The 55,570-nt window shown below is 55.2% G+C and carries 60 protein-coding genes and 1 riboswitch (2 of these 61 cut by a window edge); of the genes, 26 read left to right on the top strand and 34 right to left on the bottom strand.

Annotation, left to right across the window (positions count from 1 at the left end):
* Positions 1-273: the 5' portion of a CDP-alcohol phosphatidyltransferase family protein gene (locus tag BUC32_RS01340; protein WP_139280603.1), read on the bottom strand. The gene continues 429 nt to the left of window position 1, outside the view; only the first 273 of its 702 coding nucleotides appear in the window; the start codon lies at positions 271-273; its stop codon lies off the left edge, out of view.
* 130 nt (positions 274-403) lie between these two features.
* Between BUC32_RS01340 and BUC32_RS01335 the strand changes: the two genes are divergently transcribed.
* Positions 404-1,606 (top strand): caspase family protein, encoded by a 1,203-nt coding sequence (locus tag BUC32_RS01335; RefSeq protein ID WP_073248595.1) that lies wholly within the window; start codon positions 404-406, stop codon positions 1,604-1,606.
* A 3-nt stretch (positions 1,607-1,609) separates the two neighbouring features.
* On the opposite strand, the gene BUC32_RS01330 is transcribed toward BUC32_RS01335, so the two are convergent.
* Positions 1,610-2,296, bottom strand: coding sequence for an OmpA family protein (locus tag BUC32_RS01330; RefSeq protein ID WP_073248593.1), 687 nt, complete (start codon positions 2,294-2,296; stop codon positions 1,610-1,612).
* 206 nt (positions 2,297-2,502) lie between these two features.
* Here BUC32_RS01330 and BUC32_RS01325 point away from each other — a divergent pair, with 206 nt between their 5' ends.
* From BUC32_RS01325 to BUC32_RS01315, 3 genes are all read left to right on the top strand, one after another.
* On the top strand, positions 2,503-3,399 hold the full coding sequence (locus BUC32_RS01325) for a DNA adenine methylase (protein WP_073248591.1): 897 nt from the start codon (positions 2,503-2,505) through the stop codon (positions 3,397-3,399).
* 605 nt (positions 3,400-4,004) lie between these two features.
* Entirely contained in the window at positions 4,005-8,318 is a 4,314-nt protein-coding gene (locus BUC32_RS20350) for a Hint domain-containing protein (RefSeq protein WP_073248589.1), read from the top strand.
* Between the two features lie 215 nt (positions 8,319-8,533).
* A complete protein-coding gene (locus tag BUC32_RS01315; RefSeq protein WP_073248587.1) occupies positions 8,534-9,307 on the top strand; it encodes an HpcH/HpaI aldolase family protein in 774 nt (257 codons plus the stop codon).
* A 12-nt stretch (positions 9,308-9,319) separates the two neighbouring features.
* On the opposite strand, the gene BUC32_RS01310 is transcribed toward BUC32_RS01315, so the two are convergent.
* On the bottom strand, positions 9,320-10,342 hold the full coding sequence (locus tag BUC32_RS01310; protein ID WP_073248585.1) for a putative 2-aminoethylphosphonate ABC transporter substrate-binding protein: 1,023 nt from the start codon (positions 10,340-10,342) through the stop codon (positions 9,320-9,322).
* A 162-nt stretch (positions 10,343-10,504) separates the two neighbouring features.
* Here BUC32_RS01310 and BUC32_RS01305 point away from each other — a divergent pair, with 162 nt between their 5' ends.
* Both BUC32_RS01305 and BUC32_RS01300 read left to right on the top strand, forming a co-directional pair.
* Positions 10,505-10,948, top strand: coding sequence for an ion channel (locus BUC32_RS01305; protein ID WP_073248583.1), 444 nt, complete (start codon positions 10,505-10,507; stop codon positions 10,946-10,948).
* A gap of 3 nt (positions 10,949-10,951) precedes the next feature.
* Positions 10,952-11,458, top strand: coding sequence for a DUF2478 domain-containing protein (locus BUC32_RS01300; RefSeq protein ID WP_073248581.1), 507 nt, complete (start codon positions 10,952-10,954; stop codon positions 11,456-11,458).
* Here BUC32_RS01300 and BUC32_RS01295 read toward each other — a convergent pair.
* Together BUC32_RS01295 and BUC32_RS01290 are read right to left on the bottom strand one after the other, a co-directional pair.
* The gene (locus BUC32_RS01295) at positions 11,455-12,555 is read right to left on the bottom strand and encodes an AI-2E family transporter (protein ID WP_073248579.1); all 1,101 of its coding nucleotides are present in this window, start codon (positions 12,553-12,555) and stop codon (positions 11,455-11,457) included. The two genes, BUC32_RS01300 and BUC32_RS01295, sit on opposite strands and share 4 nt — an antisense overlap.
* Before the next feature lie 103 nt (positions 12,556-12,658).
* Positions 12,659-13,426, bottom strand: coding sequence for a sulfite exporter TauE/SafE family protein (locus tag BUC32_RS01290; RefSeq protein ID WP_073248576.1), 768 nt, complete (start codon positions 13,424-13,426; stop codon positions 12,659-12,661).
* 143 nt (positions 13,427-13,569) lie between these two features.
* On the opposite strand from BUC32_RS01290, the gene BUC32_RS01285 reads away from it, so the two are divergent.
* The 3 genes from BUC32_RS01285 to BUC32_RS01275 all read left to right on the top strand — a co-directional run bounded on the left by BUC32_RS01285 (position 13,570) and on the right by BUC32_RS01275 (position 16,365).
* A complete protein-coding gene (locus BUC32_RS01285; protein WP_073248574.1) occupies positions 13,570-15,258 on the top strand; it encodes an acyl-CoA dehydrogenase family protein in 1,689 nt (562 codons plus the stop codon).
* A gap of 147 nt (positions 15,259-15,405) precedes the next feature.
* Positions 15,406-15,957, top strand: a complete 552-nt coding sequence (locus BUC32_RS01280; protein ID WP_073248572.1) for a TetR/AcrR family transcriptional regulator — start codon at positions 15,406-15,408, stop codon at positions 15,955-15,957.
* A 72-nt stretch (positions 15,958-16,029) separates the two neighbouring features.
* A complete protein-coding gene (locus BUC32_RS01275) occupies positions 16,030-16,365 on the top strand; it encodes an META domain-containing protein (RefSeq protein WP_245815105.1) in 336 nt (111 codons plus the stop codon).
* Here BUC32_RS01275 and recO read toward each other — a convergent pair.
* From recO to folK, 13 genes are all read right to left on the bottom strand, one after another.
* Complete coding sequence (recO, locus tag BUC32_RS01270) at positions 16,340-17,071, bottom strand: DNA repair protein RecO (RefSeq protein WP_073248568.1); 732 nt, start codon at positions 17,069-17,071, stop codon at positions 16,340-16,342. The two genes, BUC32_RS01275 and recO, sit on opposite strands and share 26 nt — an antisense overlap.
* 97 nt (positions 17,072-17,168) lie before the next feature.
* Positions 17,169-17,501, bottom strand: a complete 333-nt coding sequence (locus BUC32_RS01265; protein ID WP_073248566.1) for a DUF1491 family protein — start codon at positions 17,499-17,501, stop codon at positions 17,169-17,171.
* Positions 17,498-18,403 carry a GTPase Era gene (gene era, locus BUC32_RS01260; protein WP_073248563.1) on the bottom strand — a complete coding sequence of 302 codons (906 nt, stop codon included), beginning with the start codon at positions 18,401-18,403 and terminating at the stop codon, positions 17,498-17,500. The genes BUC32_RS01265 and era overlap by 4 nt, the downstream gene beginning before the upstream one ends.
* On the bottom strand, positions 18,400-19,083 hold the full coding sequence (rnc, locus tag BUC32_RS01255) for a ribonuclease III (RefSeq protein ID WP_073248562.1): 684 nt from the start codon (positions 19,081-19,083) through the stop codon (positions 18,400-18,402). The genes era and rnc overlap by 4 nt, the downstream gene beginning before the upstream one ends.
* A complete protein-coding gene (gene lepB / locus BUC32_RS01250; protein WP_073248560.1) occupies positions 19,080-19,916 on the bottom strand; it encodes a signal peptidase I in 837 nt (278 codons plus the stop codon). The genes rnc and lepB overlap by 4 nt, the downstream gene beginning before the upstream one ends.
* Positions 19,917-19,966: 50 nt before the next feature.
* Entirely contained in the window at positions 19,967-20,404 is a 438-nt protein-coding gene (acpS, locus tag BUC32_RS01245) for a holo-ACP synthase (protein WP_073248558.1), read from the bottom strand.
* Positions 20,401-20,850: a hypothetical protein gene (locus tag BUC32_RS01240; RefSeq protein ID WP_073248556.1), complete on the bottom strand. Its 450-nt coding sequence runs from the start codon at positions 20,848-20,850 to the stop codon at positions 20,401-20,403. Before BUC32_RS01240 ends, acpS begins: the two co-directional genes overlap by 4 nt.
* A gap of 2 nt (positions 20,851-20,852) precedes the next feature.
* Positions 20,853-21,470, bottom strand: a complete 618-nt coding sequence (locus BUC32_RS01235) for a LysE family translocator (protein WP_175556870.1) — start codon at positions 21,468-21,470, stop codon at positions 20,853-20,855.
* A complete protein-coding gene (locus tag BUC32_RS01230) occupies positions 21,470-22,204 on the bottom strand; it encodes a pyridoxine 5'-phosphate synthase (protein ID WP_073248552.1) in 735 nt (244 codons plus the stop codon). Before BUC32_RS01230 ends, BUC32_RS01235 begins: the two co-directional genes overlap by 1 nt.
* A gap of 67 nt (positions 22,205-22,271) precedes the next feature.
* Positions 22,272-22,937, bottom strand: coding sequence for a DUF2062 domain-containing protein (locus BUC32_RS01225; RefSeq protein ID WP_073248550.1), 666 nt, complete (start codon positions 22,935-22,937; stop codon positions 22,272-22,274).
* Positions 22,938-22,955: 18 nt separating this feature from the next.
* Entirely contained in the window at positions 22,956-25,091 is a 2,136-nt protein-coding gene (locus BUC32_RS01220; RefSeq protein WP_073248548.1) for a RelA/SpoT family protein, read from the bottom strand.
* Positions 25,092-25,119: 28 nt separating this feature from the next.
* On the bottom strand, positions 25,120-25,473 hold the full coding sequence (gene rpoZ, locus BUC32_RS01215) for a DNA-directed RNA polymerase subunit omega (RefSeq protein ID WP_073248546.1): 354 nt from the start codon (positions 25,471-25,473) through the stop codon (positions 25,120-25,122).
* Positions 25,474-25,549: 76 nt separating this feature from the next.
* Entirely contained in the window at positions 25,550-26,125 is a 576-nt protein-coding gene (gene folK / locus BUC32_RS01210; RefSeq protein ID WP_245815104.1) for a 2-amino-4-hydroxy-6-hydroxymethyldihydropteridine diphosphokinase, read from the bottom strand.
* Positions 26,126-26,260: 135 nt separating this feature from the next.
* Between folK and BUC32_RS01205 the strand changes: the two genes are divergently transcribed.
* Positions 26,261-26,833 (top strand): LabA-like NYN domain-containing protein, encoded by a 573-nt coding sequence (locus tag BUC32_RS01205; RefSeq protein ID WP_073248544.1) that lies wholly within the window; start codon positions 26,261-26,263, stop codon positions 26,831-26,833.
* Positions 26,834-27,265: 432 nt separating this feature from the next.
* On the top strand, positions 27,266-30,058 hold the full coding sequence (locus BUC32_RS01200) for a bifunctional aconitate hydratase 2/2-methylisocitrate dehydratase (protein WP_073248542.1): 2,793 nt from the start codon (positions 27,266-27,268) through the stop codon (positions 30,056-30,058).
* A 67-nt stretch (positions 30,059-30,125) separates the two neighbouring features.
* On the opposite strand, the gene BUC32_RS01195 is transcribed toward BUC32_RS01200, so the two are convergent.
* On the bottom strand, positions 30,126-30,569 hold the full coding sequence (locus tag BUC32_RS01195; protein ID WP_073248540.1) for a c-type cytochrome: 444 nt from the start codon (positions 30,567-30,569) through the stop codon (positions 30,126-30,128).
* A 144-nt stretch (positions 30,570-30,713) separates the two neighbouring features.
* On the opposite strand from BUC32_RS01195, the gene ispH reads away from it, so the two are divergent.
* Genes ispH through rnhA form a run of 4 tightly spaced genes read left to right on the top strand, consistent with a single transcriptional unit; the run spans position 30,714 to position 33,329 of the window.
* The gene (gene ispH, locus BUC32_RS01190) at positions 30,714-31,673 is read left to right on the top strand and encodes a 4-hydroxy-3-methylbut-2-enyl diphosphate reductase (RefSeq protein ID WP_073248538.1); all 960 of its coding nucleotides are present in this window, start codon (positions 30,714-30,716) and stop codon (positions 31,671-31,673) included.
* The gene (locus tag BUC32_RS01185) at positions 31,674-32,288 is read left to right on the top strand and encodes a LysE family translocator (protein ID WP_073248536.1); all 615 of its coding nucleotides are present in this window, start codon (positions 31,674-31,676) and stop codon (positions 32,286-32,288) included. It abuts the gene before it with no gap.
* Positions 32,285-32,884 carry a class I SAM-dependent methyltransferase gene (locus BUC32_RS01180; RefSeq protein ID WP_073248534.1) on the top strand — a complete coding sequence of 200 codons (600 nt, stop codon included), beginning with the start codon at positions 32,285-32,287 and terminating at the stop codon, positions 32,882-32,884. Before BUC32_RS01185 ends, BUC32_RS01180 begins: the two co-directional genes overlap by 4 nt.
* The gene (rnhA, locus tag BUC32_RS01175; protein WP_073248532.1) at positions 32,877-33,329 is read left to right on the top strand and encodes a ribonuclease HI; all 453 of its coding nucleotides are present in this window, start codon (positions 32,877-32,879) and stop codon (positions 33,327-33,329) included. Before BUC32_RS01180 ends, rnhA begins: the two co-directional genes overlap by 8 nt.
* A gap of 16 nt (positions 33,330-33,345) precedes the next feature.
* On the opposite strand, the gene BUC32_RS01170 is transcribed toward rnhA, so the two are convergent.
* The 5 genes from BUC32_RS01170 to def (BUC32_RS01150) are packed head-to-tail and all read right to left on the bottom strand — an operon-like array spanning position 33,346 to position 35,992.
* Complete coding sequence (locus BUC32_RS01170) at positions 33,346-33,582, bottom strand: hypothetical protein (RefSeq protein WP_073248530.1); 237 nt, start codon at positions 33,580-33,582, stop codon at positions 33,346-33,348.
* A gap of 10 nt (positions 33,583-33,592) precedes the next feature.
* The gene (gene fmt / locus BUC32_RS01165) at positions 33,593-34,498 is read right to left on the bottom strand and encodes a methionyl-tRNA formyltransferase (RefSeq protein ID WP_073248528.1); all 906 of its coding nucleotides are present in this window, start codon (positions 34,496-34,498) and stop codon (positions 33,593-33,595) included.
* Complete coding sequence (gene def / locus BUC32_RS01160; protein ID WP_073248526.1) at positions 34,495-34,989, bottom strand: peptide deformylase; 495 nt, start codon at positions 34,987-34,989, stop codon at positions 34,495-34,497. The genes fmt and def (BUC32_RS01160) overlap by 4 nt, the downstream gene beginning before the upstream one ends.
* Entirely contained in the window at positions 34,986-35,483 is a 498-nt protein-coding gene (gene def / locus BUC32_RS01155; protein WP_073248524.1) for a peptide deformylase, read from the bottom strand. The genes def (BUC32_RS01160) and def (BUC32_RS01155) overlap by 4 nt, the downstream gene beginning before the upstream one ends.
* Positions 35,480-35,992, bottom strand: coding sequence for a peptide deformylase (gene def, locus BUC32_RS01150; RefSeq protein WP_073248715.1), 513 nt, complete (start codon positions 35,990-35,992; stop codon positions 35,480-35,482). The genes def (BUC32_RS01155) and def (BUC32_RS01150) overlap by 4 nt, the downstream gene beginning before the upstream one ends.
* Before the next feature lie 100 nt (positions 35,993-36,092).
* On the opposite strand from def (BUC32_RS01150), the gene BUC32_RS01145 reads away from it, so the two are divergent.
* Positions 36,093-37,265: a MalY/PatB family protein gene (locus BUC32_RS01145; RefSeq protein ID WP_073248522.1), complete on the top strand. Its 1,173-nt coding sequence runs from the start codon at positions 36,093-36,095 to the stop codon at positions 37,263-37,265.
* An 11-nt stretch (positions 37,266-37,276) separates the two neighbouring features.
* On the opposite strand, the gene BUC32_RS01140 is transcribed toward BUC32_RS01145, so the two are convergent.
* A complete protein-coding gene (locus BUC32_RS01140; RefSeq protein WP_073248520.1) occupies positions 37,277-37,630 on the bottom strand; it encodes a hypothetical protein in 354 nt (117 codons plus the stop codon).
* Positions 37,631-37,808: 178 nt separating this feature from the next.
* Here BUC32_RS01140 and BUC32_RS01135 point away from each other — a divergent pair, with 178 nt between their 5' ends.
* Positions 37,809-38,798 (top strand): glutathione S-transferase family protein, encoded by a 990-nt coding sequence (locus BUC32_RS01135; RefSeq protein ID WP_073248518.1) that lies wholly within the window; start codon positions 37,809-37,811, stop codon positions 38,796-38,798.
* On the opposite strand, the gene BUC32_RS01130 is transcribed toward BUC32_RS01135, so the two are convergent.
* The gene (locus tag BUC32_RS01130) at positions 38,756-39,142 is read right to left on the bottom strand and encodes a response regulator transcription factor (RefSeq protein ID WP_073248516.1); all 387 of its coding nucleotides are present in this window, start codon (positions 39,140-39,142) and stop codon (positions 38,756-38,758) included. The two genes, BUC32_RS01135 and BUC32_RS01130, sit on opposite strands and share 43 nt — an antisense overlap.
* A gap of 174 nt (positions 39,143-39,316) precedes the next feature.
* Between BUC32_RS01130 and BUC32_RS01125 the strand changes: the two genes are divergently transcribed.
* From BUC32_RS01125 to BUC32_RS01115, 3 genes are read left to right on the top strand one after another with little or no spacing between them, the layout of a single operon-like run.
* The gene (locus BUC32_RS01125) at positions 39,317-40,267 is read left to right on the top strand and encodes a threonine-phosphate decarboxylase (RefSeq protein WP_073248514.1); all 951 of its coding nucleotides are present in this window, start codon (positions 39,317-39,319) and stop codon (positions 40,265-40,267) included.
* Positions 40,264-41,175 (top strand): adenosylcobinamide-phosphate synthase CbiB, encoded by a 912-nt coding sequence (gene cbiB / locus BUC32_RS01120; protein ID WP_073248713.1) that lies wholly within the window; start codon positions 40,264-40,266, stop codon positions 41,173-41,175. Before BUC32_RS01125 ends, cbiB begins: the two co-directional genes overlap by 4 nt.
* 57 nt (positions 41,176-41,232) lie before the next feature.
* Positions 41,233-42,402 (top strand): lytic murein transglycosylase, encoded by a 1,170-nt coding sequence (locus tag BUC32_RS01115; protein ID WP_073248512.1) that lies wholly within the window; start codon positions 41,233-41,235, stop codon positions 42,400-42,402.
* Here BUC32_RS01115 and BUC32_RS01110 read toward each other — a convergent pair.
* Positions 42,399-42,749, bottom strand: coding sequence for a hypothetical protein (locus BUC32_RS01110; RefSeq protein ID WP_073248510.1), 351 nt, complete (start codon positions 42,747-42,749; stop codon positions 42,399-42,401). The two genes, BUC32_RS01115 and BUC32_RS01110, sit on opposite strands and share 4 nt — an antisense overlap.
* Positions 42,750-42,888: 139 nt before the next feature.
* A complete protein-coding gene (smc, locus tag BUC32_RS01105; RefSeq protein WP_073248509.1) occupies positions 42,889-46,344 on the bottom strand; it encodes a chromosome segregation protein SMC in 3,456 nt (1,151 codons plus the stop codon).
* A gap of 205 nt (positions 46,345-46,549) precedes the next feature.
* Positions 46,550-46,752, top strand: a riboswitch (cobalamin riboswitch).
* Between the two features lie 38 nt (positions 46,753-46,790).
* Here smc and BUC32_RS01100 point away from each other — a divergent pair.
* Entirely contained in the window at positions 46,791-46,961 is a 171-nt protein-coding gene (locus BUC32_RS01100) for a CbtB domain-containing protein (protein WP_073248507.1), read from the top strand.
* Positions 46,962-46,976: 15 nt separating this feature from the next.
* A complete protein-coding gene (locus tag BUC32_RS01095) occupies positions 46,977-47,666 on the top strand; it encodes a CbtA family protein (protein ID WP_073248505.1) in 690 nt (229 codons plus the stop codon).
* Positions 47,667-47,695: 29 nt separating this feature from the next.
* Here the strand turns inward: BUC32_RS01095 and BUC32_RS01090 are convergent, their stop codons facing one another.
* Complete coding sequence (locus BUC32_RS01090; protein WP_073248503.1) at positions 47,696-48,028, bottom strand: DUF1636 family protein; 333 nt, start codon at positions 48,026-48,028, stop codon at positions 47,696-47,698.
* Positions 48,029-48,106: 78 nt separating this feature from the next.
* Here BUC32_RS01090 and BUC32_RS01085 point away from each other — a divergent pair, with 78 nt between their 5' ends.
* Positions 48,107-48,565 carry a GNAT family N-acetyltransferase gene (locus BUC32_RS01085; RefSeq protein ID WP_073248501.1) on the top strand — a complete coding sequence of 153 codons (459 nt, stop codon included), beginning with the start codon at positions 48,107-48,109 and terminating at the stop codon, positions 48,563-48,565.
* 7 nt (positions 48,566-48,572) lie between these two features.
* Here the strand turns inward: BUC32_RS01085 and BUC32_RS01080 are convergent, their stop codons facing one another.
* Entirely contained in the window at positions 48,573-48,899 is a 327-nt protein-coding gene (locus tag BUC32_RS01080) for a hypothetical protein (RefSeq protein WP_073248500.1), read from the bottom strand.
* 136 nt (positions 48,900-49,035) lie between these two features.
* Between BUC32_RS01080 and BUC32_RS01075 the strand changes: the two genes are divergently transcribed.
* The gene (locus BUC32_RS01075; RefSeq protein ID WP_073248498.1) at positions 49,036-50,250 is read left to right on the top strand and encodes a TsoY family (seleno)protein; all 1,215 of its coding nucleotides are present in this window, start codon (positions 49,036-49,038) and stop codon (positions 50,248-50,250) included.
* 91 nt (positions 50,251-50,341) lie between these two features.
* Here BUC32_RS01075 and BUC32_RS01070 read toward each other — a convergent pair whose 3' ends face one another.
* On the bottom strand, positions 50,342-51,553 hold the full coding sequence (locus BUC32_RS01070) for an aminotransferase-like domain-containing protein (RefSeq protein ID WP_139280602.1): 1,212 nt from the start codon (positions 51,551-51,553) through the stop codon (positions 50,342-50,344).
* Between the two features lie 162 nt (positions 51,554-51,715).
* Between BUC32_RS01070 and BUC32_RS01065 the strand changes: the two genes are divergently transcribed.
* Positions 51,716-52,483 (top strand): FadR/GntR family transcriptional regulator, encoded by a 768-nt coding sequence (locus BUC32_RS01065; RefSeq protein ID WP_073248494.1) that lies wholly within the window; start codon positions 51,716-51,718, stop codon positions 52,481-52,483.
* Between the two features lie 74 nt (positions 52,484-52,557).
* Here the strand turns inward: BUC32_RS01065 and BUC32_RS01060 are convergent, their stop codons facing one another.
* Both BUC32_RS01060 and BUC32_RS01055 read right to left on the bottom strand, forming a co-directional pair.
* A complete protein-coding gene (locus BUC32_RS01060; RefSeq protein WP_073248492.1) occupies positions 52,558-53,541 on the bottom strand; it encodes an NAD(P)H-quinone oxidoreductase in 984 nt (327 codons plus the stop codon).
* A 139-nt stretch (positions 53,542-53,680) separates the two neighbouring features.
* Positions 53,681-54,361 (bottom strand): COQ9 family protein, encoded by a 681-nt coding sequence (locus tag BUC32_RS01055; protein WP_073248490.1) that lies wholly within the window; start codon positions 54,359-54,361, stop codon positions 53,681-53,683.
* A gap of 109 nt (positions 54,362-54,470) precedes the next feature.
* Here BUC32_RS01055 and rpsU point away from each other — a divergent pair, with 109 nt between their 5' ends.
* On the top strand, positions 54,471-54,677 hold the full coding sequence (gene rpsU, locus BUC32_RS01050) for a 30S ribosomal protein S21 (protein ID WP_008207378.1): 207 nt from the start codon (positions 54,471-54,473) through the stop codon (positions 54,675-54,677).
* Positions 54,678-54,810: 133 nt separating this feature from the next.
* Here the strand turns inward: rpsU and BUC32_RS01045 are convergent, their stop codons facing one another.
* Positions 54,811-55,570, bottom strand: partial view of a DEAD/DEAH box helicase gene (locus tag BUC32_RS01045; protein WP_073248488.1) — the final stretch only. Its footprint extends 1,241 nt past the window's final position; the window shows 760 of its 2,001 coding nt (coding positions 1,242-2,001); its start codon lies off the right edge, out of view; the stop codon is at positions 54,811-54,813.

Here is a 55,570-nt window from a genome sequence, read left to right as displayed (position 1 = left end):
CAGAATCTGAAAAGCCACGCCGCAAAAACAAACCATCCACGCGGCCAGCCAGACGGGCAACCACAACGCAAACGCCGGAACAAAAAGCGAAACAATCAAACCCAGAACGGATACGGCAACCGGCCCCATTCCCATACGCAGGAAAACCCATGAAAGCGCGGTACCCGGCGGGCGATACAAATACGCAATGGCCCAGTCAGTGCGCCTTTCCCTGCGCACTTTGTCATTGCGCAGATCGCTAAGGATTTCGCGAAAAGAAGGAGAAGTCGTCATGGGGCTGTCCTGAATGTCTTTCTGTCCTATTATCACGAGAGCGGTGGAGGTCACGAGCAGATCGTCATCGCTGCTACAAATGGGCACGCTGCAGGCAAACCCAATCAATGACACGTCCAAGAGGTTCTGAATGCTGGTTCGAATTTGCACTGTTTTGTTAACAATTCTTGCCCTGACCACATCTGCGCTGGCCGAGAAACGCTTTGCGCTGGTGATCGGCAATTCAAACTATGCCACGGCAGGCACCCTTCCGAATGCCAAGAATGATGCTGTTTTGATCGAACAAAGCTTCAAAGCGATGGGGTTCGAAACCAAAGTACTGATCGATGCAGACGAAGACACCTTTGGTGCCGCTTTGGATGATCTGGCAAGCCAACACGACGACACTGACGTCATCGCGGTTTACTTCGCAGGACACGGGCTCCAGAAAGACGGCATCAACTATCTGGTACCTGTCGACGCCAAATTGAAAAGCGAAAGCGCGATTGAGCGCGAGACAATCTCGCTGAACACTTTGATTGATATCGTTAAGCCGGTCCCCATCAGTCTTATTTTTCTGGATGCCTGTCGCAACAACCCCTGGGCCGACCGGATGATCAAGACCGCGACCAGCAAAAACCGGGATATCTCGGTGCGCCGTGGTTTTGCAGTTGTGCGCCCCGAAGGCGACATGATGATAACCTACGCCACCCTGCCAAATGCGGTGGCCTCAGACGGCGCTGGAAACAACTCGCCTTTTGCACGCGCTTTGGCCCGTCACATGGGTACCCCGGACACCGAAGTGTCGGTCCTGATGAAACGGGTCACAAACGATGTTCTTGAGGAAACACTCGGAGATCAACGACCTCAGCAGCTGTCGCAGATGAAACGAGAGTTCTACTTTCGCCAAACGGATGGCACGCCCAAACGGCGCGATTCCCTGCAGACACTTTTGACGGTTTATCCAGCCCGGGTCACAGCAGGCGAAGAAGTGTCTGTTGTGGCCGATGTGCCGCCATCCTGTCAGCCATTGTTTGTAAATCTTGGCGCCACAGGCAAAGTCACTCAGATTCCCCGCAGCTTTTTTCGGATCACCAGCCTGAGCAATGGGCAAATACGTTACGAGATTTCTCCGGGTGCGGAATACGGTCTGCAGGTGGAACAAAGCGACCCACACGGCACCAACAAGTTGGGGTTTCTGTGCGAACCCAAAGGAATCGTAGATAAGGCAGACATTGTCGCGACACTGCGCAGCACGTTGACCATGGTGAATGAAGGCACCTATTCCGGCCTTCTGACGACCGAGCGGTTTGGTGAAGCCGAGTTTCGGTTTTCAGAGTTCGAAATTCAATAAGCGCTATTGCGGCAGCAGAACCAGTTGAACGCGGCGGTTCACCCCGGCATGTGGATCGCTGGGCGTCTTCAAACGAGTCTCACCAAGTCCTGATGCCAGGACCTCATAAGTCGACAGTCCTGTGAACAAGCGCACAACCTGCGCGACGCTCTCCGCACGCCGTTGGGAAAGCGTCCAATTTAAGTCTTCTGCGCCTTTGGCGTCTGTATGACCCAGAAACAGGAACCGATATCCTTTGAACCGTTCCGAACTCAGCACCAAAGCGAGATCGCGCAACTTGGCTTCCTGATCCGCCCGAAACCGATCAGATCCGGAATCAAACAGAATTTCGATATCAATTGTCGGAAGCGCCTGGGTCGAAGGTTGTGACGAAGACACCATGGTCTCCGGGACAGTTTCGCCGCTTATGTTGTCTTCGGGCTTGGTCTTGTCATGTTTCACCAATTGCAGGTTCACGACATCGTCCATTGTAAAATCTGTGCCGGATTTGAATTCGGAGTTTGCACATTTAGACGGATCCAAAAGGCAGGTTTCCATCTCCGACGCGGCCCCGGTCTGGACAGAAGGTGTTGCAACAACCGTCGATGACGCATTGGGCACAAGATCAAATTCGTCCATTTCAATCGTGGACTGCGCCTGTACGGCTGTGCTCAGACCACCAAGAAATAAGGTTGTTACGAATTTTCGCATGAGGGACCTCTGTGAACGATTCGCAAAACAATAACACTCTGCCGAAAAAATCTGTAGCGGTCTGATCCTTCCTGAAAAAGAACTGCTGTAACATCCTGAGCCAAAGTTATTTGAAAGCTTTGCACGTCACTATGGTTTTCCCTTGCTCACAAGGCGACAGACCGCGATGTTGGGATTTCCTCTCAATCGTGCGGAACTGGTCCACAATGCAACCCTCGCTATTTTCCGATCTATCCGATCTGAGGGACCGTGAAACCGGTGCGATTACGCCATTCAAAACCCAGCTGATCAAATGGGTAGGCAACAAGCAGCGCTATGCGGATCAAATCATCACGCATTTTCCGCGCACATACGGCATGTACTATGAACCGTTTTTGGGCTCTGGCGGCGTGATGGCCAATCTGGCCCCGGCGCGCGCATTGGGCTCTGATGTTTTTGCACCATTGATGGAAATCTGGCAGTGCCTCGCGCAAGACCCGGAGCGGCTCAAGACATGGTACGCGGATCGCTGGACCTGGTTTCAGGCTGGCGACAGGTTGGAACGCTACGAAAAGATCAAGGCAGATTACAACGCTGCGCCAAACGGGGCTGATCTCTTATTTCTGTGTCGGTCCTGTTACGGTGGAGTCGTGCGGTTTCGCAAAAAGGACGGGTTGATGTCGACCCCCTTGGGCAGCCATCCGGTCGTGAAACCCGAAAAATTCGCCCAAAGAGTTGATATGTGGGTGCCCCGTGTGGCCGGAGCCCGGTTTGAACGTCTGGATTATCTCGAGGCACTGGCCCGCGCCAATGCGGGGGATCTGGTTTATTGCGACCCGCCCTATTCCCATTCACAAAGCATTCTGTACGGCGCCCAAAAGTTTCGCCTAGAAGAGTTGATGGAAGGCATTGCCGATGCCAAATCACGCGGCGTTTATGTCGCCCTCAACATTGATGGAACCAAAAAGTCTGGCAACACCTACTGTGAAATTCCATACCCTGCCGATCTTTTTGAGCACGAACACTTTGTGAATATCGGGCGTTCAATGCTCAAACGTTTCCAAATGGACGGGCAATCGCTTGAAACAGAAGTTGTGCGGGATCGATTGCTGCTGACTTACTAAGGCGCAAATATCCAAATTCGAATCGAAATCAATTCACTTTTCACGCGAATTCGAATCGCTACCGTCGCCCCCTCGACAACAATGGGTGAAAAATCCGGAAAATGCTTCCAAATTAACCAAGGTGCCCCTAGGTCACGCGATTTTTCTGGGATGGGTATGAAATCTTAACACCTCGGAATTCATTGGTTCCGATTTGGAAACACCGGCCCAACTTGTCCACCTCATAGCCTCTGTTAAAACTGCTTTGTTAACCTTAAAGACTCAGATTCGTTCAGCGAGTCCAAAGATTTATGGCCACATTTGCGCCATATTTCGGAAACAATGCCACAATTCAACTGGTCCCTGGAGGACTAAAAAATCGAGGTTTTATTGGGTGAAACCGCATTTTTTTCTGAATTGTGGCAGGTTTCTGTTTTGTTAATGTCCCAATTCGGCCATATTTGAGACACGTCCGACTGGGGGGCGACAAGTGGCTCGGGGCGGCCAACCGTAAATTATTTGGGCATCTGTGCGATGCCATGGCACGAGCGCGTGTGCCGACAGGTTTGCCTGATAGGAACCGTTTTCGCCTGACCGTGGCCGCGCGTTAAGGAAATGAGGTAACTATGGCTGATCCGACCGGACCTGGTGTGGTTGAAGGCACCGAAAACGACGATGTAATCGATTCTGGCTACACGGATGGTGACGGCGATGCCGTAACCAGCGGTGGCGATTTGGTGTACGGCCTTGGTGGAGACGACTCGATCGTTGCCGGGGATGGCGATGACACTATTCATGGTGACCACGGCTCGGCTCCGGCGGTACAACAAGTGTTCCAATGGTCAGAAGGCCCTGGCTTTGGCAACCACTCAAACGCTCCGAATTTTGTTCAGGACACCGGTGCTGCATCGATCACATTTACAACGTTGTCTCAAAGCTCTGGGGTCGAAACCGAATACGAAACGTCAAACCAGAACACAGACGACCTTGACCCATCCATCGATGACAATTCCTCGCTGTCTTCCATCCTGAATGGTGACCCAAATTCAGCGCATTACCACTGGGAGTCGGACACGCCCGTTGAAAATGTCGAATTTCGGATCAATGACATCGACGGCGACGGTCAGGTTACCGTTCGCGCCTATGATGCCGATGGAGTTGCCATAGAAGTACAGCTGTCCGATGCAGGATCGGGCCTTGCTCTGACAAACACAGATGGTGTTGCAGGCAACGACACGGCAACCAGCATCGACACCGATTACACTGATGATGACGCAGCCGAACATTCCGTGCTTGTGACCATTCCCGGACCCGTAGTGAGCTGGGAAATCGTGCATGAGCAGGAAGGGTCGCACAACAGCGGCATTAACGTTACGGACATTGCTTTTGAAGCTCCGGTTGACCCCGATTTTCTGTCTGCTGGCGACGACACTATTTTGGGTGGCGCTGGCGACGACGAAATCTACGGCGAAGGCGGCAATGACCTGATTTATGGCGGCGACGGCAGCGATACCGTTGACGGCGGCACAGGCGATGACACCATCTATGGTGGAAATGCCGAAGGCACCGGGGTTGGCGGTCGCGAAAGCTTTAATTGGGATCAGACAGATGGCAGCGGGCCACTTCTGAATGATGGCGACAGCATTGATCCATCCTTTGTGCAGGACACTGGGTCAGTCTACGTCACCTATATCCAACTTACTGATAACGGTGCAGAAACCGAGTTTGAATCTGACACTCAGAATGTCAGCGGCATTGACGCTGGCACCGAAACGATCAACGCGTGCAGCTCGCTGGAATCGCAACTGGATGCCGATCAGGAGAGCGCAAGCTACAAGCTCAACTTCTCAGAAGCTGTGAGCAATGTTGATTTCCGGGTCAACGATATTGACCACGACTCGGTTGTGCAAATTCAGGCCTACGGCGTGGACGGGAATCTGATCCCGGTAACGCTGACTGCCAGTGCTGGAACTGATCTGATCCTGTCCAACGAAGATGGTGTTGCAGGTGACGATACGGCCACGGCGACAAACAATTCCGGCCCAAACACTGGCAATGACAACTCGATTTTGGTTGAAATTGCAGGCCCGGTCACGCGCATTATTATCACACACAGCAACGATGGCGGCGACAACAGCCACGTCAATATTACGGACGTGTTCTTTGACACGCTGACAACCCTGCCAGACGACGGCGCAGGGGACTCGCTGATCGGTGGTCTGGGTGATGACGACATTTACGGCCAGGGCGGAGATGACACGATTTCTGGCGGTGACGGATCGGATTCAATCGAAGGTGGCGACGGAAACGACATTATTGACTCGTCTACCGGCAATGATCTGGACCAATCTCCAGATCTTGGTTTCCCATCCTATTTGGGTTTCCCTGAAGTTCCACAAGACGGTGATCCGAACAATGACCGGGATTTTGTCGACGGTGGCGCTGGCGATGATACGATCTCGACCGGTGATGATGCGGACACCATTCTTGGCGGGTCTGGCAACGATGAGATTGACGCGGGCGTAGACGCCGACGAAGTTGATGCTGGCACGGGTGATGACCTTGTTGTGGGCGGCGAAGGGTCTGACACGATCCTTGGCGGCGAAGGCGACGACACCATCTACGGTGGCCTTGATCCGGCATTCCCGGATTACCTGAACATCCCTGATGATGGCTCGTCCGGTCCGGCTGATCCTGTGACCAACAACGGCGAAGACCTGATCGACGGCGGTGCTGGCAACGATGTGATCTTTGGCCAGGACGACAACGACACCATCACAGGTGGCGCAGGCAACGACTTTATCGACGCGGGTGTCGACAACGACAGCGTCGATGGCGGAACTGGCATCGATATTGTCGTCGGCGGCCAAGGTGACGACACGCTTCATGGCGGTGATGACACTGACCTCGTTCTCGGCGGCAGCGGCGACGATGTTGTGTCAGGCGACGATGGCGTGGACATCCTTGACGGTGGTGAAGGCGACGACACTGTCGATGGCGGCGCAGGTACTGACTTTATCTTTGGTGAAGAGGGTCACGATGAGCTGACCGGCGGCGACGACACTGACCTTATCGTTGGCGGTGAAGGTGATGACACCATCTACGGCGATGGCACTTCCGGCGAAGGCAACACAGCCGGCGGCGCAGCGGACCTGTTGGTAGGCGGCGAAGGCGACGACAGCATCCTCGGTGGTTCTGGAGGAGACATCATCGACGGTGGCGCTGGCGCGGACGAAATGTTCGGTGGCGATGACCGCGATGTCTTTACCGAAGTTGGCGTTGGTGACGTCATAGACGGTGGCGAAGGCGGCGATGACTACGACACGTTGGTCATCGGCGGCAACGCTCTGATCGATTATGATCCGCTGGACCCCTCGGGTGAATCCGGCACGATCACGTTCCTTGATTTGGATACGATGACCGAGATTGGCACAGCGACCTTCACCAATGTCGAGAACGTTATCTACGTCGAAGACTTACCAAACCACGACGAGTTCTTGGCAGAAGCCCTGTCAGACGCGGCGGACGTTCCGGATGTAATCGCAACCTCGACCAGTGAAATTCTGGAAGATGATTTCACTGGCTCGACTGTTGGAATCGTCGACGGAACGATTGCTGACGACCTAATCGACGGCTCATACGTGGACGCCGAAGGCGACCGCATTGACCCTCTCGCCAATGGCGTGCCGGGAGCGACGACAAATAACGATACAGTTCACGGCTATGACGGCAATGACACGATCGGCGGCGCTTTGGGAGATGACGAAATCCTAGGCGGCGACGGCGATGACATCATCTCTGGCGGTGAAGGCAACGACATTCTTCGCGGCGAAGTTGGGAACGATTTCCTATTTGGCAACGCCGGCAATGATGAACTGGCCGGTGATGAAGGCAGCGACACACTTCTCGGCAACGAAGGCAATGATCGCCTCGAAGGCGGTGACGGCGACGACTCAATGGTCGGTGGCACCGGAAATGACGGTCTTTACGGTGGTGATGGCGACGACACGCTTGAAGGTGGTGACGGGAACGACGCCCTTATCGGTGGCCGCGGTAACGATTTGCTTGATCTTGGCGGCGACAGCGGACTGAACATTGCCTACGGTGGTGATGACGAAGATACCTTTACTGGCGTCAACAACGGATCCACTGTTTTTGGTGGCGAAGGGGGTGTTGACAACGATACCCTGGACTTGACCAGCGCAATTCCACCCGGTGGCTCTTTTGTCATCAACTACAACCCGCTGGATCCAACGTATGACCCTGTAACTGGCGAAAGCGAAAGCGGTACGGTCAGCTTGTTTGATGCAGGTGGCACCCCGGCCGGCACGATCGCCTTTGGACAGATCGAAAACATCATCTGTTTCACTCCGGGGACAACTGTTCTGACCCCAACGGGCGAAGTGTTGGTGGAAAACCTGAAAATTGGCGACAAAGTTGTGACCCGCGACAATGGTTTGCAGACGATCCGTTGGACGGGGAACAAGAAACTCTCTGGCACCGACCTCCTTGCACGGCCCAAACTGCGCCCGGTCATGATCCGCAAAGGTTCACTTGGATCCAATCTGCCCGAGCGTGACATGATGGTCTCTCCAAACCACCGCATGCTTCTGGTCAGCCAGCAGGCTCAGCTGTTGTTCGAAGAAACCGAAGTGTTGATTGCAGCCAAGCATATGACCCATATGCCCGGTGTGCAGCAGGTCAAAACAAGCGGCGTCGAGTATGTCCACTTCCTGTGTGACAACCACGAAGTCGTTCTGGCCAACGGCACCTGGAGCGAAAGCTTCCAACCTGGTGAGTACTCTTTGGGCAGCATCGGTGCTGAACAGCGCAACGAGATCTATGATCTGTTCCCGGAGCTGAAAGAGCGCGAAGGTCTGGACAGCTATACTGCGGCCCGCATGACGCTAAAGGCGCACGAGGCCAAGCTGGTCGGCTGACACGCTGACAATATTCGCTAAAAGGGGCGACCTTCGGGTCGCCCCTTTTTTTGTTCTCAAAAGATGTTTTGACCTGCCCGACCGATTGAGAATTCAGTTGCCTTTCGTCAAAAATTACTTAACATATTATCTAATTTACATCTTTCTGCTGGCCAAATCGCTATGGCAAAGATCAGATAATCGCACGCTACTCTTTCCAAAAAGGACTTCATGAAATGCCCGCACCTCACAATCCGTTCAAAGCCGCTCTTGCAACCAAGACGCCACAGATCGGCCTTTGGGTGTCCTCCGCCGAGGCTTCGATCGCTGAACTTCTGACCAGCACGGGCTTTGATTGGATGGTGCTTGACGGAGAGCACGCGCCGAATGATCTGCGATCTTTGCGTGATCAATTGATGGTCGTTGAGCCTTCGCCAAGCCACGGTGTTGTACGCATTCCGGTGGGCGAGGCCTGGATGGTGAAACAGGTGCTGGATGCCGGTGCGCAGACCGTTTTGATCCCGATGGTCGACACCGCAGACGAAGCAAGAGACATGGCCTCGGCTATGCGCTATCCGCCCGAAGGCATTCGCGGCATGGGCGCCAGCGGTGGGCGCGTTTCACATTTTGGGGCGATTGCAGATTATGTCGCGACGGCCAATGATCAGGTTTGCCTGGTTGTTCAGGCCGAAAGCCGTAAAGCCTTGGAAAACCTGGATGAAATCCTGTCGGTCGACGGCGTTGACGGGGTTTTCATCGGCCCGGCTGATCTCTCGGCAGACATGGGATATCCGGGAAATGCGGGTGCGCCCGAGGTACAGGAGGCCATTGCCGACGCCCTTCAGCGCATCCATGCCAGCGACAAAGCCGCTGGCATTCTTGTTCAGGATCTCGGGGCCGCTCAGCGGTTTCTCGACCTCGGGGCGACGTTCATTGCCGTGGGCATTGATACCGTGATGTTCGCCAAAGCCGCGCGCAAGCTGTCTGCCGACGCCAAGGCGCTGCTCTGACGCTCAACCACCCTAGTTCTTGGGATCGGATTTGCCGTCGTACCGCTTCTGCCATTCTTTCAAAATGGCGCTGCGGTTGTTGGCGGCAAACTCAAAGTCGTTTTCGATCATGCCTTCCTGCAATCCTTCTGGAAAATGAGGAACGGGCTTGGCAACAGATGGGATCGCAAGAACAGCATATCCCCCATTGTAAAGTCCGTTGGCTTCTTCGGTGACTGCAAAGTCTGCCAGTTTCTGTGCTGCCTCAAGGTTGTCCGTGCCAGCAACAATGGCTGTGGCTTCCATATCCCAACCTACGCCTTCGGACGGGACGATGATCTCAAGCGGTGCGCCTGCGGCCTTGGATTTGGCGCCACGGAACGCAAAGGAAATACCAATCGGAATTTCACCCGCAGCCGCCAGCTTGCAGGGCTTGGAGCCGGAATGCGTATAACGGGCGATATTCTTGTGCAGCCCATCCATATAGGCCCAGCCGCCCTCTTCGCCAAACATCTGCAGCCAGCTCGACACATCCAGAAACCCTGTCCCTGACGAGTTGGGGTTTGGCATAATCAGGTGGCCTTCATACTGCGAATCCAACAAATCCTTCCAGGACGTCGGGGGTGTCAGGCCCAGCTTGTCTGCTTCCACAGTGTTGTAACAAATCGACGCGACCCAGGCGTCCATGCCGGTCCAATAAGGCGGCGTGTCCGCATCGACAAACTTGGGGTCCAGTTTCTCAACCCCTGTCGGGTTGTAAGGCTCTAACATACCCTCGGACTTCAACATCAAAAGCGACGTTGCAGCCACACCCCAGATCACGTCTGCCTGTGGATTAGTCTTTTCTGCCAGCAACTTGGCTGTGATGATGCCAGTTGAATCGCGCACCCAATTGATCGTGATGTCGGGGTGATGCGCGCTGAAGGCGGCCGCATAACGCGACAGGTCTTCGGCTTCGATTGCGGAATAGACGGTCAACTGAGTGTCCGCCTGAGCGGTGGTTCCAGCCAAAGACAAAGCGAAAACCGCGGTGGCCAACATACTGGGAGATTTCATATCATATCCTGCTGTTCTTGAAATTTGTCGAATTAGAAGTTGTTGTTTTCACTATAAATACTCTGATTTGTATATTTGTCAAAGGGTCTGTGAGATGCACGCTTGCAAAGCGATCGGCAGCACCGAATACTGGCCCCCATAAATTTCGGAAAAGGGTCTGCTGTGACGCTCCTTACACAACTCTTCTGGGGATCTGTTTTCCTCAGTATTTGCGCGATCATTCAGGTGTTGATGATTGGCTATTCGGCCGGTGTTTTGTTGCGATTGGGCACCGCCCTTGAGCGCCGACGCCGGTTTGTGCGGGTGGTCAGTCTGGTGAGTATTGGGTTTGGCCTGATTACTCTTGCCCATACAGTTCAAGTCTGGATCTGGGCCAAAGCATTTTTGCTAATGGGCGTGATCGGTGACCTCAACAGCGCTTTGTACTTTGCCTTTGCGACCTACACGACAGTGGGGTATGGCGACCTTGTGCTGGGCCCGGGCACCCGGATATTCGGCACTTTCGCGGGGATGAGCGGCATTCTGAGCCTCGGTGTCAGCACCGCATTTCTGGTGGCTGTTCTGAGCCGCCTGTTAAAGCCGATGGAAACAGAGGATGATCAGTAGCCGATGACCAAAATCGCTTACACTATGACCGAAGGCAAAGGCGCGCTGGATCGCTTGCTGGCTGACTTTGCTGACACACTTGCCGCGAAAGGGGTGCGCACCTGTGGCATTGTTCAGATCAATTCAGAGTGCGGCGACGACGAAGACGACCGCTGCGACATGGACGTTCGTGTTCTGCCAAATGGCTCATTGATCCGCATTTCACAGTCTCTTGGCCGGGGCTCGCAAGGCTGTCGGCTTGATGGCGACGCGCTTGAGGCTGCCGTTGCCGAAGTAGGCCGCCTGATGGAGACGGACTTTGATATTTTCATCCTCAACAAATACGGCAAACAAGAAGCCGAAGGTCGGGGGTTTCGCGATCTGATTGCACATGCCCTCGAGCGTGGAGCGGCTGTGATTGCCGGGACCAACGGGCTGAACAGTGCGCGCTTTGATGAGTTCTCAGGCGGGCTCGCAGAGTATGTTCCCCCCGAACCAGACGCCCTAATGCAATGGTTTCAGCCGTCCTAAGAGCGTGTTTTCTTAGGCTCACGGGGTGAAACTGGCACCGGGGCTTCACCAGTGTTCGTCAAGAGAATCGCCAAAGGTCGGGTGGTTGGGAACAGTGACATTACGGTCATCACGGCGGACGTCAGGATCACCGACAAAATGGCACCGGTCGGCCCCCAGATCGCCGTCCAGACGGCCAGCGAAAACATCACCACAACCGGGCTGACATTCATACTGCGTCCCATCAGGCGGGGCTCCCAGAAATAGCCAACTGCCATTTGCGCCGCCCCCAGCAGCAAAAACAGGAAAAGCACCTCAAGGCTCAGCCCAAATTGCCCAAGCGCAAACAGCATGGGCAGAACCATAGCAATCCACGAACCGACGTATGGAATGTAGTTAAAGATGGCTGTCAGCACAGCAAAAAAGGCTGCAAACTCGACCCCGAACAGCAGGAAAATCACGTAACAGATGGCGCCCAGAACAACATTCACCAGCGTCTTCATAGTAAAATAGGTGCCGATCTGAGAGATGATCGCATCGATCGTCACCCAAACCCCGGCACGGCGGTCTTCATCGGGAAAGATCGCGGCAATCTTGCCGTCGACGGCGTTTTTTTCAAACAGGAACAAAATCGCATACAAAAAGACCAACGCGACATACCCGGCAGAATATGAGAGAGAGTTCAGAACATATCGCAGGGCATCCTGCAGATTGATCGAATCCGACACGATCTTGTTCACAGAATTCCAGGTCAGCTCGACTTCCACATCAAACTGACGTGCAACATCGGCCGCAATCACGGTGAATGTTTCAACATACTGCGGCAAAGCCCGCACCACGGCTTCCAGATTTCGCGCAAAAAACCCTATTCCCAACATCAGAATAAGAAACAGGACAATTGACGTCATGGTCAGCCGCGCCCAAGGCGGCACAATGCGCGCATAAAGCGGCAGACGGGCCATTTCACGCGAAACCCCATCCATCAAAAACGCCAGAAGCGCGCCGATGACCACAGGCACCAACAACGCCTCAGCGGCACTCAGAACCCAGCCAACGGCAATCGCCGCAAGAATACCAATCCCAAGCGCGATGGATCTCAGATAGCTATCAGTCCCCATGGGTGTTCTTTCTTTGGTTACGGGCAGAAGACCTGCCAAACGCCGTTTCGTCAACCAGACAAAGGGGGCGCCGCCAAAGGTTTCAACCCTTGTGACCCAGCGTTCATCCCATCAAAGTGCGGCGAACAAGGTTCAGCGCGGCCACCACGAGCACCAACAGTGTTGCCTTTCGAAAGGCCGCCTGATCAATCCGGTTTTGAACGTGCCCGCCCAACCACATTCCCGCCATTGCTGGCGGCACCATCGCCAGAGAAAACGGAAAAGTTTCTGCCCGCAACACGCCTGACCCGATATGCGCCCCCACCAAAGCCAACGCGCCCAATCCATAAATCACACCTTGTACCCGCATTTGATCCGATTTTTCGGTGTTGAGCGCTGTCAGATACAAGACCGTTGGCGCGCCCCAGACACCGGACATGCCACCAATCAAACCCGCAAAGGCTCCGACACCGGTTTCGATTGCCGGGGTCGTCCGTTTCAGATTTGGCCGGAACCCGATCAGTTGGATCAACGCAAAAACGGCCACGGGAACGCCAATCACCAAAAGCAACACATCCGACGACACAACCCGCACCAGTTGAGCCGAAGCAATAAGTGTCACAAAACCAGCCATCAAAAAGTATTTGAACTTTTTCACCGAGGTCAGAGCCGCCTTGGGCCCCTGCCGCAACGCCTGCAGCACATTTGTGGCAACGGTCGGCATCAGCAGCCCCGCAAGCGCCAGTTCGGGCTCAACAAAGGTGCTAAGACCTGAAATCATGATCATCGGCATGCCAAACCCAACAGTCCCCTTGATCACACCTGCCAAAGCAGAGACACCAAGAGCGACAATCATCATCTCAAACGACAGGTTTAGAAACAGCGAATCCATGTCCGATTGATAGGACCATTCGTGCCGCACTGCAAAAACTCTGCACGCAACAAACGATCAAACCCCAGCAATACTACGTATTAATATTGCGCTGCACCTGCAAAAAGAATATGTCACACTGCAGCAAAACAACGACATGATTCATGGCCCCACACGAACAGGACCGGACGATGACAAATTCAGTAATTCTTTCCAATCTTCTTGAACTGACAGGCGCCGCCGTCGCCCCTGCCGAGGCCATTTTGGCCAAAGCCACCGACACGGTTCGCGATATGGTCAGCGAAGAGGGGCGCGTCTCCGGTGCCAAGCTGGAACAAAACCAAGGAGCCGCCCACGGGCTCGCGTGGCTGGCCACATATGTCGAATCCCTGCGCCAGATGCAGAAATGGGCCGTCAGCCTGAAGGAAGACGGCAAATTCGGCGAAATGGAACAGCTGATCCACCAGATCGCTTTTGGGGAATACCTCTGGCAGATCTACGGCGGCATCTCGATGTCGCAGAACGAAATCACCCGTCTGCAGGATCTTGGCCTTGGTCAGGACGACATGCAGGCTTTGATGGAACCCTCGGTTGCGACCCTGACACAGTCCGGAAACTCTCAGGCCGCACGCATGCGTCTGGTCGAGCTGATGCAGGACAACGCAGGCCACGCCACCTTTGGCACCACCGGTCTGGATGATGAACTTGAGATGATCCGCGAGCAATTCCGCCGCTATGCCGACGAACGCGTCGTGCCCAACGCCCACGAGTGGCACCTCAAGGATGACTACATCCCGATGGAAATTCTCGAAGAGCTGGGCGAGATGGGCGTGTTTGGCCTGACCATCCCCGAGGAATACGGCGGGCTTGGCTTGTCCAAAGCCTCGATGGTTGTTGTCTCCGAAGAACTGTCGCGTGGCTATATCGGCGTCGGGTCCCTCGGTACACGCTCGGAAATCGCAGCCGAGCTGATCCTTGCGGGCGGCACCGACGAGCAAAAGGAAAACTGGCTGCCCAAGATCGCCAGCGCCGAAATTCTGCCCACGGCCGTCTTTACCGAACCGAACACCGGCTCTGACCTTGGCTCTTTGCGCACCCGTGCGGTGAAAAACGCCGATGGCGATTGGGAAATCACCGGCAACAAGACATGGATCACCCACGCCGCACGCACCCATGTGATGACGCTTTTGGCGCGTACCAATCCGGACTCGACCGATCACCGTGGCCTGTCGATGTTCCTCGCCGAGAAAACACCGGGCGACGATGAAAACCCGTTCCCAACCGAAGGCATGACCGGCGGCGAAATCGAAGTGCTGGGGTATCGCGGCATGAAAGAATTCGAACTCGGGTTTGATGGCTTCAAGGTCAAAGGTGACAACCTGTTGGGTGGCGTCGAAGGTCAGGGCTTTAAACAGCTGATGAAAACCTTTGAAGCGGCCCGCATCCAGACCGCAGCCCGCGCCATCGGTGTGGCGCAAAACGCGCTTGAGGTCGGCATGCAATACGCCGAAGACCGCAAGCAATTTGGCAAATCCCTGATCAACTTCCCCCGCGTGGCTGGCAAGCTGGCGATGATGGCGGTTGAGATCATGGTCGCCCGTCAGCTGACCTATTTCTCGGCTTGGGAAAAAGACCACGATCAGCGCTGCGATCTTGAGGCAGGTATGGCGAAACTTCTGGGCGCCCGTGTTGCCTGGGCCTCTGCCGACAACGCACTGCAAATTCACGGCGGCAATGGCTTTGCCCTCGAATATCAGATCAGCCGCATCCTGTGCGACGCACGTATCCTCAACATCTTTGAAGGTGCTGCCGAAATTCAGGCGCAAGTGATTGCACGCCGCCTTTTGGGCTAAAATGGCCTCTCGCCCGTTTTGTACAAAATGGTCATTTGGCCTTTTGAAATTGTACAAAACGGGTAATTCCGCCGATTTTCGCGAAACTTGCTGCAGTGCGGCATTGCTGCGCTTGCGTTGAACGAACGTGCGGCGTAGGCCAGTGACATGGCACCTAAACGTCTCTCTCCAGACAGCTGGATCGAAGCTGGATTTGCGGCCCTCGTGGCGCAAGGCCCCTCCGCCCTCAAGGCAGAGGCGCTGGCGCGTGACCTGAAAACCACCAAGGGTTCGTTTTATTGGCATTTCAAAGACGTGCCTGCGTTTCACAAAGCAATGTTGACGCGCTGGGAAGACGAATGCCTTGAGCGGTTTAAGAACGTGGCAGCCATCGACATGACGCCAACTCAAAAGTTGCGTCACCTGTCACAAGCTGTTGAAAAAGAAGAAACAATTTCCACCGGAAACGCAGTTGAACCAGCTGTTCGGGCATGGGCCCATGGGGACAAAAGCGTCTCGGAAACCGTGGCACGCGTGGACGAATACCGCATGACAGAGATCACAAGCACCCTAAGCGACCTCGGCTTGTCAAACCCGGAATTGGCCCGGATTATCTATGCCGCCAACCTTGGTATGGCCGAAATGTCCGGCCGTGACGGGCTGGACAACGACGAAGCCTTGGGCACACTGGTCGATCTGGTTCTGGCGCTATATTCTTAGAGCATGACACGCATTATTCTGGCATTCGCCCTCGCTCTCATCACACTTTCAGCCTGCAAAAAGGACGAAACCGTGGCCGGTTATGACGGTGAAAAACTGTGGATTTTGACCGAAATCGACGGTGTTGAATTCGCGGCGCGCGCCACTCTTTTGTTTGGCGAAGACAACAAGGTGACCGGCCAGGCACCGTGCAATAGCTTCTTCACCAAACAGACAAAGCCCTATCCATGGATCGGCTTTGACCCGATAGGGAGCACCCGGATGGCCTGCCCTGAGATGAATAAGGAAACGTTATTTTTCAATACCCTAGGGAAAATGACCCTGGCCGAAGTGTCCGGGGACGTGATGATCCTGAGCAATGATTCTGGTCGTCAGATGGTGTTCAAGGCCGCGCCAACCGACGGCTGAAAAGATCAACAAACCGCCCCCGCGCTTCGGGCAAAGGTTTGTGACCCAACTCGGGCGCCAGTCTGTGTTCCATAAAATACCCGGTTGTCCGCAACGCCGCGAGCACCTCTGCATCTGGCGATTCCCCCTCACCGCGCAAACAGGGCGGCAAGTCGAGCAAACGATCCGCCCATTCGCCCGCCCCCTTGCGCGAAACCGCGCGCCCCGTGCGGGGCGACACGAACACAAGGTCGTCAGTTGATCCGGTCACAGCACAGGCCCCGAGATCAAGTCCGAACCCCAATTCTTCCAGCAACGCCTGTTCCCATCGCAAATAGGCCAATGGCCATATCTCATTCTGACCAAGAAGATCAAGCAATTGCTCGGTGCGCTGATAGAGCGGGGTGTGAGGTTCCCGCTCGGGCAGGGAAAAGACCAACAGCGCCGTGACCGTATTTAGGCCTGCCAGCGCCATGCGGTCTGAGATTGCAGATGCACGACTGCGCAGAGGTTCAACCGTAAAGCTGCCAATATGTTCTTCCAGCCGTGCGCGCCAAACCACATCAACCTGTCCGCCGGGTTGCAGCGTTGGGGTCATTTTCCGGCTGGTGCCGCCGCGCACCACGCCGGCATGACGACCATGATCTGGAGTAAATACCTCAACAATCACAGAGGTTTCTCCGTGTTTGCGAGTGCTTAGAACGATACCTTGATCACGCCAGTCCATGTCGGAACCCTAGAGAGTTTCGTCAGAATGCCAAGGTCAGCCTGTGTGGCCTGTTCGGGAGCCTCCGTTGGGGATATTTGCCCCATTTGGAAGCACATCAGTCTGCCAGGCCAGGCTCGTCGAGCATGTGGCGACCATGGCGATCCTCGACTTCGATCACCCAGAGGTCTGGGTCAAAGCTGCGTTGTTTGGTCAGTGCTGCGTCCACGTCAGCTTCGGAGCCTTCGGACAGGGTCACCCATTTGCGCTCACCGCTCATCAGATCAAAACTGCGCTGAAAGGCGGTCGCCTGCCCATCAAGCGTGCTGAGCTTGACCAAAACAGCCCCCGCCGTGTCATCTCCATGGGCCATCACATAGGCCGGAATTCCGGCAAATTCGAGCCGCGCCATATAGGCTTGGACCCAGAATTTCGCCGTCAGACGGGTCATTTATTTCCGTCTTTGAAATTCAGCCCCATCTCGGAGTAACGCTCGGCTTCTTCGAGCCAGTTCGGGCGCACTTTGACCTGCAAAAACAGGTGCACGCGACGGCCAAGGAACTCTTCAATCTCTTCGCGTGCAGCTTTGGACACGGATTTGATCGTCTCGCCCTTGTTGCCCAACACGATACCCTTGTGACCATCGCGCATAACATAAATGATCTGATCGATGCGGGCAGAGCCATCTTTTCGTTCTTCCCAATTCTCTGTTTCCACAGTCATCTGGTAGGGCAATTCCTGATGCAAACGTATGGTCAGCTTTTCGCGAGTCATTTCGGCGGCGATCATGCGCATGGGCAGATCGGCGATTTGGTCTTCCGGATAGAGCCACGGACCTTCGGGCAACCGCTCGGCCAGCCATTGTTTCAGATGCTCGGTGCCATGACCTTTTTCAGCTGAGATCATAAAGGTCTCGGCAAAGTCATAGCGGTCATTCAAGTCCTTGGTCAGGCTTAGCAATTTCTCAGATTGGACCTTGTCGATCTTGTTAATCGCCAAGGCGACGATCCGACCCTTGCCGATACCTTCCAGCCCCTCAAGGATACGCTCAACGCCTTCAGTGATGCCGCGATGGGCCTCAACCAAAAGAACAGTTACGTCCGCATCTGCAGCGCCTCCCCATGCGGCAGCCACCATGGCGCGATCCAGACGTCGGCGCGGGCGGAACAGGCCGGGTGTGTCCACAAACACAATCTGGGCGTCGCCTTCCAACGCCACGCCGCGAATACGGGCACGGGTGGTTTGCACCTTGTGGGTCACAATCGAGACTTTGGCACCTACCATGCGGTTTGTGAGAGTTGATTTCCCTGCGTTCGGCTCGCCAATAAGGGCGACAAATCCTGCGCGTGTCATGCGCTCTCCAATCTTTGCAACAAGGCCCCGGCAGCGGCCTGTTCAGCCTGACGTTTGGAACCTGCGGTGGCTTCCTCAGCCTCGCCATTCTGGAGCCGGACCGCCACGGTAAAGACCGGAGCGTGATCAGGGCCAGAGCGGCTAATGATTTCGTAGTTTGGGGGCTTCTGGCGACGTGCTTGTGCCCATTCCTGAAGGGATGTCTTTGGGTCTCGTGCATCTGCTTCGACCTGATGCACGCGGTCGCCCCAAAGGCGGATCACCATGTCCTTGGCAACATCAAACCCACCATCCAGATAAACAGCAGCGATCACTGCCTCCATGGCGTCACCCAAAAGCGCCAGTTTTCGGCGGCCGCCCGACATCATCTCGGAGCGACCCAGTTTCAGCGCATCCCCGAGGGCAATCTCACGAGCGACATCTGCGCAGGCTTCTTTTCGGACCAGAGCATTGAATCGTGGGGCCAGCTGACCTTCGGTGGCTTTACGATCCTGAGCCAATAGCGCCTCGGCCATGACCAGGCCAAGCACCCGGTCGCCCAGGAACTCCAGTCGCTGATTATCATCCCGATTGGGCGATGACATCGACGAATGTGTCACCGCGCGTACCAATAGCTCGGGGCGGGAAAAGTCGTACCCAATCCGCGCCTGAAGCGCCTTCAATTCTGCAGAAATCTTCAATTCACCGCCTTAAAGAACCGATCACCACGCCATGTCCAGAAGAAGAACATTGACCGTCCGGCAGACGAGAACATGATGCGGTCCGCGCGGCCAATCAGGTTTTCAAAGGGCACGAAGCCAACCCCGCGTGCAGCGCGCGGCACGCGGCTGTCGGTTGAGTTGTCGCGATTGTCACCCATGAAGAAGAAATGGCCTTCGGGGACGGTAAAGACGCCGGTATTGTCCGAAGACTGATTGGTGATGTTCAGGATGCCGTGGCTTACCCCATTGGGCAGGGTTTCGATCTGGCGTGACTTAACACAATTGCCGCCATCGCCTACTGGGCCGTTTTCGCAACGTGGACGCAGCCCTTGAGGGCCCTGAGGGCCCGCAGGCTCTTCGAACAAACCACCGTCTGCCAGTTCTACAGCCTTACCATCAATGTGGAGAACGCCCTTTTTCATCTGGACGGTTTCACCAGGCATGGCGATCAGGCGTTTGATGTAATCCAATCCGGTAGCCGGGTGGCGAAATACGACAACATCGCCGCGCTCGGGCACACCGGGCAGAAAACGGGTGTTGTCACCATCGAAGACGCCACACAAGTCTTTGGCATCAATATTCACACCAAAACGGGGCATACGGACCGAAGGGCAAGACGCGTATGAATAGCCATAGGCCATCTTGTTCACGAACAAAAAATCACCGATCAGCAAGGTATCTTTCATCGAACCCGACGGAATCCAGAAAGGTTGAAAAAACACCGAGCGGAACACTCCCGCGATCACCAATGCCCAAAAGATCGTCTTGACCGTTTCGACAAAGCCGTTCTGTTTCTTGCCTTCGGTTGTCATTTTCTGCCTCAAAAGGTTGTCCTGTAGCGCGCTACATGCGGCGGGACGGGTTAGGAGTCAACCCGCGCACCTGTGTCAGGCGCGCCGTCAGCCAAAGGGCGCGCTTCTATCACCACAAATGCCTGCGCCCATGGATGATCATCCGTCAGGGTGACATGAATGATCGCCTCGTGGCCAGCGGGGGTCATCGCCTTTAGTCGCTCTGCCGCCCAGCCGGTCACCTCCATCACAGGTTGCCCGGTGCGCAGATTTGAAACCGCCATATCTTTCCAGCTGATCCCCATGCGCAAGCCCGTGCCCAGCGCCTTAGAGCACGCCTCTTTGGCGGCCCAACGTTTGGCATAGGTTCCAACCGTGTCGCGGCGGCGTTCGGCTTTGGCTTGTTCGACCTCTGTAAAGACACGATTGCGAAACCGGTCTCCGAACCGCTCGAGCGTTCCTGAGATACGATCAATATTGGCCAGATCTGTTCCGATGCCGAGGATCATTCCAAAAGGACCCCGATAAAACCCGTCGATTGATTGACCGCGAATTGTAGCTGAGCCGGTAGGAAGTCATTGGCATCCGGCACGAACCGTTGAACTTCAAGGTTAAAGACAAGCCCATGCGCCGGATCATAAGCAGCGGTCAGGCTGTCAAAGTCTACGCCAGAGAACCCAACACCCTGTGACATGCCAATGGTACGGCACTGACGATCTCCAAGCTCTCCAAAAGGAGGAGAGAGGACCAGCACATGATAGGCACCGGCGGCGGGCTCAACCGTATCCAAAAGAGCAAGACGAACATCCCCGTTCGCGAAAGTACGGCTGTGATTTTCCCACGGCTCAACGATGGCATCTGCCCGGGCTTGCCATTCACAATTGGCAACTTGTTGAGCATTGAGCGATGATGCCAGTGCCAGTGCAAGAGACAAGGCAATAAAAGCAGATTTCATAGTCAAACCTCAAGCCTTGCAGTCAGGATTTTTAGGCTGGCAACCCCAAACAGAATGCCAAATGCAAATTCGAACCAACGCTGAGATTTGCGATAGAACCGGCCAACCGATGCTGAGGAAAACAAGAGCCCGTAGCCTAAGAAAACGATCACTGAAACACAGATCAGCTGCCCAAATAGCGTCCAGACCTGAGCCATCGACGCGCCATCTGGCAGGGCGATCGCATAGATCGCGCCCCAGGACAAAACTGCTTTGGGATTGGTCAGGTGCAACAACATACCCTTGGAAAACAAGTGTGCCTTTGCGGCAGGAACAGGGGCGGCGGCGGGTGTCGGTCGCATTGCACGTTTAAGAGATTTCACGGCCAGAAAGGCCAGATACATGGCGCCTACATAGCGCACGACCTCAAAAACCCAGGCATTGGCCAGCATGACGGCCCCCATACCCAATGCACTCAGAACACCCCAGGTTGCCGAACCGCAAACGATACCTGCCGCGATGGTCAATCCGGCACTACGACCCGCGGACATGGATGTGCCCGAAATGGCCAGTGTCGCGGGGCCCGGGCTTCCACCGGCAATGGCCCAAGCCAGCAAGATCAACGCGATCTCGGGTGACATCAGGCGCGTGCCTCATCCATCAGACGGCGCATTTCCCGGATTGCCGGATCAAGGCCCGAGAAAATGGCCTCGCCAATCAGAAAATGACCAATGTTCAACTCGACAACTTCTGGCAAAGCGGCGATGGGCTTCACACAGTCATAGGTCAAACCATGGCCTGCATGCACCTCCAGCCCCAGCGAATGGGCAAAAGTTGCCATTTCACGCAACCGCGCAAACTCAATGTCTCGCTCAGCAAAATGCCCTTCGGCATGAAGATCGCAGTAGGCACCGGTGTGCAGTTCGATCACTTGGGCGCCAATGCGATTGGCCGCCTCAATCTGCTGCTGATCGGCAGCAATGAAGATCGACACGCGGCACCCGGCCTCGCGCAAGGGGGCAATGTAGTGGGCCAGCTGATTTTCTTCACGGGCAACTTCCAGCCCGCCTTCGGTGGTGCGCTCTTCGCGCTTTTCCGGCACGAGACAAACCGCATGCGGTTTGTGACGCAACGCAATGGCCTGCATTTCTTTTGTGGCGGCCATTTCAAAGTTCAGCGGAACTGTCAGCGTGTCCATCAGCGCATCGATATCCGCATCCAGAATATGACGGCGATCTTCGCGCAAATGCGCCGTGATGCCATCAGCCCCGGCCTCTTCCGCCAACTTTGCGGCCCGGGTCGGATCAGGATAAGCCCCGCCGCGCGCATTACGCACAGTGGCCACGTGATCAATGTTAACTCCAAGACGCAGCATGGCTCTAGTTCTCCTATGTTTGCTTGATTGAACCCTAAGACGGGTGCAGGCGCGAGGAAACCGCTTTTTAGGTGTCGTCCTCGGGCGGTGGATTGGTGGCCGCAAAAATTTGCGCCTTTGCTCTGGCTTTGGCAACTTTCTTGCGAAACCGGGCGGCCCTGCGTTTTTGGTAGGCACGGATAACTGGCGCGGTCAGGTAATAACAGATCGTCGCACAAAAAATACCGGGCAAAACACCGCCCACAAGATAGGGAAAAAACACTTCGTCATAGAACACGGACAGCCCGTGCCAATCCGCTTCGGCGTCGGTAAAAAGTGCAATCAGGTTGTGCCACAGATCGGCACCCGCATTGGCAAATTTGCTGGCCAGAGATTGCTTGTCACCCGCTTCAAATTCGGTCCCCAATAGAAAGTGGCCCGTCTGAAGAGACGCCACCCCGATAGGGAGATAGGTCAGCGGATTGCCGAAAAACGTGCTTAGTAAGGCAGCCAGCAGATTACCATTGATCAGGCGCGCAATCACGGCTGCAATCAAAAAGTGCAGGCCGTAAAATGGAGAGAAACACGTAAAGACCCCAGCCCACACCCCGCGGGCAATGAACTCAGGCGTCCCCGGCAATCGCCGCAACCGGTGTTTGACATAGTGAAAGGCCCGGGTCCAACCGCCCTTGGGATAGACTCCATCTGCAATGACTTGCATGGTCGATCTTTTATCCCGGCGTTTGAATACCACGTACGTGGGCCCTCGTGTCTACGGTTTGGTGGGCTTTCGTGCCCGGGAAGGATCGCGAAGTCTTTCGATCTGCGCCACCTCATTTTCAGCCTGAAGTGCGAGAGTCAAAGAATGCAAATGCTCTGCGTCGCGCAGCTCTAATGAGACATACAGTCGGAAATAGTCCGGTTTCCTATCCACAAATTCCAGATTTGAAATATTGGCCTTGTGCTCGCCAATCAATGTGCAAATACGTCCCAGTACGCCGGCGTCGTTGCCGATGGTTAATTCAAGTGTCACATCGTAGATCGCTTTGTGCTTTCCGCCGTGCCAATGCAAATCCATCCAACGATTGGGCTGCTCTTCATAATTACTTAGCACATCACAGTCGATGGCATGTACCACAACACCTTCGCCACGATAGGTGATACCGACAATGCGTTCACCCGGCAAAGGCTGACAGCACGGCGCGCGCTGAAAGCTTTGCTCTGGCGAAAGACCAATCACAGAGCGTTCCTGACCTATTTCGTCACTCTCATCTGGTGCAAGATCGGGATAAACGGCCTGCACCACTTCGTGGCCCGTCAACTCGGCACTGCCCATTCGGGCCAACAACTCGTCCCGGTCTTTGATACGCAGCTGCTTGGACGCTGTATCCAGAACGCGATCGGTGGCTTTCTTGCCAACCTGTTCGAACGCTGCCCGCGCCAGTTCGCGGCCCAGCTTGATAAATCTCTCGCGATCCACAAGCCGCAAAGCACGGCGAATCGCCGTTTTAGCTTTGCCTGTCGTTGCGATATCTAACCAAGTCGCCTGCGGCATCTGCCCTTCGGCAGTGATGATCTCAACCGATTGTCCGTTCTTAATGCGTGTCCATAGCGGCACGCGCATATGGTCGATCTTGGCCCCAACGCAAGCGTTGCCAATACGTGTGTGAATCGCATAGGCAAAATCCAGAGGCGTTGCCCCGCGCGGCAGTTTGACCACATCGCCTTTGGGCGAAAAACAGAACACCTGATCCGAATACATCTCAAGCTTAACTGCTTCGAGAAACTCATCGTGATCATCTTCGGCATTGAACTGCTCGGTCAGTGAGCTGATCCATTTGAACGGATCGACGGCAAAAGGGTTTTCGCCCCGCACACCGTCTTTGTACGACCAATGTGCCGCCACGCCGGACTCGGCCACATCGTGCATTTGCTGGGTGCGGATTTGCACCTCTACCCGTTTTCCGTCACGCCCCGACACAGTTGTATGGATCGACCGATAACCGTTGGTTTTCGGTTGGCTAATATAGTCTTTGAACCGTCCAGGCACCGCGCGCCAACGCTGATGAATAGCGCCGAGAACACGGTAACAGTCATTTTCGCTATCAGTGATGATGCGAAACCCATAGATGTCGGACAGACGGCTGAAACCCTGATCTTTTTCCTGCATCTTGCGCCAGATCGAATAGGGTTTCTTGGCGCGCCCAACCACTTTTGCTTTGATATCCGCTTTATCCAGCTCGTGGCGCATATCCTCGGTGATCCGCCCGATCACATCACCGCTTTCTTTTTGCAGCGTGATAAAGCGGCGCATGATGGATGCACGGCCTTCAGGATTGAGCACCTTAAAGGCGAGATCCTCGAGCTCTTCACGCATCCATTGCATACCCATACGACCAGCAAGTGGTGCATAGATGTCCATGGTTTCGCGTGCTTTTTGCACCTGCTTCTCGGGGCGCATCGCCTTGATCGTACGCATGTTGTGCAAGCGGTCGGCCAGTTTAACCAGAATAACGCGCAAATCCTTGGACATCGCCATAAACAATTTGCGGAAATTTTCTGCCTGTTTGGTCTCGGTGGACGATAGTTGAAGGTTGGTCAGCTTGGTCACACCATCCACCAGCATCGCCACTTCGTCACCAAACATGGCCGCAACGGCAGAATATGAGGCGTTGGTGTCCTCAATCGTGTCATGCAGCAAGGCGGTGATAATGGTGGCGTCATCAAGATGCTGCTCGGTCAGAATCCGTGCCACATCGATGGGATGTTCAAAATAGGGTTCGCCCGAGTGCCGGAACTGCCCGCCATGCATTTCGCGGCCATAGTCATAGGCACTGCGAATCAGGGTCTCATTGGTTTTTGGATTGTAGGCGCGGACAAGATCGACAAGATCGTCAGCTGGAAACATCTGCGCCCACTCGCTTTCCGGTCAGGCCTTAGCCTTGGCCTTGCGCTTCCATCAGGGCGCGCAGCAGCTTTTCTTCAGACATGTCGTCATCCGCAGGTGCATCTGATTCTGCGCCCATCAACAAAGCCATACGATCTTCTTCAGGCTCGTCGACTTCGATCTGAGTCTGATTGGACTCGATCAGACGTTCGCGCAGCTCGTCTGCTGTCTGTGTCTCATCGGCAATCTCACGCAGGCTGACAACAGGGTTTTTGTCGTTGTCACGCTCAACAGTGATCGGTGCACCGGCTGAAACTTCGCGAGCGCGATGCGCTGCAAGCATCACCAGCTCAAAGCGGTTTGGGACTTTGTCTACGCAATCTTCAACTGTGACGCGGGCCATGGGGCTCTCCATTCTGCCGGTATGAGATCAGAAAGTGTGTATTTAGGGCGGTTCGTTTCTGTTGACAAGCACTGAATCACAAGGAAACGACGGCTTTAACCTCGGCTTCGGGCAGGTTGGACAACATTTGCGCCACACTAAGGCCGCTTACGGGGTGCACCCAGTCCGGCGCAACATCCATCAGAGGCACCAAAACAAAGGCCCGGTCCTGCAGTCGTGGGTGCGGTAAAACCAACTCCTGAGGTGCCTCAGTCTTCTGAGTTTCCAAATCCAGATCCCGCCATCTGGCGAAGGTCTTGGGATCGGGTAAAACCGCGTCATTCGCCGCCAGCAAATCAATGTCGAGCGTGCGCCCTGCCCATCGGCTTTGGCGTTCGCGCCCAAAAACAGCTTCGACCTGGTGCAGTTGGTTCAAAACAGCTTCAGCTGGCAAGTCCGAGACAACCACGGCCGCCGCATTCACAAAATCCGGACCAGCCCCTTCCGGAAAGCACGGCGTTGCAAAAAAACGACTCACCTGGGTCACGCGAATTTGCCCGGAATTAAGCACTTTCAGCGCCGCCTTCAGTGTATTTTCGGGTTTTCCGACCTGAGAAGGTAAGTTGGCTCCCAAAGCTAATAGCCAGAAATTATTCACCTTTTCTGAGCCCACTTAGAATTTCCTGTTTGACACAAATCGCCTTCTTGAAGGCTTAGAGAATTTCTCTACATTATCAAGTGTTGTTGTGCCGACCAAATTTCACTCACGGATCATTACGCGGCACAGCACTATTAGGAAGGACATTTAATGTTTTACAAAGACGAACGGCTCGCGCTGTTCATCGATGGTTCGAATCTATATGCGGCGGCTAAGGCGCTTGGGTTCGACATCGACTACAAGCTATTGCGACAAGAATTCATGCGTCGCGGCAAGCTTCTTCGCGCCTTTTACTATACGGCTTTGTTGGAGAATGACGAATATTCCCCAATCCGTCCGTTGGTGGATTGGCTACACTACAACGGCTTCACCATGGTGACCAAGCCGGCCAAAGAGTACACAGACTCGATGGGCCGTCGGAAGGTCAAGGGAAACATGGATATTGAGCTGGCCGTTGATGCAATGGAACTGGCGCCACGCGTCGACCACATTGTGTTGTTTTCCGGAGATGGGGATTTCCGGCCACTGGTAGAAAGCCTGCAACGCCAAGGTGTGCGCGTTTCAGTTGTTTCCACCATTCGCAGCCAACCTCCGATGATCTCGGACGAGCTGCGACGCCAGGCCGACAACTTTATCGAGCTTGATGGCCTTCGGGACGTCATTGGACGCCCTCCACGGGAGCCCATGCCCGGGGAGCGTGAAGCAGAATACACTGCAGAGTAATAGAGCCGGGGCCTTGCGCCCCGGTTTCCATTTCCGGGGTTATGCGCAAGCTTGCGCCAAGGCTGTTAGAAGGTCTTTTCACTTCCGCCCGAAGCCACCTGGCAAACCAGGGTTTTCAAACGCCGCCCGACTTCGTCGGCCAGATTCACTACCTGCGCCGTATGTATCACCCGGACCCAATTCTGATGAGAGTTTCGGGACGAGTGGTCGCATGTATTGCGCCCTGTGCAATCGGATATGAGTACGGTGCTTAGCCAATTGCCAAAGGCAATCCGGCCCTGTCTTCAGGGGGGACAAAGCCACCACCAGACATATTGCAACCCAAGTTCAACTAGTATACTACGGTATACAACGCGCTTAAATACCGGCTCGTCGGAGAAATCTGCGACTCGGCGTTTGGGTATTCTCTAACACAAAATCGTTGGAATCGTCATGAGCCTGTACACCGACTACCTAAATGAGATTACCGCTCGTAAAGAGCAAGACCTGAACCCCAAGCCCATTGATGATGGCGACCTCGTAAATGAACTCATCGCACAGATCAAAGATGCTGGAAATGAGCACCGTGAAGACTCGCTTAAGTTCTTCATTTACAACACACTGCCGGGCACAACGAGCGCCGCTGGTGAAAAGGCCAAGTTTCTGAAAGAGATCATTCTCGGCACCTCGATTGTTGAAGAGATCACTCCGACTTATGCCTATGAACTACTGTCACATATGAAAGGCGGACCTTCGGTCGACGTCCTTCTCGATCTGGCATTGGGGGATGACGCACCGACTGCTCTGCAGGCGGCCGACGTTTTGAAAACACAGGTCTTCTTGTATGAGGCTGATACAGACCGTCTCGCTGCCGCATATTCTGCAGGCAATGCTGTCGCCCAGGACATTTTGGAAAGCTATGCTCAGGCCGAGTTCTTTACAAAGCTTCCCGACATTGACGAAGAAATTAAAGTCGTGACCTATATTGCTGGTGAAGGCGACATTTCGACCGATTTGTTGTCTCCTGGCAATCAGGCCCACTCGCGCTCTGACCGCGAACTGCACGGTAAGTGCATGATGTCTGAAAAGGCTCAAGCCGAAATCCAAGCTCTTAAGATTCAGCACCCAGACAAGCGTGTGATGCTAATCGCCGAAAAGGGTACGATGGGTGTGGGCTCGTCGCGGATGTCAGGCGTCAACAATGTCGCGTTGTGGACAGGTCAACAAGCCAGCCCTTATGTCCCTTTCGTTAACATTGCTCCGGTCGTGGCCGGAACAAACGGAATTTCGCCTATCTTCCTGACAACCGTTAGTGTGACCGGCGGGATCGGTGTCGACCTGAAGAACTGGGTCAAAAAGGTGGATGAAGACGGCAACGCCATTCTGAACAATGACGGCAACCCGATCCTCGAGCAAAAATATGCAGTCGACACAGGAACCGTGTTGACCATCGATACTAAGAACAAGGCTCTGCTGGACGAAGACGGCAAGGAACAGCTTGCCGACGTTTCTTCGGCCTTCACGGCCCAAAAGATCGAATTCATGAAGGCAGGTGGATCTTATGCGATCGTCTTCGGCAAAAAGCTGCAGGCATTTGCCGCCGAAACACTTGGCATAGAAGCCCCGCTGGTCTTTGCCCCCTCGAAAGAGATTTCGCACGAAGGTCAGGGTCTGACCGCTGTTGAAAAAATCTTTAACAAGAATGCGCGTGGTGTGTCTTCGAATGAGGACCTGCACGCAGGGTCAGACGTTCGCGTCAAAGTGAATATTGTCGGCTCGCAAGACACCACCGGTCTGATGACCTCGCAGGAACTCGAAGCGATGGCCGCCACGGTTATCTCACCTTCGGTTGATGGTGCGTATCAGTCGGGCTGTCACACGGCCTCGGTTTGGGACTCGAAGGCCCAAGCCAATATTCCAAAGCTGATGAGCTTTATGAACAAATTTGGCCTGATTACAGCGCGCGATCCGAAAGGTGAATATCACGCCATGACCGACGTGATCCACAAAGTGTTGAACGACATCACAGTGGATGACTGGGCGATCATCATCGGTGGCGACAGCCACACACGTATGTCCAAAGGCGTCGCCTTTGGTGCCGACTCAGGCACGGTTGCGCTGGCGCTTGCAACGGGTGAGGCCACCATGCCAATCCCTGAATCCGTCAAGGTGACCTTCAAGGGCACCATGAAAGACCACATGGATTTCCGCGACGTGGTTCATGCAACGCAAGCTCAGATGTTGAAACAGTTTGGCGACAACGTCTTCCAAGGCCGGATCATCGAAGTGCACATTGGCACGCTTCTGGCGGACCAGGCGTTCACCTTCACCGACTGGACTGCCGAGATGAAGGCTAAAGCCTCTATCTGTATTTCGGAAAATGATACATTGGTTGGCTCGCTGGAAATTGCCAAGAGCCGCATTCAAATCATGATCGACAAAGGCATGGAAAACGCGGCAGGCACCTTGCAGAATCTGATCGATATCGCAGACAAGCGTATCACTGAGATCAAATCGGGTGAAAAACCTGCCCTGACGCCAGACGACAACGCCAAATACTTTGCCGAAGTAGTTGTTGATCTGGACGAGATCGACGAGCCAATGATCGCCGATCCCGACGTGAACAATGCGGATGTTTCCAAACGCTATACCCACGACACAATCCGACCCATGTCTTACTATGGTGGTGATAAACACGTCGATCTGGGGTTTGTTGGATCATGCATGGTGCACAAAGGTGACATGAAGATCGTCGCCCAGATGCTCAAGAACATTGAAAAGGCACAAGGCAAAGTCGAATTCAATGCGCCTCTGGTGGTCGCTGCACCAACCTACAACATCATCGATGAGTTGAAGGAAGAAGGCGACTGGGACATCCTTCAAAAGTATTCGGGCTTTGAGTTCGATGACCTGATGCCGAAAAGCACGGCGCGCACGGAATATGAGAACATCATGTACCTTGAACGCCCCGGCTGTAACTTGTGCATGGGCAACCAGGAAAAGGCTGCAAAGGGCGACACAGTTCTGGCCACGTCAACACGTCTTTTCCAGGGCCGGGTTGTTGAAGATACAGCGGATAAGAAAGGTGAATCGCTCTTGGCGTCGACACCGGTTGTTGTCTTGTCTGCGATCCTTGGCAGAACCCCAAGCATGGAAGAGTACAAGGCTGCCGTGGAAGGCATTAACCTGACCAAGTTTGCACCGCCAGTTGAAAAGCCTGCCGGAGCCCGGTCGGTTCACTTCTAAAGACTCTGCAGGAAGCAAATAAACCGGGGCCTTGTGCCCCGGTTTTCATTTGCAAGACTACGATGCCTTAACCGTTACGCTGGTTGTGCATCTCAATGATCTTTTTCGACCATGTGCTTTTGATGTAAGCCAAAACGTCGACGATGTCCTGATCGCTCAGAACGTCTTCGAAACCGGGCATATTGCTTTTGTATCCTTGGCCCACGATTTTGGCCGTGCCATATTTGGTGATCTGAAAAAGCTGCATATCGGGGTGATGCCAGGTGTGCCCGGACTCGTCATGCGGCGGGGCTTGTGCCATACCTTCTTCGTCCGGTTCGCGCCAGTTTTTCGCGCCTTCCAGCTGCGCCCCGTGACAGCTGGCGCACTGCTGCTCATAAATCTCTTGGCCGTTTTTGATGCTGGCCCGGCTTTCATAGGGAAGAAACCCCTTGCCCCCGGACTGTACAATCACTGGGGTCAAAATCCCCACCCCCAGAGCCGCTACTATTATCAGACCTATCTTTTTCATTGCACCTTACCGATTGGAGTTTTCCAAATGCCTAGGGGGTTCCAGTCACTGGAAAGCAAGTCACAAAATCCTGAACAGCCCTGATGGCTTGCCCTGCCCGTGACAAAGCCTTACCTCTTGGCCAACGTTTGTACCGAGGCTCTCATGACCAATCCTCCGCTCACCATTTACCTTGCCGCACCGCGTGGATTCTGCGCAGGCGTCGACCGCGCTATTAAGATCGTTGAAATGGCGCTCGCGAAATGGGGGGCACCTGTTTATGTGCGCCACGAGATTGTGCATAACAAATTTGTCGTAGACGGACTGCGGGCCAAAGGGGCCATTTTCGTCGAAGAGCTGTCAGATTGCCCCAATGATCGGCCCGTAATTTTCTCGGCCCATGGTGTCGCAAAATCCGTACCAGCCGAGGCGGAACGCCGCGAGATGATCTATGTCGACGCCACCTGCCCGTTGGTCTCCAAAGTTCATATTGAGGCCGAGCGCCACTCGGCTGCTGGTTTGCAGATCATCATGATCGGCCACGCTGGCCATCCCGAAACCATTGGCACGATGGGTCAGTTGCCCGACGGTGAAGTGCTTTTGGTCGAAACCGAGGCTGACGTAGGCACCATACAAGTGCGCGACCCCGCAAGACTGGCTTTTGTCACTCAGACCACCCTGTCAGTGGATGACACGATTGGCATTGTCGCTGCATTGAACGCGCGCTTTCCGGCCATCGTTGGCCCCCACAAAGAAGACATCTGTTACGCGACCACCAACCGACAAGAAGCCGTCAAAGAGGTCGCGCCACGTGTGGACGCTTTGTTGGTCGTCGGCGCCCCAAATTCATCTAACTCGCGCCGATTGGTCGAGGTGGGTGCCAACAATGGCTGCGACTATTCGCAACTGGTTCAAAGATCAGAAGACATTGACTGGCGTGCGCTTGAAGGTATCCGCGGGCTGGCCATCACGGCCGGCGCTTCGGCCCCTGAGGTGTTGGTCAATGAAGTGATTGACGCCTTTCGCGCGCGGTACGATGTAACGGTGGAAACTGTGGAAACCGCGATTGAACGTGTGAATTTCAAAGTACCACGCGTGTTGCGTGACATTCAGCTGGAGGCTTGAATGCTGTCATTGCAATTCTTTGCCACTGCATTGGTCGTGGTTCTCGCCCCCGGATCAGGTGTGATTTTTACGCTGGCCATGGGATTGGGTCAGGGTCGCCGTGCCGCACTATGGGCTGCGTGGGGCTGCACCATAGGAATCGTACCCAGCCTTTTGGCGGCGACTTTGGGGCTGGCTGCAGTTCTCCACACATCGGCAGTGTTGTTCAACATCGTCAAATTTGCCGGAGTTGCTTATCTTCTATACCTTGCGTGGCAAGCGATCCGCGCAGGCGGCACACTATCTGTCAGCGCAGAGCATAAGGCACAACCGGGGCTGCTCATTGCCCGTAGAGCCGCGCTGATCAACACCCTCAATCCGAAGCTTTCCGTGTTCTTTCTAGCGTTGCTGCCACCATTCCTTTCCGGCAATCCGGCGTCTGCCACAGTGGAAATGACCCTACTTGGAGGTGTATTTATGGCCATGACATTCGCTGTGTTCGCCATTTACGGCCTGTTCGCAGCGCGCGCCCGGGACATGCTTTTGGGCAGTGCACGGGCGATGCGGTGGCTCAATCGGGGTTTTGCAACAATCTTTGTTGCTTTGGCTGGTCGACTGGCACTGGAGCGGGCATGAGCGACGCGCAAACAATGAATGTCTACGACACCTCTGCAGAAACCTACCTGCAAAAAATTGCCCGTAGCCCAGATCCTGACGAACAGTCTGATTTTGAAGCTTTTGTTGCGGCTCTGACAAATGAGTCTAGGGTATTAGACCTTGGCTGTGGCCCGGGCCATTGGGCCGCAAAAATGAAACAGGCCGGTCTTTCAGTAGATGCCTGTGACGCTTCGGCGGAAATGGCCGCGCTGGCCAAGGGGCAGTTTGGTGTGGACGTCCGGGTTGAACCGTTTAATCAGCTAACCCTAAACGGTCCATATGACGGTATCTGGGCCAACTTCAGCTTGCTTCACGCCCCCCGCGCCGAGTTTCCGATCTATTTGTCTCAGCTCCACGAGGCAACCAAGCCCAACGGCATTCTGCACCTTGGAATGAAGTTAGGAGCCGGAGAAGTGCGTGACAGTCTGGGGCGGCTTTACAGCTACTACAGTGAGATCGAATTGACAGATGTTGTTGAAACCTCCGGCTATACTGTCACCCACACCCGTCGCGGCGAGGGCGCGGGCCTGTCCGGCCAGTCGGCCCCCTATTTGATTGTGACCGCACATGCCTGAATTGTTTGCCTATACCGACGGAGCCTGCTCTGGAAACCCCGGCCCCGGCGGGTGGGGCGTTCTGTTGCGCGCCATGGACGGTGATACCGTTCTGAAAGAGCGCGAGCTATGCGGCGGCGAAGCCCTGACCACCAACAACCAGATGGAGTTGATGGCTGCCATTATGGCTTTGGAAACACTAGATAAAACCAGCGTCATCACGGTTATCACAGACAGCGCTTATGTCAAAAATGGCGTCACCAGCTGGATCTTTGGATGGAAAAGGAATGGTTGGAAAACGTCAAACAAGAAACCCGTGAAAAACGTCGAGTTTTGGCAACGGCTGGACGAGGCGCAGGCACGGCACTCCGTGACGTGGGAATGGGTCAAAGGGCACGCAGGGCATCCTGAAAACGAAAAGGCCGACGAGCTTGCCCGCGCTGGCATGGCACCGTTCAAAGACTAACCTGAAAGTGCGTTTTTTATTTCCAAAAATGCGTTGGCACGATGATCAATGCCCCGATTGACGACAGGATCGCATTCAACCCCGGGCTTCCAAAACTGATGTTGAACATCCGACTGATCATGAAGAACAAAAATGCGCCCCCGACACAAATGATGATCGACGGAACATAGCCGTTGCGGGTGAACTGCGTGCGCTCTGACGCATAGCCTATGATGCCCGCAATCACGACCGTTCCAAAAAAGGTAAAGAACATCGGCTCTCCCTTAAAGCTGCGTTCCCTTGGCAACAGGGAACCCGCGCTGAAATACATCCGCATCCTGCGCGCCTTTGCCCGCCCGTTGCAAGCGCTGCAATTGAACCGCGCCTTCGCCGCAAGCGACGGTCAATGCATCGTCCAAAACTTCTCCGGGCGTCCCTGTACCATCCACGAGCCGTGAAGCCAGCAACTTGACGCGCTGGCCATCAATCTCGCACCAAGCACCCGGAAAGGTCGAAAGACCGCGTATTTTGCGGTCCACCTCAAGGGCCGTTACAGACCAGGTCACGTGGGCTTCGTGTTTGTCGATCTTATGGGCATACGTCACGCCATCGTCAGGCTGCGGGGCGGCGGTCAGCGTATCAATCGCGGCCAAAGCCTTAACAATAGCATCAGCACCCATCTGAGAAAGCCGGTCATGCAGCTGGTCAGTGGTTTCTTCGGTCCCAATCGTCGTTTCATGCCGCAACAAAACCGGACCTGTGTCCAGCCCGGCCTCCATCTGCATGATGCATACGCCGGTTTCTTTGTCGCCGGCCATAATCGCGCGATGAATCGGGGCAGCCCCACGCCATCGCGGCAATAGGCTTGCGTGAATATTGAGGCACCCCCGTTTCGGGGCATCTAACACGACTTGGGGCAGAATCAGGCCATAGGCCACTACCACAGCCACTTCTGCATTCAGCGCAGCGAAATCTTCCTGCGCCGCATTGGTTTTCAACGACACCGGATGGTGCACATCCAGCCCCAATTCTACAGCACGGGCATGAACAGGCGTTGGTCGATCCTTTTTGCCACGACCGGCTGGGCGCGGTGGTTGGCAATAGACCGCAGCAATCTCGTGCCCGGCATCCACCAGAGCATTAAGAACCGGTACCGAAAACGCCGGAGTGCCCATAAATACAAGTCTCACCGAAGCTTCCCCGCCTTTTTAATCAGCATTTCCCGCTTGGTCCGGCTGAGATGGTGAAAGAACATCTTGCCGTTAATGTGATCGATCTGATGCTGAACACTTGTGGCCCAAAGTCCAACAAAATCCTTCACAACGATTTCGCCCTGATCATCCATATACTGGACCGTCACTGCACGTGGGCGCGAAATTTTGGCCGACACACCGGGCAGATTGGGACTGGCTTCTTCGTGGTCACGCAACTGCACTGAGACGTGCAGAATTTCCGGGTTGGCCATGCGTACAGGCTGACCACGTTCGTCGCTGGCATCCACCACAACCAATCGCTGCAGCACACCAATCTGATTGGCGCCCATGCCGACACCGGGCATCGCTTCCATCGTGTCAATCAGGTCATCCCAGACCTGGCGCACCTGTTCCGTAATCTCTGGCACCGGTTCTGCCGGTGTGCGCAGCCGCTTGTCGGGCCAAGGGATGCATGTGCGGACAGTCATCCTTGGACCTTGTAGTCTTGTTCCAACCGGGTTCGCATTTCATTATTGACACGGTCAAAAATCACCACCCCATCCAGATGGTCCAATTCGTGCTGCGCGCAGACGGCCGCAAACCCGGTAAGGCGTTCCTCAACCCAGACAGAATCAACATCCTGCCACCAAAGGGTAATCTCTGCGTGTCGCGTCACATCCGCAGAGATGCCGGGAATGGACAAACAGGCCTCTTCGCCTGTCACCAGCTCCTCCGAGCGGTCTGTTATCTGCGGGTTGATACAAACGTAAGGAGACTCAGCCGAATCTTTCCACGTGGGATCCATCACGAACAACCGGGCCAGCACACCGACCTGAGGGGCCGCCAAACCGCGCCCTTTGGCGTCATACATTGTTCGCAACATCTTTTCAGCCAGTTGCGAAATGGCCGAGGGGCGATCTACACGCTCGCAGACTGTGGCAAGTCTTGTGTCGGGCCAGTGCAGGATCGGGAGAGTGCTCATCCGCGCGCCCTTTCGCGTTTCATTTTGGCCGAGCGACGCGTCATCATCTGGCGCTTCATTGGTCCAAGGTAATCAATGAACAGTTTCCCTTGCAGGTGATCAATCTCGTGTTGGACACATGTTGCCCAAAGCCCGCCGAAATCGCGTTCCTGAGGATTGCCATCCATGTCAATCCAACCCACGCGCACATCTGCCGGGCGTGTTACCTCGGCAAATTGCTCGGGGATCGACAAACAACCCTCTTCATAGGTGTTAAGTTCATCAGACGACCCCAAGACCTCCGGATTGAACATAACCATAGGCTCTGGCGTGCCATCCTTGATGCAATCCATCACAATCAGGCGGCTAAGAACACCAACCTGAGGTGCCGCCAAACCGATGCCCGGCGCGTCATACATCGACTCGAGCATATCCTCTGCCAACGTGCGCAATTCGTCCGACAAATCGGGCACGGGTTCGCAAATTTTCTTCAAACGCGGGTCGGGATGGATGAGGATCGTCTTTTTCATGGCATTCATCTAGGACAAGCGCTGGCGCGTTGCAACGCCCCTTGCACCTCTTGGATTTTTCGCTAGCGTCTCTTCGGTCTGCAAATAGGGAATTTACGACATGAGCTTTGACGACATCATCAATCGGTTCGGCACACATTCGGTCAAATGGGACATGATGGAAAAGCTTTATGGCGTGCCCAAGGACGACGGGATTGCCATGTGGGTAGCTGATATGGATTTCCGTCCCCCGGCCTGCATTACCGATGCGATCAAAGGCATGACGGACCACGGTATCTATGGCTATTACGGGGATGAAGGTGATTATCGCGCTGCGATTTGCTGGTGGATGGAAAATCGCCACGGCTGGCGTGTTGATCCAAGTCATATTTTCACAACCCACGGGTTGGTTAACGGCACCGCCATGTGCGTCGACGCCTATACACAACCCGGCGACGGCGTCATTTTGTTCACTCCAGTTTACCATGCGTTTGCGCGTGTGATTAGCGCAGCAAACCGCCAAGCGGTCGAATGTCAGCTGGTCAACAACGACGGTCGCTATGAAATGGATTTTGACGCCTATGACGCGATGATGACCGGCAACGAGAAGATGGTGATCCTTTGTTCACCGCATAATCCCGGTGGTCGCGTCTGGAGCCGTGAAGAATTGCAAGGCGTGGCCGATTTCGCCAAACGGCACGATCTGATCCTTGTGTCGGATGAAATTCACCATGACCTGGTTTTCCCAGGCAACACCCACATTCCGATGACGCTGGTTGATGACAGTATCATGGACCGATTGGTGATGATGACCGCCACGACCAAGACATTTAACATCGCGGGCTCTCATTCCGGCAATGTCATCATCCCTGACGATGATTTGCGCGCAAGATTTGCGGGCCGCATGGCCGCTTTGGGTCTTTCACCCAATTCGTTTGGCCTGTTCATGGCCGAGGCGGCCTATTCCCCCGAAGGGGCCGCGTGGGTCGACGATTTGGTGTCCTATCTGGATGGGAACCGCAAACTTCTGGACAGCGCCCTGAATGCCATTCCGGGTGTCAGCTCCATGAACCTTGAGGCAACATATCTGTCGTGGGTGGATTTCTCAGGCACAGGCATGTCGCCCTCCGAGTTTACCGAACGCGTGCAGAAGTCAGCGCGGGTTGCACCTAACGATGGGCACACATTTGGCACGGGTGGAGAAACCTTTTTGCGGTTCAATATCGCGACCCCACGCGCCCTCGTTCAACAAGCTTGCGATCGCCTGACCGACGCGTTTTCAGACCTTCAATAGGAGTTCTGCTCTTATCCTTCGTCCGTGATCAGCGCGACGGGCGCGTTTTCTCCGCGATAGAAATCGACTGGGGCATTTTGTGCGGCGGGTGTTGAACGTTTGAATTCATAATGCATCAAATCACCCTCTTCTTCCGAAGCCACGATCAGGCATTGTGACAGGTGGAAACCACCATCGTATAAATCGACCAATCCACGCAGATGCGGAGCGTCTTCCACATCAAGACTAAAGCCATCTTCACGGAATTTCAGAACTCTGAACGACCGCCCATCCGCTTCAACGCGAATGCGGCTGCTTTTCTTCAGGCTTTTCTTCTGGGCCGCTTCCAGCCCTTCCTGCACTTCTTTTGGCAAATACGTTGTCATGACCGCGTCTCCATCCCTGTGATTAAGATTTGAGGTTAGGCCGATTCTGGTCAAGCAACGTTTCTATTGCTTGTCCGCTTGTGTGCGTAATCGCGCAACTCCTTTGCGGTCTGTTGCGTTTTCATCGCACATTGAGCCTCTTAGCTTGTCATCAACAAACACAACAACGGAGAAGACCATGGGGCTTTTGGTGGATGGGAAATGGACGGATCAATGGTTCGACACAAAATCAACAAATGGAAAATTTGTGCGCTCTGCCTCGCAGTTTCGAAATTGGATCATACCAGACGGTAGCGTATGGAGTGACAATTCCAAAGGATTTCCGGCGAAATCAGATCGATACCACTTATATGTTTCTTATGCCTGCCCCTGGGCACACCGAACCCTTATTTTTCGTGAACTCAAAGGGTTGACCGAGCACATCTCAGTCTCTGCCGTGCATCCTGATATGATGACAGATGGCTGGACATTCCATACGGATTCGTATGGTGCTTCAGGTGACACGCTTTATGGTCACGAATTTGCGCATCAGATTTACACCAAGGCAGACCAAAATTACTCGGGTCGTGTTACAGTTCCGATCCTTTGGGACAAACAACAGGAAACTATCGTCAGCAATGAAAGCGCCGAGATCATCCGGATGTTCAACAGCGCCTTTGATGGGCTCACCGGGAACACAACAGATTACTGGCCTGCTCCGATGCGCGACGACATCGAAGACGTCAATCAACGCATCTATGACACTCTGAACAACGGCGTTTACAAGTCCGGTTTTGCCACCACGCAAGGCGCTTATGATGCCGCAGTCTACCCATTATTTGACACCCTCGGCTGGCTTGAAGAGCGCTTGTCAACAAATCGATATTTGATGGGGGACACCCTCACCGAGGCAGACTGGCGGCTATTCACGACGCTGATCCGATTTGATCCGGTCTATCACCTGCACTTTAAATGCAACCGGAAACGGCTGACCGACTATCCGAATCTCTGGGCCTATACGCGTGAGTTGTATCAAATGCCTGGTGTAGCCGGGACGGTAAACATGCATCATATCGTACGCCATTATCACTACAGCCACGAAACCGTGAACCCCTATCGCATTGTTCCGATCAATCCGGTGATTGACTATGGTGAACCACATGGACGAGGCGACCGTGTCACTCCATAATGTTCTACCATCGCCGCCAGATCTTCTGGCGGTGTACCTGACTGAACAAAGGCACAGGCGTTTGAGCTGACGTTAAATATGGAACCGTCTGAAAAGAAAGACGTATTGGTGACGAATATGACCCTTGCATCGGGATGTCGATAGCTGGCGAAATCCGCGATTGCCAGCGCGGCCCCATCCTCAAGAACAAGGTCAAGCACGAGAACATCAAATTCGCGCATTCTCAGAGCATGGATCGCGGCCGATTGGTCCAAAGCCAATTCAACCTCAGCGCCCATACGCTGCAAATGCCGCTGCCAGAGCCCCCCAAGATCCGGGTTGCTCTCTACGATCAGTACCTGCATGACAACCCCTCGCCAGCCTACTCTATAACAATTTAACTCGATATGTTTGGTGTTCTGCCTAATTTCCTAACAAAAGGTTAATGTTTACTTAACGTGTGCGTAACCTCGATTGGACGGCTTGCCAAATTCGCAGATTTCCGCTTGAACTAGCGCGTTCTGGTCTCGGAGTAATACATGTCGTCCTCTTCCACCTCAAAAGCACGCGATCACGGAGGAGGGCTTGATGCCGCCATTGCCCGCTGGGGCGGCGCGCGTCGGGACTGGGTCGACCTTTCGACGGGTATCAACCCCGTGTCCTACCCGCTGGCCGATTTTCCGCACTATAGCTGGACGTCTCTTCCTGATCGCAACGCTCAGACCGATCTCCTGAGCAGCGCGCGGCATTTTTGGAATGTCCCCGACGATGCGGCCATTCTGGCGGCCCCCGGTGCATCGGCATTGATTGCACGTATTCCTGCTCTCACCGATGCAGGCCGCGTTGATATCCCGACCCCGACCTACAACGAACATGCAGCCGCCTTTGTCGCCCAAGGCTGGGCTCTCTCGGATCAATCGCCAGAGGCCCGCGTTCTTGTTCATCCCAACAACCCCACTGGCAAACTCTGGAATGAAGCTGATCTAACAGCCCCACTCACAGTGGTTGATGAAAGCTTTTGCGATGTCACACCGGATGCAAGCCTTGTGCACACAGCCTCTGAATCAGGCCGCATCATATTGAAGAGCTTTGGCAAGTTCTGGGGATTGGCTGGGATTCGCCTTGGCTTTGCCATTGCGCACCCCGACACCATTTCTCGGTTATCGGATTTGTCCGGCCCTTGGGCTGTCTCGGGCCCTGCCTTGCATCTGGGTGCAAAGGCCCTGCAAGATCGAACATGGGCCGATGCCACACGCCAGCGCCTTACCGAAGACGCCGCACGTCTTGACGCTTTGATTGCGGAAAAAGGTGGTAAGCTGGCTGGCGGCACCTCGCTCTTTCGCCTGTACAGCGTAGATAACGCCACTTCGTGGCAAAACCAGCTGGCCCAACACCATGTGTGGTCGCGGATATTCCCTTACTCAAAAACGTTTCTTCGACTTGGCCTGCCCGCACCAGATCAATGGGCTCACCTGGAGCAAGCCCTGTGAGCACCCCGACTATCCTTTGTCTGGCACTGTTGCTGGACGCTCTGTTGGGAGAGCCACGCTGGCTATGGTCCCGCCTCCCGCATCCAGCAATCGTGATGGGCAAACTCATCGGATGGGGAGACCGCCGCCTGAACTTTGCGCCCAGCCAAAAAGTCAAAGGCACAGCATTCATAGCCGCCCTGGTCATTGCCATGGCCTGTCTGGGCTACGCGATTTCCTGTTTTGGATGGCTGCCGCAAGTGATACTCGCCGCGATCCTCTTGGCCCAACGCTCTTTGGTGGAACACGTGGCCGCCGTCAGCAACGGGCTGCGCCAGTCACTTGGCGAAGGTCGTCGCGCCGTTGCAATGATCGTCAGCCGGGATACCGGCGATATGGATACCAGTGCCGTGGCGCGCTCTGCCATAGAATCTGGCGCCGAAAACCTATCTGACGGCGTGATAGCGCCCGCCTTTTGGTTTCTCGTCGGAGGATTACCGGGGCTGTTGGCATATAAGGTCGTCAATACCGCAGACAGCATGATCGGCTACCGCACCCCAAAGCATGAACAATTTGGCTGGGCTGCCGCAAGACTGGATGACCTGTTAAACTGGGTGCCCGCGCGCCTTACAGCGCTTTTGATTGCCGCTACACATGAGGGGCTAAGAGCTTGGCTCTCGATCCGCTCTGACGCGATCAAACACCGTTCTCCCAATGCAGGCTGGCCAGAAGCCGCCATGGCGCGCGCCATTGATGCGGCCATCGCCGGGCCTCGCACTTATGACGGCGCGCTGCGTGAATTTCCGTTTGTGAATAAGGGCGGGCGCAAAACTCTGGATCCTGACGATATTGATGCCACCTGTCATGCTCTTTGGCGTACATGGGCTGCTTTTCTTGGCCTCACATTTGTGTTGATCCCATTCAGTTAGCTTGCCCCACGCGACGGACCTGTTACCTTTGACCAAATTTTTATTACGAGGTTTCCCATGCGCTTGCCATTTTTCATTGCCGCCATCGCCCTGAGCGCCACTGCAACATTCGCCAAAGTGCCCTGTGGAGGAACCTTTTCCGGTTTTGTGAATGATCTGAAAAAGGAAGCGATTGCAGACGGCCATAAGAAATCGACCGTCGACAAATTCTTTGCAGGTGTCAGACAGGATTCAAAGACTATCAAAGCCGACAGATCGCAGGGCGTCTTTCAGATGCCTTTCATCGACTTTTCCCGCCGCCTGATCAGCCAGAACCGCATAGACGTCGGCCGCTCAAAAGCCAAGAAATACGCATCCACCTTTGACAAGATTGAACAAAACTATGGTGTTTCGCGCGGCGTCTTACTGGCATTCTGGGCGTTTGAAACCGATTACGGCGCCTTTCAGGGGGATTTCAACACTCTCAACTCATTGGTCACTCTTGCACATGATTGTCGGCGCCCCGAACTGTTCCGCCCACAAGTGTTTGCGGCTTTGAAGCTTTATGAAAATGGCGACTTCAACCCAAGCAAGACCACCGGCGCCTGGGCCGGTGAAATTGGCATGGTCCAGATGCTGCCGCACGACATTCTTGAAAATGGCGTCGATGGCGATGGCGATGGCAAGGTGCGCCTCAAAACCTCACCGCAGGACGCGCTGATGTCTGGTGGCAATATGCTCAAGCAACTGGGGTGGCGTGCGAACCAACCCTGGATGCAGGAAGTGACTGTTCCCAAAAACCTCGATTGGTCCAAATCCGGGCTGGACCACAGTATGAAAGCCTCTGAGTGGGCCCGTCTTGGCGTAAAGCCACGTCAGGGTCAGCTGGCCAATCTCGAAGCCTCATTGCTGCTGCCACAGGGCCGCAAAGGGCCGGCCTTTCTCGCCTATCCGAACTTCCGGGTGTATTTTGAGTGGAACAAAAGCTTTGTCTATGTGACCACCGCGGCCTATTTTGCCACCCGCCTTGAAGGCGCCAAGCCCTACAATGCTGGCAAACCTGATCCTGCTTTCAATGGCGCGCAGATGAAACAGCTCCAGAAAAAGCTGAAGAAGCACGGGCACGACGTCGGTAAAGTGGATGGAATTTTGGGCAAAAAGACCCGTGCAGCGGTGCAAAAAGAGCAACAACGCCTTGGCTTGCCTGCCGACGCTTGGCCTACCGCAGCCTTGTTGAAAAAGCTCTAAGGCTTCACTGGAAAGCGCTCGCCTTTGTCGGTCAGCACAACCAGCTTTCCTGCGTTTTCAACGATCCGGTCGCAACGGGTTACTCCAGTGACAAAGGTCACGCACACCGCGCTCTCGTCTTGCGTTTCCCAACGCCCTTCCCAAGTGCCACCCCCGCCGTAGGTATAACTGTAGGAGCCATCTGCTTTATATACGGATCGCCCGTTGTCATAAAACACCAGCGTTTGCCCAGAGAGACGCGCCTTTAACGCATCACCTCCAAACACTTTGTCACCCGCACGCATCTTCCAGTCAGCGCCCCATACCGGGCCTGACACCATGAGCGTCAAAATCAGAAATTTCCACATGCCTGCCCCTCCTTTGCCCACTGTAAGAGGGTTTTATGCACTTGAACGTCACGTTACCGCGAGGTTGGTTTTCCAAATGGATCAAATATCCTGGGGGGCTCGCCCAAGGTGTTGGGGACAGAGTCCCCGACAGGCCCTATCAGGCCACCATGGTCTCGGCAGCCTTCAGATCGACAGACACCAACTGAGACACTCCCTGTTCAGCCATCGTGACCCCAAACAAGCGATCCATTCGGGCCATGGTCACAGCGTGGTGCGTGATGATCAGGAACCGCGTGTTGGTCTGGCGGCACATTTCGTCCAACAGATCACAAAAGCGCGTGACGTTCGCATCGTCCAACGGCGCGTCGACCTCGTCCAACACACAGATCGGGGCAGGGTTGGCCAGGAATACCGCAAAGATCAGCGCCATCGCGGTCAGAGTTTGTTCACCACCCGACAAAAGGCTTAGCGTGGACAGCTTTTTTCCGGGCGGCTGGCACATAATCTCAAGCCCGGCCTCAAGGGGATCGTCACTTTCGACCAACACCAGATTGGCCTCGCCGCCACCAAACAAATGTTTGAATAACATCGAAAAGTTTGAGTTTACCTGCTCAAAGGCCGTCAAAAGCCGTTCCCGACCTTCGCGGTTCAGGCTTGCAATTCCATTTCGTAAAGTACGGATGGCTTCTTCCAGATCAGATTTCTCTGCAACCAGCGTGTCGTGCTCTTCTTGCACTTCCTTGGCATCTTCTTCAGCCCGCAGGTTCACGGCACCCAGGCTGTCGCGCTGACGTTTGAGCCGGTTCACGTCACCTTCAATCGCGTGGCTGTCTGGCATTTGATCGGGCACCACGTCCAGCCGCTCCAACAGGGCCGCAGGTGAAACCTGTTGTTCTTCGTAAATCCGTTCCGCTGCATAAGACACGGTCTCGCGCGCCGCATCTGCACGCGCTTCAGATCGCGCGCGCGCCTCACGTGCTTCGCTGGCAGCACGTTCCGCATCGCGCTCGGCGGTTTCTGCTTCGCGCAGCGCGGTTTCAGCTTCGGCCAAGCCGTCGCCTGCCTGACGACGACGCGCTTCGGCCTCTTCGATGGCTTCGGTCAGCTCTTCGCGTTTCGCCGCAATTTCTTCTGGCGCGCTACCCGCTTCTTTTAGCTCGGCCTCAGAGGTCGTCTTGCGTTCCGCCAATTCGCCAATGCGCTTCTCAGCTGAGTCCAGACGATGACGCCAACCACTAATCTCTTTGGTGACCTCTTGCGAACGGCGCAAACGCGCTTCACCTTCGCGGCGCAATTCATCATGCCCCGAACGCTTTGTCATCATGGTGATACGCGCCGCCTCAACAGACATCTTAATGTCTTCCATCCCGGCTCTGGCTGCATCCAGATCGCCCAGGCTTTCAAGGCCGCGTTCCGCTTCGGTGACCTGGGCCCTTGCTGTCATCGCCTCTTCTTCATGGCGCGCAACGGCCAGACCCAGAGATTCCAACCGCCCCTCAGCCAGATTGCGGTCGGCCTCGACACGGCTTAGGGCACGATTGGCATCCGCCACAGCACGGTCTGCATCGCGCCGCGCCAAACGGGCAGCTTTGTCTGTCTCGGACAGCTCCCGCAGCCGCGCTTGCAAAGTCTCATGTGCCTGCACCGCACCGTCTGCGCGGGCAGTTGCCTGCGCCATCTGTTGTTTCAGTTCTTCCAGACGGTTCAGTTGTTGCAGCCGCAACGCCGCCGCACTTGGGGCATCCTCAGCCCAGGCGCGATACCCATCCCAACGCCACAAATCGCCCTCAAGCGAAACCAAGCGTTGGCCCGGTTTCAGCAAGGGTTGCAGACGCATCGCATCTTCTGTTGCAATCAGGCCAATCTGGCTCATCCGTCGCTGAAGAACCTCTGGCACCGACACATGTGCCACCAGCGACGTTACACCTTCGGGCAAATCCTGTATCTGGTCGTATGGCGGCAAAACGTGCCAACCTGACGGGCCATCTTCGTCTACCTCAGGCGCGCGTAAGTCATCGGCCATTGCCGCGCCCAATGCTTTTTCAAATCCTTGTTGGACCTGCAGGCGATCCAGAATCTGGCCACCTTCGGCGGTGTCACGTTCCAGCAGCTTGGCCAATGCTGTGACTTCAGCTCGCAGGGCGTTCAGCTCGCCTTCTGCCTCGGAACGTTCAGCCCGCGCATCGGCTTCGCGCGACTGCGTTTCAGCCCGATCCAACTCGGCCTTGGCCAGTGTCTCCTCGGCTTGGATGGCCGCAGACTGTGCGCTGGCTTCAAACGTTTTTGCAGTCTCGAAATCTTCTGAGGCCTGTACCAACGCCGATTTGGAAACCTTAACCGCTTCACGCGCTTTTTCCGCTTCGGCTTCGCTCTTTGTTTGGGTTTTTTGACTGTCTTCCAGTAACCGGTGCGCCGACTGGTGCCGCGCTGCGAGTCGCGCGACATCTTCGGTCAGTTGCGACAGATCGCTTTCGCGTTCCTGAAGGATCGAGGCCGCCTCCCGAGCACCATCTGAAGACGCCTCAAGACGCGCGTCGTGGCCCTCTCCGGCCTTGGCCAGCTCCTTGGCTTCCCACTCAAGGCGTTCAATGGTTTCACCAGCATCACGGTTCAACCCGGCCTCGCGCTCCATGTCCTTGCCCAGCTGTTCAATCCGGTTCTGCAAGGTTTCAATGATCTGTAGAGCATGCGCCTCTTGGTCATTCAACGTGTCACGCTGGACTTGAAGACGCTGCAAAACCGCGGCTGCAATGGCTTCCTCTTCGCGCAAAGGCGGCAGGGCGTCGTCTTTGGTGATCCGCGCTTTGGCCGCGGCCCGCGCAGCCCCTTCGCTCTGGGCCGCCGCAGTGGTGCGCGTGCGCAGTTCTTCATCCGCACCCGAACGTGCCTCGTCAGCCTCTTTCCAGCGACGGTACAGCAACAACCCTTCGGCCTGACGCAAGTCTTCGCCAATCGCCCGGTACCGCGCGGCCTGCCGGGCCTGACGGGCAAGCTGTGCCAATTGGCTGGCCAGCTGTTCGATCACATCGTCGACACGGCCAAGATTGGTTTCCGCGCCCTTCAACTTGAGTTCAGCTTCGTGGCGACGCTGATAAAGCCCGGATATTCCGGCGGCTTCTTCCAGAATGCGGCGACGTGCTTTGGGCTTGGCGTTGATCAACTCGGCAATCTGCCCCTGCCGGACCAATGCAGGTGAATGCGCCCCGGTCGAGGCATCTGCAAACAACATCTGAACATCACGCGCCCGCACGTCTTTGGTGTTCACCTTATAGGCACTGCCAACGTCCCGCGTGATCCGGCGCACAATCTCAAGGTTGTCGTCTTCGTTGAACCCAGCAGGCGCCAGCCGCTCGGAGTTGTCGAGCTGCAGGTGAACTTCGGCAAAATTGCGGGCGGGTCGCGTGGCGGCACCTGCAAAAATCACGTCTTCCATGCCTCCGCCGCGCATCGCGGTCGGGCGATTTTCGCCCATCACCCAGCGCAGGGCCTCTAAAAGGTTCGACTTGCCACAGCCATTGGGTCCGACAACACCTGTCAGCCCATCGGCAATGATCAGGTCGGTCGGATCTACAAAGCTCTTAAAGCCGGTCAGTCTGAGTTTCGAAAAACGCAAAGCTGCTTCTTACCTCATGATTCTGGTTATTTTAGAAGCCTGCCCAAGCGATACCCCCGGAGTCAACGGCATTCCACACAATATGGCCAGAACCCGCCAGTTATCCACAAGATATTGAGTATTTGATTGGTGAGTTTTCTTTACAACAAGACGCATCGCGACAATCAGACGTCGCAATCTGTCTTGACCTTGAGGGGGCTTCGCGTCCAAACAGGGGGAGTATGGTATTCGCGCAGTTTACTGCCGGATCAAACGGGAATGTGGAACGGGCTTCGGTCTTAGCCACAGCCGCCCCCGCGACTGTAAGTGGCGAGCGCGCGTTCAAATCCACTGGAGGGCAACCTCTGGGAAGGGAATGCACCGCGTCGACCCACAAGCCAGGAGACCGGCCATGCGACTGATAAAAACCCCACCCCGTCGGGTGTGACGGGAATAGGAGAAAAGACATGACGACCAACACAACGACTTTCGCAGCTGTCCGCTCAAACACTGCAGCATTTGTTCTGGCAATGACCGTAGGTGTCGTATTGCTGACCGTTTCGGGCATGGCACAAGCCACCGTGCTGCACGATGCGGCGCACGATCAGCGTCACGCAATGGCATTTCCCTGCCACTAAGCTCGTTACGCTTTAATGACTAAAAATTTGCTGTCCAGCGCTGTGTTCGCTGGCCTGATAGCAGGGCTGTTTGCAGCTCTGCTTCAGTTCGTTTTTGTCATCCCGCTTTTGCTGGAAGGCGAATTGTATGAAACGGGTGCCCGCGTACACTTTGCGATCGAAGGCACCACCCAATCCATCAAAGAAGCGCCCGCGATTGGTGCCGACTGGAGCCGTCATCTGATGACGATCGGCTTCAATATCGTGACCTATACCGGGTACGGGCTTTTGATGGTGGCTGCTATGGGGTTTGCCCGCGAACGGTTCGGGGCGACATTGTCGGCCAAGACCGGCCTTATTTGGGGCCTGTGTGGTTTTATCGCCGTTCAACTGGCGCCAGCCTTGGGTCTGCCACCGGAACTTCCCGGTACAATTGCGGCCGAACTCACGCCCCGTCAGATCTGGTGGTCCGGAACGATCCTGTCAACGGCGGCGGGTCTTGCCATCATCGCCTTTGCGGGGGAGCTGTGGAAACAGGTCTTTGGTCTTGCTTTGGTTCTGCTGCCGCACTTCATCGGCGCGCCACATCTGGACACCTATTACGGCATTGCTCCACCAGAACTGGCGGCAGAGTTCACGACCGCGAGCCTTGGTACGGCGGCCGTCGGCTGGACAATACTCGGGTACGTCTGCGCCTATTTCTTGGTCCGCGGCGAAGACACCTGACCATAAGCGCCTTCCCTTCGGGGGAGGCGTCATTCTGCCGGTATGCGCCCTTTTAGGCAGAACCGAAGACGACCTGCGGGGCGCGCATCGTCAATAACCCCACCTTCAGCCTCAACGAACAACCGCGCCATGGCAGTGATGTCGTTTACGTCTTTGGGATTCGTGCCTGAAAACAGATAGGCCATCTTACCCGGCGCTCGGAATGCCAGCGACACGGGCTCTTCGCACAGGTTCATACAAGGTGTCAGCATGACCTCGATGTCGACTTGCAAGGCGGCACGCACAGCGTCGGCCATATCCGGTCCCGGCGTCTGCCCTTGGGCATCCAAACACGTCTCGCAAATAAACAGTTTGTGGCTCATGTTTCCCCCTTTCGCCAGACTGGACTAACCCGCGCTGCCCTGCCACACAAGCATCACGAAAACACCTGCGAGACTTCAATGAGCGATATCACCATTACCCCGGGCGACCCCCGCGATCCCCAGGCCACCGCATTGCTGGAACAAAGCCACGCCTTGATGCAGTCCTTGTTCGATCCCGAGGACAATCATTTTCTGGAAATCGGAGCGTTGTGCGTTCCCTCCATCCAGTTCTTTGTCGCCCGTGAAGACGATGTGACACTGGGCTGTGCCGCGATTGCCAACAAAGGCAACTATGGCGAGATCAAATCCCTGTTTGTCAGCCCTACTGCGCGTGGCAAAGGCATTTCACATCTCTTGATGCAGGCCTTGGACACCGCGGCGCGCACGCAAGGTTTGCTGGCTCTTAAACTGGAAACCGGTGACAAATTGACCGAGGCCCACAGTTTGTACCGCGCTCACGGCTTTGAGGATTGCGAGCCATTTGGCGACTACGAGGCCAACAAGTCCTCTATTTTCATGACCAAATCTCTGAACTAGTCGTCGCTCAGGGGCCATTGGCGATTTTTGCAAGATCATCCGGCTTTCCACATTTGAGATGGGCCACCATCATCGCGGCATCACCCCGTATCCGATCCACCGGACAGCCATAGGTTTCTTCCACCGCAATCTCTGCACGGCGCCCCAATTGCTGGCTTAGGCGCGGGGCATACTCGCGGCTGGTTCGTATGACCAACACCTGATTGTCCCGGCGGCGCAAGTCAAACGTGCTTTCCATCACCGTCACTTGCACCGGGTCAATGCCCTTGAAGTGCATCGTCGGAGAGTTGCACGCAGCCAATAAACTCAGGGATATCAGGACGATTTTTCTCATACACTCACCCTGCAGCAAACAAGGTTAACAATTCCTTTCTTGCCATCACTCTACCCTGCGCCCGCATGTCACATTTATATTCCATTTTTACTATGTGTAATATATAGCAATTACGGAATATAAATGGAGTCTCTCAATGTCCCACGCACTGAAACGCCCGGCGGACAGCTATTCGCCGCTCTATTTTCTCGCCTCTCTTGGGGCTGGCGGTCTGGCCGTCACGTTTTTTATGTATCTGATGTTCTGGGTGCCCCACCCCGGCAAACCCGTGCCAACTTTTGAGGACATCTCGGGTGCGTTCCAGACCGGAAACACACCGATGCAAACCGCCATCGTCATTGCCGTGATCGGTATTGCTGCCATGGCCATTCTGAACGTTAAGACCTTACTCTGGAACCTCTCGGCCTTCTCAGCATTCAAACGCACGGAAGGCTACAACACTTTACGCAATTCCAACGCGGAATCCACGATCATGGCCATGCCCCTGGCGCTTGCGATGACGGTGAACGCCCTGTTCATTGTTGGTTTGGTGTTTGTGCCCGGCTTGTGGAGTATTATTGAGTTTCTGTTTCCACTTGCCTTGATCGCCTTTGGTTTGATCGCAGTGCTGGCGTTTCGCATTATTGGAGATTTTCTGGGTCGCATCCTATCTAAGGGTGGTATTTTTGACGTCACCGCCAATAATTCCTTTGCCCAGATGCTGCCTGCCTTCGCGCTTTCGATGATTGCCGTTGGCTTTTCGGCCCCCGCCGCGATGAGCACCAACACCACCACCGTCGGCCTGTCATTGGTGCTGTCGACGTTTATTGGCACCGCTGCCATCGTCTACGCTTTGATTGCGATTTTCACGGCCTTCAACTCGATGCTGCATCATGGAACCGCCAAAGAAGCCGGACCCACCTTGATGATTGTGGTGCCTATTCTGACCGTGCTGGGCATCATGTTCCTGCGCCAGAACCACGGCCTGCACGCCACTTTCGACGTGCATGCCGCCAAGGCAGAGACGATGATGCTGTTGGCGCGTTTGCTTTCAGTACAAGTCGTTTTCCTGCTGCTCGGGGCTTTGGTTTTACGTCGCCAGGGGTATTTCACGGACTATGTGTTTGGCCCAAAAACTTCGCCCGGATCCTATGCCTTGGTCTGTCCCGGTGTGGCCCTGTCAGTAATGGTGCAATTCTTTGTCAATAAGGGTCTCGTTGGTGCGGGAATTATCGACAAGTTCGGCGCCGCTTACTGGGCTGTGACCGCAATCGCGTTGATCTCTCAGGTCGCGATGATTGCGCTGGTTTTACGTCTCAATCGTCAGCATTTCGGCCGGCCTGCCTCTCGGAACGCTGTGCCCGCCGAATAATCGCGGCGTTTCCCGCGACCCCTTGCGTTTCCTCCGCAAGAAAAAGGGCACCCTTGTGGTGCCCTTTTAACGTTGTGTTTACCGGGATTGGTCAGATCATTGTCTCACGGATCGCCGCGCCCAATCGGGCCATTCCGTCATCAATCATCGCCTCATTCGCACAGGAAAAGCTGAGCCGAAGCGTGTTGCCTCCGGACCCATCCGCAAAAAATGCGCGTCCGGGCACAAAGGCCAGTTTGTAAGTTTCCAATGCATACGACAACAGATCGGCTCCATCCATGCCCGCTGGCAGTGTCATCCAAACGAACATGCCACCTTCGGGTCGTGTCCACTGAACACCTTGCGGCATGTGCGCCTCAAGGGCAGCCAACATAGCTTCGCGCCGCCGACCGTAGACCGTTCTCAGCATTGATACGTGGCTGTCAAAATGCGCGTCAGCCACCCGGTGCACTGCCATCTGATTGAACGTCGCCGAATGCAAGTCTGACGCCTGCTTCATCAACACCAATTGGCTGATCACCGGCTTGGCCGCCACAACCCACCCCACGCGCAATCCCGGAGACAAGGTTTTGGAGAAACTGCCCGAATAGATCGTACGGCAGGCTTCGAGATCACCCTTGCGCGCCAGTTCCAGTGCAAGGATTGACGGCACGTCTTCTCCATCATAGCGCAACGCCTGATAGGCGGCATCTTCGATGACAGCGCAATCCAGTTCCTCGGCCATGTCTAAAACTGCTTCGCGCCCCCTCTGGTCGACGGTTTCGCCAGTTGGATTGGCAAAATCCACTGATAAATAAGCGAATTTCACCTTTCCACCCGTGGTTTCTGCTTCGCTGGCATAGTCGCTGGCGGCGCGATTTCCGTTGACACTTAACTGATCGTAACGGGGCTCGTAAGGATTGAAAGCCCCCAAAGCGCCCATGTAAGTCGGCCACCCAACCAGCGCTGTATCCCCCGGCGACAGGAACAATTTACCCAGATAGTCCAAAGCTTGCTGAGACCCGCTGGTGATCAGGATGTTGTCCGGCGTGCAAGGAACCCCGATGTCGGCCATTTGACCTGCGATCCATTCGCGCAAAGGGAGATACCCTTCGCTGACCGAATACTGCAGCGCAGTGTCGCTGCCGGTCTTCATGATCTCTGCCATGGCCGCGGCAAAGGCATCCGATGGGAACAATGCCGGATCGGGAATACCGCCCGCAAAAGATAAGATACCGGGCTTGTCCAACAATTTCAAAAGCTCGCGGATTTCCGAAGCTTTCATTCGTTCAGTGCGTGTCGCGAAAATTTGCTCGATGCTCACCTGCGGCCCTCCCATAGGTCATAATAGTTGACATAATGGGCACATCGCCGCATTAGTCAACAAGGCTGACCCAATGAAACATTTTCCGTGAACGACACGGCAAACCTTGCTCCTAAGGGGACGGTGTGGTCATATCTTCTGACCAATTGCCAAAGGTCACCCATGCCATTCCAAAAAGTCCAAACCGAAAAGCTCTCGACATCGGTCATTCGGCAGGTTGAGCTGTTGATTTTGCGAGGAATTTTGCGTCCCGGTGAACGCCTGCCGTCTGAACGCGAACTGTCAGAGCGGCTGGGCGTTTCACGCCCATCGCTGCGCGAAGCCATTTCAGAATTGCAGGAACGGGGCCTGTTGGCATCCAAAGCAGGTGCCGGAATATTTGTGGCCGATGTGTTGGGAAACGCCTTTTCCGACAGTCTGATTCGGCTGTTCGCCTCGCATGACGAAGCGGTGTTTGACTATGTTTCCTTCCGGCGAGATATGGAGGGGCTGGCCGCCGAACGCGCTGCGCGGTTTGCGTCAGACACCGATCTGCGGGTGATTCAGGCCGTGTTTGACAAAATGGAAGCCGCCCACCCCAAGCGCAATCCGTCGGACGAGGCGCGGCTGGACGCAGATTTTCATCTGGCCATTATCGAGGCCAGTCACAACGTCGTCATGCTGCATATGATGCGATCCATGTATCAGTTGTTGCGCGAGGGCGTGTTTTACAACCGCTCAGTCATGTTCAAGCAACGCACCACACGCGGTGACCTTCTTGAACAACACCGCGCGATTAATTCGGCTCTTCAGGCACGGGATGCGGATGCGTCGCGGGCCGCGGTGATTGCGCATCTCGACTATGTTGAAGCCGCGTTGTCAGATCACAAAAAGGCCGAGCGCAACGAGGAAATTGCCCGCCAGAGATTTGAGCACGAACAACGCCGCTAAGGGAGCGGGAAACGCAAAATAACCGTTTTGTACAAAACTTTCAGAGCGGACTCTCCGTTTTGTACAAAACGAAATTAACCCACCTTTAAGACAATCTTGCCGATATGGCCGCTGCTTTCCATGCGGGCATGGGCGGCGGATGCCTCGGCCAGAGGAAACTCGCTGTCCATCACCGGAGCCACGCGGCCAGCGTCCAGAAGCGGCCAGACTTTTTCGCGCAATTCAGTGGCAATGCGCGCTTTGGCAAGATCGCTTTGCGGACGCAAAGTTGACCCGGTCACGGTCAGACGACGAGTCATAATCTGCGCAAAATTCAGCTCGACCTTGGGCCCTGTAAGGAATGCGATCTGCACAAGGCGGCCATCATCCGCGAGCGTTTTGATATTGCGCGGAATGTAAGAGCCGCCGACCATATCGAGGATCAGGTTGGCGCCGCCTTCGGCGCGAAGAACATCGACAAAATCTTCATCACGGTAATTGATCGCGCGTTCGGCGCCCAACTCCAGACAGGCCGCGCATTTGTCGTCTGACCCGGCGGTTGCGAAAACACGTGCGCCAAACACATTGGCCAGCTGGATCGCCGTGGTCCCAATACCGCTGGATCCGCCATGCATCAAGAACCGTTCACCGGCTTGCAGGCCGCCGCGCATAAACACGTTGGTCCAGACCGTGAAATACGTTTCGGGCAGGCAGGCGGCCTCTTTCAGGCCCAGTCCCGATGGCACAGGCAAACAGTGCGCGGCGGGCGTCAGAACATACTCTGCATATCCACCACCGGGCAGCAAAGCGCAGACCTCGTCACCTTCGACCCAATCGCTGACGCCTGCTCCGACAGAGACAATCGTGCCGGACGCTTCGAGACCGGGCAGATCGCTGGCGGTGGGCGGGGGCGCATAGGCTCCGGCGCGCTGCAAGGCATCAGGGCGATTGACCCCGGCATACGCCACTTTGATCACCACTTCGCCAGCGCCCGGCATCGGCATCGGCCGTTCGGTCAGTTGCAACACATCCGGTCCGCCGGGTTCGGTGATTTCTATGGCGCGCATGGTTTGGGTCATCTGGGTCTCCTGTGACAGTCTTGCCTGCCAAGCTTTAGCATTGATGGGGTGGTGTGCAAGCAGGGGCGTTGCCCCTCGCGATGCCTTTGCGGGGCAAAGTCGTCGCTCACCCCAGGATATTTTGGCCAGATGATGGGTTTTACGATTCGCCGCGCCAGACACCGGGCATGTCGTGGCTTGCACCGGGCTTTTTAATTTTCTCGAGCGCAGACAAGGGCCCCTGAACCAGTTTGCCGAATGGGCTGGCCTTGAACTGTGCCTTGGCCTTTTCGAACTGCATCACGTTTTCGATGCGCCGGTCCAGAAACGCCCATGTCGCCGCGTGATCTTCGCTGTCGTCGCCAAGCCAGTAGAGCACAGTTGAGCCATAAACGCCGGACAGTGTTGCGCGTTTGGTGTACCAGTTGAAATCTTCTGAGCTGTCGCCAAGCGCATTCCAGATCGCGTCACATGTGCCCCAGATCAGTTCAGCGCCGATGCCTGCATATTGAGGCAGCGAAAACAGGGTTGTGCCGCGACGCACCGCCTCTTTGTCAGTGCAGGCCTCAAGGCGAAATCGCACCAGCGCAGCCACTTTTTCACTATAGCGCAGATCGGACACCTCTTCGGTTTCGAATCGGGTGACCATTTCGCCGTCGCCACGTTTGTGAAAAGCCACAGCCAGATCCACAGCACCGCGCGGGCAAACTGAATGGGCAAGTGCCGGCTCCACACCACAATCTTCAATCGCGGCATCGAATGTGGCCTTAGACCAGCCGTCAAACGCCACGTGATCCAGGGCAGCATCAAGCAATTTGGATTTAGGATCGGGGGTGGTCATGACGCTCTCCTTGAACTCGGGCGCATACTAGACAAAGCAAACCGGCTTTGCTATAGGGCCAATTCCTGCAAATCCTTGCAACTCAACTTAGAAAGGTGGTGAAAACCACATGCAGGTTAGTGTTCGTGACAACAATGTCGATCAGGCGCTTCGTGCCCTGAAGAAAAAGCTACAGCGTGAAGGTGTCTTCCGTGAAATGAAGCTCAAGCAGCATTTCGAGAAGCCGTCCGAGAAAAAAGCGCGCGAGAAAGCTGAAGCGATCCGCCGTGCCCGTAAACTGGCACGTAAGAAAGCCCAGCGCGAAGGTATGCTCTAAGAGCCTCTTTCGTAGCTTTGGACACCAAAGTTAGACGACCCCCGTGGCCCAGCCTCGGGGGTTTGTCGTTTTTTGGGGGCGTGAATTTGTAAATTGGGCGGTGGCACATGGCCAGCCGCCCTTTTTTGACGCTTTAGCGCGTAGGTCCGCTGCGTTTACCCGCCTTGCGCACCTGAGCTTTGGCCTCGGCACGCGCACGATTCTTTTTGCTGTTGGGTTTGCCAGCGGGTGGGGGTGGGCCTTTGGGTTTGCCACCCGGTTTCCCACTAGGCTTGCCAGATCTTGCAGGCTTGCCTTCTTCTGGGCGACGGCGCGCAGGGCCATGGCCACCGTCACCGGCAGGCGCATAGGTTTTCGCCTTTTGGCCAGGCTTTTTGTCTTTGGGCTTGTCCGATGGCTTTGGCTTCTTGGTGCGCGGTTCGGGGGCGTCGTTCCAATCGATCGGAGCGCTTGATTTTGGCTTGGGCGCGCGGGGCTTGGGGGCGGCGCCGTCATCATCGCGTTGACCGCGATGTGGCTTTGGTTTGCCCTTACCTTTGAATTCTGGACGTGCGGGGCGATCGAGTACGGGTGCCTGGTCCAGTTGTACAAGGGCAGCGCCCCCTTCGACCTTCATGTCGTCGCCAATCGCCGAGAGAAAGCCAGAAACACTGGATTTTCTAATCTCGACATAGGACTGATCATACTGAATGCGGATCGCACCAAAGTCGTCTTTGGTGAGGTTGCCGGCCTTGCACAGCATTGGCAGCAGACGGCCCGGAACCGCGTCAGCCTTGCGACCACCGGCAACTGAGAACCAGACGCTGGGGCCAAACTCTTTGCGGGGCTCGGGTTTGGTGTTCACATCCGACAGTTCTTCTGCTGCGGTGTGCGACGAGCGATAGAGCTGAAGA

Source organism: Shimia gijangensis, assembly GCF_900142085.1.
Lineage (GTDB): Bacteria > Pseudomonadota > Alphaproteobacteria > Rhodobacterales > Rhodobacteraceae > Shimia > Shimia gijangensis.
The sequence above is the reverse complement of the archived record's forward strand: the minus strand, read 5'-3'. Positions and strand labels throughout refer to the sequence as shown.

What these genes read in the sequence shown, in the direction of transcription:
- BUC32_RS01080 (WP_073248500.1), bottom strand. Translation starts at nt 48,899, where the DNA reads ATGAGAAAAATCGTCCTGATATCCCTGAGTTTATTGGCTGCGTGCAAC.
- ispH (WP_073248538.1), top strand. Translation starts at nt 30,714, where the DNA reads ATGACCAATCCTCCGCTCACCATTTACCTTGCCGCACCGCGTGGATTC.
- rnhA (WP_073248532.1), top strand. Translation starts at nt 32,877, where the DNA reads ATGCCTGAATTGTTTGCCTATACCGACGGAGCCTGCTCTGGAAACCCC.
- BUC32_RS01325 (WP_073248591.1), top strand. Translation starts at nt 2,503, where the DNA reads ATGCAACCCTCGCTATTTTCCGATCTATCCGATCTGAGGGACCGTGAA.
- BUC32_RS01185 (WP_073248536.1), top strand. Translation starts at nt 31,674, where the DNA reads ATGCTGTCATTGCAATTCTTTGCCACTGCATTGGTCGTGGTTCTCGCC.
- BUC32_RS01200 (WP_073248542.1), top strand. Translation starts at nt 27,266, where the DNA reads ATGAGCCTGTACACCGACTACCTAAATGAGATTACCGCTCGTAAAGAG.
- BUC32_RS01285 (WP_073248574.1), top strand. Translation starts at nt 13,570, where the DNA reads ATGGCCCCACACGAACAGGACCGGACGATGACAAATTCAGTAATTCTT.
- BUC32_RS01145 (WP_073248522.1), top strand. Translation starts at nt 36,093, where the DNA reads ATGAGCTTTGACGACATCATCAATCGGTTCGGCACACATTCGGTCAAA.
- BUC32_RS01280 (WP_073248572.1), top strand. Translation starts at nt 15,406, where the DNA reads ATGGCACCTAAACGTCTCTCTCCAGACAGCTGGATCGAAGCTGGATTT.
- BUC32_RS01205 (WP_073248544.1), top strand. Translation starts at nt 26,261, where the DNA reads ATGTTTTACAAAGACGAACGGCTCGCGCTGTTCATCGATGGTTCGAAT.
- BUC32_RS01065 (WP_073248494.1), top strand. Translation starts at nt 51,716, where the DNA reads ATGCCATTCCAAAAAGTCCAAACCGAAAAGCTCTCGACATCGGTCATT.
- BUC32_RS01115 (WP_073248512.1), top strand. Translation starts at nt 41,233, where the DNA reads ATGCGCTTGCCATTTTTCATTGCCGCCATCGCCCTGAGCGCCACTGCA.
- BUC32_RS01240 (WP_073248556.1), bottom strand. Translation starts at nt 20,850, where the DNA reads ATGAAATCTGCTTTTATTGCCTTGTCTCTTGCACTGGCACTGGCATCA.
- BUC32_RS01090 (WP_073248503.1), bottom strand. Translation starts at nt 48,028, where the DNA reads ATGAGCCACAAACTGTTTATTTGCGAGACGTGTTTGGATGCCCAAGGG.
- recO (WP_073248568.1), bottom strand. Translation starts at nt 17,071, where the DNA reads ATGGACTGGCGTGATCAAGGTATCGTTCTAAGCACTCGCAAACACGGA.
- lepB (WP_073248560.1), bottom strand. Translation starts at nt 19,916, where the DNA reads ATGACAACCGAAGGCAAGAAACAGAACGGCTTTGTCGAAACGGTCAAG.
- BUC32_RS01125 (WP_073248514.1), top strand. Translation starts at nt 39,317, where the DNA reads ATGTCGTCCTCTTCCACCTCAAAAGCACGCGATCACGGAGGAGGGCTT.
- BUC32_RS01230 (WP_073248552.1), bottom strand. Translation starts at nt 22,204, where the DNA reads ATGCTGCGTCTTGGAGTTAACATTGATCACGTGGCCACTGTGCGTAAT.
- BUC32_RS01265 (WP_073248566.1), bottom strand. Translation starts at nt 17,501, where the DNA reads ATGACCCGTCTGACGGCGAAATTCTGGGTCCAAGCCTATATGGCGCGG.
- BUC32_RS01060 (WP_073248492.1), bottom strand. Translation starts at nt 53,541, where the DNA reads ATGACCCAAACCATGCGCGCCATAGAAATCACCGAACCCGGCGGACCG.
- rpoZ (WP_073248546.1), bottom strand. Translation starts at nt 25,473, where the DNA reads ATGGCCCGCGTCACAGTTGAAGATTGCGTAGACAAAGTCCCAAACCGC.
- def (WP_073248526.1), bottom strand. Translation starts at nt 34,989, where the DNA reads ATGACTGTCCGCACATGCATCCCTTGGCCCGACAAGCGGCTGCGCACA.
- era (WP_073248563.1), bottom strand. Translation starts at nt 18,403, where the DNA reads ATGACACGCGCAGGATTTGTCGCCCTTATTGGCGAGCCGAACGCAGGG.
- BUC32_RS01135 (WP_073248518.1), top strand. Translation starts at nt 37,809, where the DNA reads ATGGGGCTTTTGGTGGATGGGAAATGGACGGATCAATGGTTCGACACA.
- BUC32_RS01235 (WP_175556870.1), bottom strand. Translation starts at nt 21,470, where the DNA reads ATGTCACCCGAGATCGCGTTGATCTTGCTGGCTTGGGCCATTGCCGGT.
- BUC32_RS01330 (WP_073248593.1), bottom strand. Translation starts at nt 2,296, where the DNA reads ATGCGAAAATTCGTAACAACCTTATTTCTTGGTGGTCTGAGCACAGCC.
- BUC32_RS01100 (WP_073248507.1), top strand. Translation starts at nt 46,791, where the DNA reads ATGACGACCAACACAACGACTTTCGCAGCTGTCCGCTCAAACACTGCA.
- BUC32_RS01335 (WP_073248595.1), top strand. Translation starts at nt 404, where the DNA reads ATGCTGGTTCGAATTTGCACTGTTTTGTTAACAATTCTTGCCCTGACC.
- BUC32_RS01315 (WP_073248587.1), top strand. Translation starts at nt 8,534, where the DNA reads ATGCCCGCACCTCACAATCCGTTCAAAGCCGCTCTTGCAACCAAGACG.
- rpsU (WP_008207378.1), top strand. Translation starts at nt 54,471, where the DNA reads ATGCAGGTTAGTGTTCGTGACAACAATGTCGATCAGGCGCTTCGTGCC.
- BUC32_RS01220 (WP_073248548.1), bottom strand. Translation starts at nt 25,091, where the DNA reads ATGTTTCCAGCTGACGATCTTGTCGATCTTGTCCGCGCCTACAATCCA.
- BUC32_RS01300 (WP_073248581.1), top strand. Translation starts at nt 10,952, where the DNA reads ATGACCAAAATCGCTTACACTATGACCGAAGGCAAAGGCGCGCTGGAT.
- BUC32_RS01170 (WP_073248530.1), bottom strand. Translation starts at nt 33,582, where the DNA reads ATGTTCTTTACCTTTTTTGGAACGGTCGTGATTGCGGGCATCATAGGC.
- BUC32_RS01195 (WP_073248540.1), bottom strand. Translation starts at nt 30,569, where the DNA reads ATGAAAAAGATAGGTCTGATAATAGTAGCGGCTCTGGGGGTGGGGATT.
- BUC32_RS01295 (WP_073248579.1), bottom strand. Translation starts at nt 12,555, where the DNA reads ATGGGGACTGATAGCTATCTGAGATCCATCGCGCTTGGGATTGGTATT.
- BUC32_RS01130 (WP_073248516.1), bottom strand. Translation starts at nt 39,142, where the DNA reads ATGCAGGTACTGATCGTAGAGAGCAACCCGGATCTTGGGGGGCTCTGG.
- BUC32_RS01055 (WP_073248490.1), bottom strand. Translation starts at nt 54,361, where the DNA reads ATGACCACCCCCGATCCTAAATCCAAATTGCTTGATGCTGCCCTGGAT.
- BUC32_RS01095 (WP_073248505.1), top strand. Translation starts at nt 46,977, where the DNA reads ATGACTAAAAATTTGCTGTCCAGCGCTGTGTTCGCTGGCCTGATAGCA.
- BUC32_RS01075 (WP_073248498.1), top strand. Translation starts at nt 49,036, where the DNA reads ATGTCCCACGCACTGAAACGCCCGGCGGACAGCTATTCGCCGCTCTAT.
- BUC32_RS01085 (WP_073248501.1), top strand. Translation starts at nt 48,107, where the DNA reads ATGAGCGATATCACCATTACCCCGGGCGACCCCCGCGATCCCCAGGCC.
- BUC32_RS20350 (WP_073248589.1), top strand. Translation starts at nt 4,005, where the DNA reads ATGGCTGATCCGACCGGACCTGGTGTGGTTGAAGGCACCGAAAACGAC.
- acpS (WP_073248558.1), bottom strand. Translation starts at nt 20,404, where the DNA reads ATGATCCTCGGCATCGGAACAGATCTGGCCAATATTGATCGTATCTCA.
- def (WP_073248524.1), bottom strand. Translation starts at nt 35,483, where the DNA reads ATGAGCACTCTCCCGATCCTGCACTGGCCCGACACAAGACTTGCCACA.
- BUC32_RS01180 (WP_073248534.1), top strand. Translation starts at nt 32,285, where the DNA reads ATGAGCGACGCGCAAACAATGAATGTCTACGACACCTCTGCAGAAACC.
- BUC32_RS01290 (WP_073248576.1), bottom strand. Translation starts at nt 13,426, where the DNA reads ATGGATTCGCTGTTTCTAAACCTGTCGTTTGAGATGATGATTGTCGCT.
- def (WP_073248715.1), bottom strand. Translation starts at nt 35,992, where the DNA reads ATGAAAAAGACGATCCTCATCCATCCCGACCCGCGTTTGAAGAAAATT.
- BUC32_RS01110 (WP_073248510.1), bottom strand. Translation starts at nt 42,749, where the DNA reads ATGTGGAAATTTCTGATTTTGACGCTCATGGTGTCAGGCCCGGTATGG.
- BUC32_RS01140 (WP_073248520.1), bottom strand. Translation starts at nt 37,630, where the DNA reads ATGACAACGTATTTGCCAAAAGAAGTGCAGGAAGGGCTGGAAGCGGCC.
- BUC32_RS01310 (WP_073248585.1), bottom strand. Translation starts at nt 10,342, where the DNA reads ATGAAATCTCCCAGTATGTTGGCCACCGCGGTTTTCGCTTTGTCTTTG.